This window comes from Pseudomonas sp. LAMO17WK12:I5, from assembly GCF_900215165.1.
In the GTDB taxonomy this organism is placed as follows: Bacteria; Pseudomonadota; Gammaproteobacteria; order Pseudomonadales; family Pseudomonadaceae; genus Aquipseudomonas; species Aquipseudomonas putida_A.
In genome coordinates, this window is record NZ_OBDS01000010.1 from 17,568 (window position 1) to 71,828 (window position 54,261).

At 58.3% G+C, this 54,261-nt stretch carries 62 protein-coding genes, 3 tRNA genes and 1 rRNA gene (1 of these 66 cut by a window edge); 48 read left to right on the forward strand and 18 right to left on the reverse strand.

Translation table 11 applies throughout. The annotated features are described in order from the left end of the window. The first annotated feature begins 102 nt into the window (after positions 1-102). The 38 genes from rrf (at position 103) to bfr (ending at position 20,362) form a co-directional block, all read left to right on the forward strand. Positions 103-218, forward strand: a 5S ribosomal RNA gene (rrf, locus tag CRO59_RS18335). A gap of 132 nt (positions 219-350) precedes the next feature. Beyond that, the gene (gene birA / locus CRO59_RS18340; protein WP_027614311.1) at positions 351-1,304 is read left to right on the forward strand and encodes a bifunctional biotin--[acetyl-CoA-carboxylase] ligase/biotin operon repressor BirA; all 954 of its coding nucleotides are present in this window, start codon (positions 351-353) and stop codon (positions 1,302-1,304) included. After that, positions 1,294-2,043 carry a pantothenate kinase gene (locus CRO59_RS18345; protein WP_027614312.1) on the forward strand — a complete coding sequence of 250 codons (750 nt, stop codon included), beginning with the start codon at positions 1,294-1,296 and terminating at the stop codon, positions 2,041-2,043. Before birA ends, CRO59_RS18345 begins: the two co-directional genes overlap by 11 nt. Before the next feature lie 7 nt (positions 2,044-2,050). Next, a complete protein-coding gene (locus tag CRO59_RS18350; RefSeq protein WP_027614313.1) occupies positions 2,051-2,488 on the forward strand; it encodes a hypothetical protein in 438 nt (145 codons plus the stop codon). A 142-nt stretch (positions 2,489-2,630) separates the two neighbouring features. After that, positions 2,631-2,715, forward strand: a tRNA-Tyr gene (locus CRO59_RS18355). A gap of 24 nt (positions 2,716-2,739) precedes the next feature. Beyond that, a tRNA-Gly gene (locus tag CRO59_RS18360) sits at positions 2,740-2,813 on the forward strand. 26 nt (positions 2,814-2,839) lie between these two features. Continuing rightward, a tRNA-Thr gene (locus CRO59_RS18365) sits at positions 2,840-2,915 on the forward strand. 84 nt (positions 2,916-2,999) lie between these two features. After that, positions 3,000-4,193 (forward strand): elongation factor Tu, encoded by a 1,194-nt coding sequence (gene tuf / locus CRO59_RS18370; protein ID WP_024014521.1) that lies wholly within the window; start codon positions 3,000-3,002, stop codon positions 4,191-4,193. 158 nt (positions 4,194-4,351) lie between these two features. Continuing rightward, positions 4,352-4,663 (forward strand): 30S ribosomal protein S10, encoded by a 312-nt coding sequence (gene rpsJ, locus CRO59_RS18375; protein ID WP_003186070.1) that lies wholly within the window; start codon positions 4,352-4,354, stop codon positions 4,661-4,663. 80 nt (positions 4,664-4,743) lie between these two features. Next, the gene (rplC, locus tag CRO59_RS18380; RefSeq protein WP_003228738.1) at positions 4,744-5,379 is read left to right on the forward strand and encodes a 50S ribosomal protein L3; all 636 of its coding nucleotides are present in this window, start codon (positions 4,744-4,746) and stop codon (positions 5,377-5,379) included. A gap of 12 nt (positions 5,380-5,391) precedes the next feature. Further along, complete coding sequence (gene rplD, locus CRO59_RS18385) at positions 5,392-5,994, forward strand: 50S ribosomal protein L4 (protein ID WP_003228735.1); 603 nt, start codon at positions 5,392-5,394, stop codon at positions 5,992-5,994. After that, positions 5,991-6,290 (forward strand): 50S ribosomal protein L23, encoded by a 300-nt coding sequence (gene rplW / locus CRO59_RS18390; RefSeq protein WP_002555488.1) that lies wholly within the window; start codon positions 5,991-5,993, stop codon positions 6,288-6,290. The genes rplD and rplW overlap by 4 nt, the downstream gene beginning before the upstream one ends. Before the next feature lie 14 nt (positions 6,291-6,304). Continuing rightward, positions 6,305-7,129: a 50S ribosomal protein L2 gene (gene rplB, locus CRO59_RS18395; protein WP_003228734.1), complete on the forward strand. Its 825-nt coding sequence runs from the start codon at positions 6,305-6,307 to the stop codon at positions 7,127-7,129. Between the two features lie 16 nt (positions 7,130-7,145). After that, complete coding sequence (rpsS, locus tag CRO59_RS18400; protein WP_003228731.1) at positions 7,146-7,421, forward strand: 30S ribosomal protein S19; 276 nt, start codon at positions 7,146-7,148, stop codon at positions 7,419-7,421. An 11-nt stretch (positions 7,422-7,432) separates the two neighbouring features. Then, positions 7,433-7,765, forward strand: a complete 333-nt coding sequence (gene rplV, locus CRO59_RS18405; RefSeq protein ID WP_003103908.1) for a 50S ribosomal protein L22 — start codon at positions 7,433-7,435, stop codon at positions 7,763-7,765. Between the two features lie 13 nt (positions 7,766-7,778). After that, positions 7,779-8,465: a 30S ribosomal protein S3 gene (rpsC, locus tag CRO59_RS18410; RefSeq protein WP_003176422.1), complete on the forward strand. Its 687-nt coding sequence runs from the start codon at positions 7,779-7,781 to the stop codon at positions 8,463-8,465. A gap of 12 nt (positions 8,466-8,477) precedes the next feature. Then, positions 8,478-8,891: a 50S ribosomal protein L16 gene (rplP, locus tag CRO59_RS18415; protein WP_003228729.1), complete on the forward strand. Its 414-nt coding sequence runs from the start codon at positions 8,478-8,480 to the stop codon at positions 8,889-8,891. Further along, entirely contained in the window at positions 8,891-9,082 is a 192-nt protein-coding gene (rpmC, locus tag CRO59_RS18420; protein WP_002555481.1) for a 50S ribosomal protein L29, read from the forward strand. Before rplP ends, rpmC begins: the two co-directional genes overlap by 1 nt. A 2-nt stretch (positions 9,083-9,084) precedes the next feature. Continuing rightward, positions 9,085-9,351, forward strand: a complete 267-nt coding sequence (rpsQ, locus tag CRO59_RS18425; RefSeq protein WP_003194644.1) for a 30S ribosomal protein S17 — start codon at positions 9,085-9,087, stop codon at positions 9,349-9,351. A 23-nt stretch (positions 9,352-9,374) separates the two neighbouring features. Further along, on the forward strand, positions 9,375-9,743 hold the full coding sequence (rplN, locus tag CRO59_RS18430; RefSeq protein ID WP_002555479.1) for a 50S ribosomal protein L14: 369 nt from the start codon (positions 9,375-9,377) through the stop codon (positions 9,741-9,743). An 11-nt stretch (positions 9,744-9,754) separates the two neighbouring features. Continuing rightward, positions 9,755-10,069 (forward strand): 50S ribosomal protein L24, encoded by a 315-nt coding sequence (rplX, locus tag CRO59_RS18435; RefSeq protein WP_003186046.1) that lies wholly within the window; start codon positions 9,755-9,757, stop codon positions 10,067-10,069. Between the two features lie 20 nt (positions 10,070-10,089). Next, positions 10,090-10,629, forward strand: a complete 540-nt coding sequence (gene rplE, locus CRO59_RS18440; RefSeq protein WP_003210069.1) for a 50S ribosomal protein L5 — start codon at positions 10,090-10,092, stop codon at positions 10,627-10,629. Between the two features lie 13 nt (positions 10,630-10,642). Beyond that, positions 10,643-10,948 carry a 30S ribosomal protein S14 gene (gene rpsN, locus CRO59_RS18445; protein ID WP_003228726.1) on the forward strand — a complete coding sequence of 102 codons (306 nt, stop codon included), beginning with the start codon at positions 10,643-10,645 and terminating at the stop codon, positions 10,946-10,948. Between the two features lie 209 nt (positions 10,949-11,157). Further along, entirely contained in the window at positions 11,158-11,550 is a 393-nt protein-coding gene (gene rpsH, locus CRO59_RS18450; RefSeq protein WP_007966178.1) for a 30S ribosomal protein S8, read from the forward strand. Between the two features lie 12 nt (positions 11,551-11,562). Next, positions 11,563-12,096 (forward strand): 50S ribosomal protein L6, encoded by a 534-nt coding sequence (gene rplF, locus CRO59_RS18455; protein WP_007966176.1) that lies wholly within the window; start codon positions 11,563-11,565, stop codon positions 12,094-12,096. A gap of 10 nt (positions 12,097-12,106) precedes the next feature. Next, the gene (gene rplR / locus CRO59_RS18460) at positions 12,107-12,457 is read left to right on the forward strand and encodes a 50S ribosomal protein L18 (protein WP_003186037.1); all 351 of its coding nucleotides are present in this window, start codon (positions 12,107-12,109) and stop codon (positions 12,455-12,457) included. A gap of 3 nt (positions 12,458-12,460) precedes the next feature. Continuing rightward, positions 12,461-12,961 (forward strand): 30S ribosomal protein S5, encoded by a 501-nt coding sequence (gene rpsE, locus CRO59_RS18465; protein ID WP_003176409.1) that lies wholly within the window; start codon positions 12,461-12,463, stop codon positions 12,959-12,961. A 2-nt stretch (positions 12,962-12,963) separates the two neighbouring features. Then, the gene (gene rpmD, locus CRO59_RS18470; protein WP_003176408.1) at positions 12,964-13,140 is read left to right on the forward strand and encodes a 50S ribosomal protein L30; all 177 of its coding nucleotides are present in this window, start codon (positions 12,964-12,966) and stop codon (positions 13,138-13,140) included. A 3-nt stretch (positions 13,141-13,143) separates the two neighbouring features. Continuing rightward, positions 13,144-13,581 (forward strand): 50S ribosomal protein L15, encoded by a 438-nt coding sequence (gene rplO, locus CRO59_RS18475; protein ID WP_003228720.1) that lies wholly within the window; start codon positions 13,144-13,146, stop codon positions 13,579-13,581. Then, positions 13,582-14,910, forward strand: a complete 1,329-nt coding sequence (gene secY, locus CRO59_RS18480) for a preprotein translocase subunit SecY (RefSeq protein ID WP_003228718.1) — start codon at positions 13,582-13,584, stop codon at positions 14,908-14,910. Between the two features lie 27 nt (positions 14,911-14,937). Further along, positions 14,938-15,054, forward strand: coding sequence for a 50S ribosomal protein L36 (gene rpmJ / locus CRO59_RS18485; protein ID WP_002555468.1), 117 nt, complete (start codon positions 14,938-14,940; stop codon positions 15,052-15,054). Positions 15,055-15,184: 130 nt separating this feature from the next. Continuing rightward, a complete protein-coding gene (gene rpsM / locus CRO59_RS18490) occupies positions 15,185-15,541 on the forward strand; it encodes a 30S ribosomal protein S13 (protein ID WP_008374135.1) in 357 nt (118 codons plus the stop codon). A 30-nt stretch (positions 15,542-15,571) separates the two neighbouring features. Beyond that, entirely contained in the window at positions 15,572-15,961 is a 390-nt protein-coding gene (rpsK, locus tag CRO59_RS18495) for a 30S ribosomal protein S11 (protein ID WP_002555466.1), read from the forward strand. An 18-nt stretch (positions 15,962-15,979) separates the two neighbouring features. Continuing rightward, positions 15,980-16,600 carry a 30S ribosomal protein S4 gene (gene rpsD, locus CRO59_RS18500; RefSeq protein WP_003176404.1) on the forward strand — a complete coding sequence of 207 codons (621 nt, stop codon included), beginning with the start codon at positions 15,980-15,982 and terminating at the stop codon, positions 16,598-16,600. A 22-nt stretch (positions 16,601-16,622) separates the two neighbouring features. Continuing rightward, complete coding sequence (gene rpoA / locus CRO59_RS18505) at positions 16,623-17,624, forward strand: DNA-directed RNA polymerase subunit alpha (protein WP_003186012.1); 1,002 nt, start codon at positions 16,623-16,625, stop codon at positions 17,622-17,624. 42 nt (positions 17,625-17,666) lie between these two features. Next, the gene (gene rplQ / locus CRO59_RS18510; protein WP_003176402.1) at positions 17,667-18,053 is read left to right on the forward strand and encodes a 50S ribosomal protein L17; all 387 of its coding nucleotides are present in this window, start codon (positions 17,667-17,669) and stop codon (positions 18,051-18,053) included. A gap of 239 nt (positions 18,054-18,292) precedes the next feature. Then, positions 18,293-19,747 (forward strand): catalase, encoded by a 1,455-nt coding sequence (locus CRO59_RS18515; protein ID WP_097089412.1) that lies wholly within the window; start codon positions 18,293-18,295, stop codon positions 19,745-19,747. Positions 19,748-19,897: 150 nt separating this feature from the next. Continuing rightward, the gene (gene bfr / locus CRO59_RS18520) at positions 19,898-20,362 is read left to right on the forward strand and encodes a bacterioferritin (protein WP_003228714.1); all 465 of its coding nucleotides are present in this window, start codon (positions 19,898-19,900) and stop codon (positions 20,360-20,362) included. Positions 20,363-20,426: 64 nt separating this feature from the next. Here bfr and uvrA read toward each other — a convergent pair whose 3' ends face one another. Then, positions 20,427-23,261, reverse strand: a complete 2,835-nt coding sequence (gene uvrA, locus CRO59_RS18525) for an excinuclease ABC subunit UvrA (protein ID WP_027614251.1) — start codon at positions 23,259-23,261, stop codon at positions 20,427-20,429. A 191-nt stretch (positions 23,262-23,452) separates the two neighbouring features. Here uvrA and CRO59_RS18530 point away from each other — a divergent pair, with 191 nt between their 5' ends. Then, entirely contained in the window at positions 23,453-24,850 is a 1,398-nt protein-coding gene (locus tag CRO59_RS18530; protein ID WP_097089410.1) for an MFS transporter, read from the forward strand. Between the two features lie 9 nt (positions 24,851-24,859). Then, positions 24,860-25,378, forward strand: coding sequence for a single-stranded DNA-binding protein (locus CRO59_RS18535; protein WP_007966163.1), 519 nt, complete (start codon positions 24,860-24,862; stop codon positions 25,376-25,378). Positions 25,379-25,578: 200 nt separating this feature from the next. On the opposite strand, the gene CRO59_RS18545 is transcribed toward CRO59_RS18535, so the two are convergent. From CRO59_RS18545 to CRO59_RS18570, 6 genes are all read right to left on the reverse strand, one after another. Further along, positions 25,579-26,736 carry a glutathionylspermidine synthase family protein gene (locus CRO59_RS18545; protein WP_027614249.1) on the reverse strand — a complete coding sequence of 386 codons (1,158 nt, stop codon included), beginning with the start codon at positions 26,734-26,736 and terminating at the stop codon, positions 25,579-25,581. Between the two features lie 2 nt (positions 26,737-26,738). After that, the gene (locus tag CRO59_RS18550) at positions 26,739-27,416 is read right to left on the reverse strand and encodes a DUF1190 domain-containing protein (RefSeq protein ID WP_027614248.1); all 678 of its coding nucleotides are present in this window, start codon (positions 27,414-27,416) and stop codon (positions 26,739-26,741) included. A gap of 17 nt (positions 27,417-27,433) precedes the next feature. Continuing rightward, positions 27,434-27,859 (reverse strand): DUF350 domain-containing protein, encoded by a 426-nt coding sequence (locus CRO59_RS18555; RefSeq protein WP_095139066.1) that lies wholly within the window; start codon positions 27,857-27,859, stop codon positions 27,434-27,436. Positions 27,860-27,874: 15 nt separating this feature from the next. Next, complete coding sequence (locus CRO59_RS18560) at positions 27,875-28,525, reverse strand: DUF2491 family protein (RefSeq protein WP_097089409.1); 651 nt, start codon at positions 28,523-28,525, stop codon at positions 27,875-27,877. A 197-nt stretch (positions 28,526-28,722) separates the two neighbouring features. Beyond that, on the reverse strand, positions 28,723-29,421 hold the full coding sequence (locus tag CRO59_RS18565) for a PspA/IM30 family protein (protein WP_097089407.1): 699 nt from the start codon (positions 29,419-29,421) through the stop codon (positions 28,723-28,725). Positions 29,422-29,438: 17 nt separating this feature from the next. Further along, positions 29,439-30,107 carry a YjfI family protein gene (locus tag CRO59_RS18570; protein ID WP_047602485.1) on the reverse strand — a complete coding sequence of 223 codons (669 nt, stop codon included), beginning with the start codon at positions 30,105-30,107 and terminating at the stop codon, positions 29,439-29,441. Between the two features lie 568 nt (positions 30,108-30,675). Here CRO59_RS18570 and CRO59_RS18575 point away from each other — a divergent pair. The 5 genes from CRO59_RS18575 to CRO59_RS18595 all read left to right on the forward strand — a co-directional run bounded on the left by CRO59_RS18575 (position 30,676) and on the right by CRO59_RS18595 (position 35,864). Next, on the forward strand, positions 30,676-31,806 hold the full coding sequence (locus tag CRO59_RS18575) for a ThiF family adenylyltransferase (protein WP_097089405.1): 1,131 nt from the start codon (positions 30,676-30,678) through the stop codon (positions 31,804-31,806). Further along, positions 31,807-33,000, forward strand: a complete 1,194-nt coding sequence (locus tag CRO59_RS18580) for an MFS transporter (RefSeq protein WP_097089403.1) — start codon at positions 31,807-31,809, stop codon at positions 32,998-33,000. 90 nt (positions 33,001-33,090) lie between these two features. After that, positions 33,091-33,825: a TenA family transcriptional regulator gene (locus CRO59_RS18585; RefSeq protein ID WP_097089401.1), complete on the forward strand. Its 735-nt coding sequence runs from the start codon at positions 33,091-33,093 to the stop codon at positions 33,823-33,825. A gap of 181 nt (positions 33,826-34,006) precedes the next feature. Then, positions 34,007-35,116, forward strand: coding sequence for a DUF3182 family protein (locus tag CRO59_RS18590; protein WP_027614240.1), 1,110 nt, complete (start codon positions 34,007-34,009; stop codon positions 35,114-35,116). Then, a complete protein-coding gene (locus tag CRO59_RS18595) occupies positions 35,106-35,864 on the forward strand; it encodes a S9 family peptidase (RefSeq protein ID WP_097089399.1) in 759 nt (252 codons plus the stop codon). Before CRO59_RS18590 ends, CRO59_RS18595 begins: the two co-directional genes overlap by 11 nt. Before the next feature lie 114 nt (positions 35,865-35,978). On the opposite strand, the gene CRO59_RS18600 is transcribed toward CRO59_RS18595, so the two are convergent. The 5 genes from CRO59_RS18600 to CRO59_RS18620 all read right to left on the reverse strand — a co-directional run bounded on the left by CRO59_RS18600 (position 35,979) and on the right by CRO59_RS18620 (position 41,360). Next, positions 35,979-36,953 carry a lysylphosphatidylglycerol synthase domain-containing protein gene (locus CRO59_RS18600; protein WP_097089397.1) on the reverse strand — a complete coding sequence of 325 codons (975 nt, stop codon included), beginning with the start codon at positions 36,951-36,953 and terminating at the stop codon, positions 35,979-35,981. Continuing rightward, positions 36,950-38,224: a cardiolipin synthase ClsB gene (gene clsB / locus CRO59_RS18605; protein WP_027612951.1), complete on the reverse strand. Its 1,275-nt coding sequence runs from the start codon at positions 38,222-38,224 to the stop codon at positions 36,950-36,952. Before clsB ends, CRO59_RS18600 begins: the two co-directional genes overlap by 4 nt. Next, entirely contained in the window at positions 38,221-39,018 is a 798-nt protein-coding gene (locus CRO59_RS18610) for an endonuclease/exonuclease/phosphatase family protein (RefSeq protein ID WP_027612950.1), read from the reverse strand. The genes clsB and CRO59_RS18610 overlap by 4 nt, the downstream gene beginning before the upstream one ends. Next, entirely contained in the window at positions 39,015-39,941 is a 927-nt protein-coding gene (locus CRO59_RS18615; protein WP_097089395.1) for a DUF72 domain-containing protein, read from the reverse strand. Before CRO59_RS18615 ends, CRO59_RS18610 begins: the two co-directional genes overlap by 4 nt. Positions 39,942-40,154: 213 nt before the next feature. Next, positions 40,155-41,360, reverse strand: a complete 1,206-nt coding sequence (locus CRO59_RS18620; protein WP_097089393.1) for an MFS transporter — start codon at positions 41,358-41,360, stop codon at positions 40,155-40,157. A gap of 328 nt (positions 41,361-41,688) precedes the next feature. On the opposite strand from CRO59_RS18620, the gene CRO59_RS18625 reads away from it, so the two are divergent. Then, a complete protein-coding gene (locus tag CRO59_RS18625; RefSeq protein WP_097089391.1) occupies positions 41,689-43,782 on the forward strand; it encodes a mechanosensitive ion channel family protein in 2,094 nt (697 codons plus the stop codon). Between the two features lie 126 nt (positions 43,783-43,908). On the opposite strand, the gene CRO59_RS18630 is transcribed toward CRO59_RS18625, so the two are convergent. Beyond that, positions 43,909-48,342: a DEAD/DEAH box helicase gene (locus CRO59_RS18630; protein ID WP_097089389.1), complete on the reverse strand. Its 4,434-nt coding sequence runs from the start codon at positions 48,340-48,342 to the stop codon at positions 43,909-43,911. A gap of 297 nt (positions 48,343-48,639) precedes the next feature. Between CRO59_RS18630 and CRO59_RS18635 the strand changes: the two genes are divergently transcribed. After that, complete coding sequence (locus CRO59_RS18635) at positions 48,640-49,524, forward strand: sugar nucleotide-binding protein (RefSeq protein ID WP_027612945.1); 885 nt, start codon at positions 48,640-48,642, stop codon at positions 49,522-49,524. Then, on the forward strand, positions 49,517-50,446 hold the full coding sequence (locus CRO59_RS18640; RefSeq protein ID WP_097089387.1) for an NAD-dependent epimerase/dehydratase family protein: 930 nt from the start codon (positions 49,517-49,519) through the stop codon (positions 50,444-50,446). Before CRO59_RS18635 ends, CRO59_RS18640 begins: the two co-directional genes overlap by 8 nt. Positions 50,447-50,629: 183 nt before the next feature. Here CRO59_RS18640 and CRO59_RS18645 read toward each other — a convergent pair whose 3' ends face one another. From CRO59_RS18645 to CRO59_RS18665, 5 genes are all read right to left on the reverse strand, one after another. Further along, a complete protein-coding gene (locus tag CRO59_RS18645) occupies positions 50,630-51,328 on the reverse strand; it encodes an OmpW family protein (RefSeq protein ID WP_027612943.1) in 699 nt (232 codons plus the stop codon). Between the two features lie 224 nt (positions 51,329-51,552). After that, the gene (locus CRO59_RS18650; RefSeq protein ID WP_027612942.1) at positions 51,553-52,071 is read right to left on the reverse strand and encodes a DUF3299 domain-containing protein; all 519 of its coding nucleotides are present in this window, start codon (positions 52,069-52,071) and stop codon (positions 51,553-51,555) included. An 11-nt stretch (positions 52,072-52,082) separates the two neighbouring features. Next, positions 52,083-53,348, reverse strand: coding sequence for an ABC transporter permease (locus CRO59_RS18655; protein WP_097089386.1), 1,266 nt, complete (start codon positions 53,346-53,348; stop codon positions 52,083-52,085). Position 53,349: 1 nt separating this feature from the next. Further along, on the reverse strand, positions 53,350-54,060 hold the full coding sequence (locus CRO59_RS18660; RefSeq protein ID WP_007966120.1) for an ABC transporter ATP-binding protein: 711 nt from the start codon (positions 54,058-54,060) through the stop codon (positions 53,350-53,352). A 138-nt stretch (positions 54,061-54,198) separates the two neighbouring features. After that, on the reverse strand, positions 54,199-54,261 hold the end of the coding sequence (locus CRO59_RS18665; protein ID WP_097089384.1) for a DUF2796 domain-containing protein. 540 nt of this gene lie beyond the right edge of the window; the window shows 63 of its 603 coding nt (coding positions 541-603); the start codon falls outside the window, past its right edge; the stop codon is at positions 54,199-54,201.

Here is a 54,261-nt window from a genome sequence, read left to right on the forward strand (position 1 = left end):
AAGACGCAATGAACCGAAAGTTCGCGATGCTCACAAACACCTGTATCACATACCCGATTTGCTGAAGCGAGGCCAGTTGGTCACGAGTCAGTACCCGAATTTCTTGACGACCATAGAGCGTTGGAACCACCTGATCCCATCCCGAACTCAGAAGTGAAACGATGCATCGCCGATGGTAGTGTGGGGTTTCCCCATGTGAGAGTAGGTCATCGTCAAGATTAAATTCCGAAACCCCAATTGCGAAAGCAGTTGGGGTTTTGTTTTGCCCGCAGGAAAGTGGTGCGCTTGATTTCTATGCAATCGCCCGGCTCATGGCTATTATTCGGACCTCATTGTGAGGCGAGACCTGCATGCTGACGTTGTTGAATCTATTAAAGGATGGTCGATTCCATTCCGGCGAGGCTCTGGGGGTTACCCTGGGAATCAGTCGAAGTGCGGTGTGGAAGCAGCTTCAGCATCTTGAGGCTGAGCTCGGGTTGTCCATAAACAAAGTCCGTGGCAGAGGCTATCAACTGGCTGCACCCTTGACGCTCCTCGACCCCCTGAAGATTAGTGCCTTAGCAGCGGTTTGGCCGATTACAGTCTTTGATTCCATCGATTCCACTAACGCAGAGGCGCTTCGCGCGATCAATCAGGGTCGAGCGGCGCCGTTTCTGGTATTGGCCGAACGACAGATTTCCGGTCGCGGTCGCAGAGGCCGCAAATGGGTAAGCCCTTTTGCTGAAAATCTCTACTACAGCCTGGTCCTGCGCATTGAAGGTGGCATGCGCCAGCTTGAGGGCTTGAGTCTGGTGGTCGGTTTGGCTGTTATGCATGCCCTGCGAAAGCTGGGGGTGGCGGGCGCAGGATTGAAGTGGCCCAACGATGTGCTGGTCGGGAACAAGAAAATCGCCGGTATTCTTCTTGAGCTAGTAGGGGATCCGGCAGATGTTTGCCATGTGGTGCTGGGTATAGGCATTAATGTGAACATGCAGGTTGCTGAGGAAGTTGACCAGCAATGGACGTCAATTCGACTCGAGACGGGTCAAACCTGCGATCGCAACGTCTTGGTGGCTGAGCTGAGCGACCAACTGCGCGGTTATATCCAGCGTCATCAGGTCCATGGTTTCTCTGCGTTCCAGGAGGAATGGGAAAAGGATCACATGTGGCAAGGTCGCCCGGTTTCTTTGGTTGCGGGCGTTAGTCATATAGAAGGCGTAGTGCTTGGTATTGATAGCCAGGGTGCGCTGCGCTTGAAGGTGGACGGCGTGGAAAAAGTATTTAGTGGTGGTGAGCTCAGTCTGAGGTTGCGTGATGATTCTTGAGCTCGACTGTGGGAATAGCTTTATCAAGTGGCGCGTATTGAATACGGCTGCTGGTGGTCTTTTCGCGGAAGGTGTTGTCGACTCGGATCAGGCTCTGGTGGATAGCTTGTGTGCATTTGAGAGCCTGTCGTTGCGCAAATGTCGGTTGGTCAGCGTAAGAACCAGCGAAGAAACTGCTGCGCTCACCCGAATTCTCGAGCAGACGTTCGGCATCTCGGTCGTTTGCGCAAAGTCGGCCAGTGAGATGTCTGGTGTCAGGAATGGCTATGACGACTATGAACGCTTGGGGCTGGATCGCTGGTTGGCGATGCTCGGTGGCTTTCATCTGGCTGCCGGCGCCTGTCTGATTCTGGATTTCGGCACTGCTGTGACAGCCGATTTTATTAATGCCGAAGGAGAGCACCTTGGAGGATTCATTTGCCCAGGGATGCCCTTGATGCGTAACCAATTACGTACACATACCCGGAAAATCCGTTATGGGGACTTGGCTGCCGAAAAAGCGTTGACGAGCCATGCTCCGGGGCGCAGTACCGTCGAGGCGGTGGAGCGAGGGTGCTCTTTAATGTTGAGAGGTTTCGTTCTGACCCAGATGGAAATGGCTCGATCCTATTGGGGGGAGCGCTTTGCTGTCTTTATTACCGGTGGCGATGCTGGATTGGTGGCGGACGTCGTGCCTGATGCTCGGATCGTCCCTGACCTGGTATTTGTAGGGTTGGCGATGGCGTGTCCTTTAACTTGAGGTTTGTATGCGTTGGTTGTTCCTGCTGCTCGTTGTTCTCAATGTGTTCTATTACGTCTGGCATCAGCAGGAGGCGCCCTTGCGTGCAAAAGATGTCACTCCTCTCAGCATGTACCGCGGGTCCCAGCAAGATATTCGCTTATTGAGTGAGGCGACTGGTGACTCGGCGGGAGTGCAAGGCGCGCGCCATGCCGGACAGGAGTGTCTGTTTTTGGGTGGTTTGACTCAAGAAAGCAGCCTTTCCGCGCTACAGATGCGTCTAGCGGGCATGAGTGTGAAGGTTCAGGCATCGCAAAAGGATCTTCCCGAGCCTGGATATTGGTTGCGCATTGCGCCCGAGAGCCAGCGTTTATTGGGGGATGTGCAGTTGCAGAACCTTTCCAAGGAATTCAATGAGTTAAAACATAAAATAATGCTGTGTGAGGGGGTTGCACCGCTGGAATAGTTTGCATAGAATGGCGCCCGCTCCACAGCGAACACCTAAACAGGTTGTCAAAGCGGAGCGGTGTCAACGCAGCTAACCTCAGGTTTTTAATGAGAAAATGCTTGACAGAAGGTCGGCATAGTATAGAATGCCGGCTCGCTTAGGAGGGGTTCCCGAGCGGCCAAAGGGATCAGACTGTAAATCTGACGTCTACGACTTCGAAGGTTCGAATCCTTCCCCCTCCACCATTTTTAGCGTGAGCTGCAAGCTCCGCGGGTATAGTTTAGTGGTAGAACCTCAGCCTTCCAAGCTGATGATGCGGGTTCGATTCCCGCTACCCGCTCCAAGTTTGCAGGTTGTGCAAAGTGTTACGCTCTTGTAGCTCAGTTGGTAGAGCACACCCTTGGTAAGGGTGAGGTCAGCGGTTCAAATCCGCTCAAGAGCTCCATATAACAAGGCAGATATGAAAATATCTGCCTTTGTTTTAATGGTAGATATCGTTCGTCTAATTCTTCTGTTGAGGGTGTTATCGATGGCTAAGGAAAAATTTGATCGTTCCCTGCCCCACGTCAACGTAGGGACCATTGGTCACGTTGACCACGGTAAAACCACTCTGACCGCTGCTCTGACTCGCGTCTGCTCCGAAGTTTTCGGTTCGGCCGTAGTTGAATTCGACAAGATCGACAGCGCTCCAGAAGAAAAAGCTCGCGGTATCACCATCAACACCGCTCACGTTGAGTACAACTCGACTATTCGTCACTACGCTCACGTTGACTGCCCAGGTCACGCTGACTACGTGAAGAACATGATCACCGGTGCTGCCCAGATGGACGGCGCGATCCTGGTTTGCTCGGCCGCTGATGGTCCGATGCCACAAACCCGTGAGCACATCCTGCTGTCCCGTCAGGTAGGCGTTCCGTACATCGTGGTTTTCCTGAACAAGGCTGACCTGGTAGACGACGCTGAGCTGCTGGAGCTGGTTGAGATGGAAGTTCGCGACCTGCTGTCCACCTATGACTTCCCAGGCGACGACACTCCGATCATCATCGGTTCGGCTCGTATGGCGCTGGAAGGCAAAGACGACAACGAAATGGGCACCACTGCCGTTCGTAAGCTGGTTGAAACTCTGGATACCTACATCCCAGAACCAGTTCGTATGATCGACAAGCCATTCCTGATGCCAATCGAAGACGTATTCTCGATCTCGGGTCGCGGTACTGTTGTGACTGGTCGTATCGAGCGCGGTATCGTTCGCGTTCAAGATGCACTGGAAATCGTTGGTCTGCGTGACACCACTACCACCACCTGCACCGGTGTTGAGATGTTCCGCAAGCTGCTCGACGAAGGTCGTGCTGGCGAGAACTGCGGCGTTCTGCTGCGTGGTACCAAGCGTGACGACGTTGAGCGTGGTCAGGTTCTGGTTAAGCCAGGTTCGGTTAAACCGCACACCAAGTTCACCGCAGAAGTTTACGTTCTGAGCAAGGAAGAAGGCGGTCGTCACACTCCGTTCTTCAAAGGCTACCGTCCACAGTTCTACTTCCGTACTACTGACGTGACTGGTAACTGCGAGCTGCCAGAAGGCGTTGAAATGGTAATGCCAGGTGACAACATTCAGATGACTGTTACCCTGATCAAAACCATCGCGATGGAAGACGGTCTGCGTTTCGCTATCCGTGAAGGCGGTCGTACCGTCGGCGCTGGCGTCGTAGCCAAAATCATCGAGTAATTCTCTTTTATAGAGTCTGCTTGATGAAGTGAAAAAGCCCCCGCTCAGCGGGGGCTTTTTTATTGGGTTGACACCTATCTGGGGCGTCTATAGAATTGCGCCTCCTTTTAACGGGCGTATTGCGCCCGGTGGGAATAGCAGCCGGAGTCTGAAATCCAATGCAAAATCAGCAAATCCGTATCAGGTTGAAGGCTTTCGACCATCGCCTGATCGACCAATCAACCCAGGAAATCGTGGAAACCGCGAAACGTACTGGTGCTCAAGTGCGTGGTCCAATTCCACTGCCTACCCGTAAAGAGCGGTTCACCGTTCTGGTTTCCCCGCACGTCAACAAAGACGCGCGTGACCAGTACGAAATCCGCACTCATAAGCGCGTTCTGGACATCGTCCAGCCAACGGATAAAACCGTTGATGCTCTTATGAAGCTTGATCTTGCGGCCGGTGTGGAAGTGCAGATCAGCCTCGGCTAAGACTCGGTCTTGGTCGTGTAACGCTCTGAAATGGGCGGCCATAGCGGGTGAAAGCCCCGTACACTCATGAGGTTTACAACATGACTATTGGTGTAGTCGGTCGTAAATGCGGTATGACCCGTATTTTCACCGAAGAAGGTGTCTCCATTCCGGTCACGGTCATTGAGATCGAGCCGAATCGCGTCACCCAGTTCAAAACTGAAGAGACCGATGGCTATCGTGCAGTGCAAGTCACTGTCGGCGAGCGTCGTGCTTCGCGTGTAACAGCAGCTCAAGCTGGTCACTTCGCTAAAGCGAACGTTGCCGCTGGTCGCACCACCATGGAATTCCGTCTTGAAGAAGGCGAGTACCAGGCTGGCGATCTGATCAACGCTGAAATCTTCGCCGCTGGTCAACTGGTTGATGTAACCGGTCAGTCCAAGGGTAAAGGCTTCCAGGGTACGATCAAGCGTTGGAATTTCCGCGGGCAAGATAACACCCACGGTAACTCCGTATCCCACCGCGTCCCAGGCTCTATCGGCCAGTGCCAGACTCCTGGTCGTGTATTCAAGGGCAAAAAAATGTCCGGTCATATGGGCGCTGAGCGCGTGACCGTGCAGTCCCTGGAAGTAGTGCGCGTGGACGCTGAACGCAATCTGTTGTTGGTCAAGGGCGCTGTTCCTGGCGCTACTGGCGGCAACCTGGTTGTACGTCCAGCAGCCAAGGCTCGCGGTTAAGGGGAAGCTGACATGCAATTAAATGTAAATGACGCTCAAGCGATCGAAGTTTCCGAACTGACATTTGGCGGCGAGTTCAACGAGACGCTGGTTCACCAAGCAGTCGTGGCCTACATGGCCGGCGGCCGTCAAGGTAGCAAGCAGCAAAAGACCCGTTCCGACGTTCGTGGTGGCGGTAAGCGCCCATGGCGTCAGAAAGGTACTGGCCGTGCTCGTGCCGGTACTATCCGTAGCCCAATCTGGCGTGGCGGCGGTACCACTTTCGCAGCTCGTCCACAGGATCACTCCCAGAAGCTGAACAAGAAGATGTATCGCGCAGCAATGCGTTCCATCCTTGCTGAGCTGGTGCGTACTGATCGTCTGGTCGTGGTTCAGGATTTCGCTGTTGAAACTCCGAAAACCAAAGATCTGCTGGGCAAGCTGAACAACATGAGCCTGACCGATGTTCTCATCGTGTCGGACGCTGTTGATCAGAACCTGTACCTGGCTGCTCGTAACCTGCCACACGTAGATGTACGTGACGTGCAAGGTTCCGATCCAGTTAGTCTGATCGCATACGACAAGGTGTTGATCACCGTGTCGGCCGTGAAGAAATTCGAGGAGCTGCTGGGATGAACCAGGAACGCGTATTTAAAGTTCTGCTTGGCCCGCACGTTTCCGAGAAGGCTACGGTTCTGGCAGACAAGAAAGGCCAGTTCGTTTTCAAGGTTGCTACTGATGCAACCAAGCTGGAAATCAAGAAGGCCGTCGAAAGCCTGTTCAGCGTGAAAGTAGAGCGCGTCACTACCCTGAACGTTCTGGGTAAGAGCAAGCGCACTGCTCGCGGTCTGGGCAAGCGTAATGACTGGAAGAAGGCAGTTATCTCCCTTCAGCCAGGCCAAGATCTCGATTTCAGCAGCAGTGCTGAGTAAGGAAGGGGTGCATCATGGCAATCGTTAAATGCAAACCGACTTCCCCTGGCCGCCGTTTTGTGGTCAAGGTGGTCAACCAGGAGCTGCATAAAGGCGCTCCTCACGCACCGCTGCTCGAGAAAAAATCGAAGACTGGTGGTCGTAACAACAATGGCCGTATTACCACTCGTCACATCGGTGGTGGTCATAAGCAGCATTACCGTATGGTCGATTTCCGTCGCAACGACAAAGATGGCATCGTCGCCACTGTCGAGCGTATCGAATACGATCCAAACCGTACTGCTCACATTGCACTGCTCTGCTACGCAGACGGCGAGCGTCGCTACATCATCGCCCCTAAAGGCGTGAGTGCTGGCGACCAGCTGATCGCAGGCGCTCTGGCTCCAATCAAGCCAGGCAACGCTCTGCAACTGCGCAACATTCCAGTCGGTTCTACCGTACACGGCATCGAACTGAAGCCAGGTAAAGGCGCACAGATCGCTCGTTCCGCTGGTGCTTCGGCTCAGCTGATCGCTCGTGAAGGCGTGTACGTTACCCTGCGTCTGCGTTCCGGTGAAATGCGTAAAGTCCTGGCTGAATGTCGTGCGACCCTGGGCGAAGTCTCGAACTCCGAGCATAGCCTGCGTTCGCTGGGTAAAGCTGGTGCCAAACGCTGGCGTGGCGTTCGCCCAACCGTTCGTGGTGTTGCCATGAACCCGGTTGACCACCCACATGGTGGTGGTGAAGGTCGTACCTCTGGTGGTCGTCATCCGGTATCGCCATGGGGCTTCCCGACTAAGGGCGCGAAGACTCGTGGTAATAAGCGTACCGACAAAATGATCGTCCGTCGTCGCAAGTAAATAGAGGGATACGACAGTGCCACGTTCTCTGAAAAAAGGTCCTTTTATTGATCTTCACCTACTGAAGAAGATCGAAGTGGCGGCGGAAAAGAACGATCGCAAACCAATTAAGACTTGGTCGCGTCGTTCGATGATCCTGCCACAAATGGTCGGTCTGACCATCGCAGTACACAACGGCCGTCAGCACGTCCCAGTTCTCGTGAACGAAGACATGGTTGGCCATAAACTGGGCGAGTTCGCCGGTACCCGCACTTATCGTGGGCACGTGGCTGACAAGAAAGCCAAGCGTTAAGGGGTAAGGAAATGGAAGTAGCCGCTAAGTTGTCGGGCGCTCGAATCTCCGCCCAGAAAGCCCGCTTGGTCGCCGACCAGATCCGCGGGAAGAAGGTGGGCGAAGCGCTCAACCTGTTGGCTTTCAGCAGTAAGAAAGCCGCCGAGATCATGAAGAAAGTGCTGGAGTCGGCCGTAGCCAACGCCGAGCATAACGAAGGCGCAGACGTTGATGACCTGAAGGTCAGCACCGTTTTCGTCAACGAAGGGCGTTCGCTGAAGCGCATCATGCCACGTGCCAAAGGCCGTGCTGATCGCATCGTCAAGCGGTCTTGCCATATCACTGTCAAGGTTGCTGACAAGTAACGGAGTCGAAGAGATGGGTCAGAAAGTACATCCCATTGGCATTCGCCTGGGAATCGTCAAGGAGCACACCTCCGTCTGGTACGCAGACGGTCGGACTTATGCGGACTACTTGTTCGCAGATCTGAAAGTGCGTGAGTATCTCCAAGACAAACTAAAAAGCGCGTCCGTAAGCCGTATCGATATCCATCGTCCGGCCCAAACTGCACGCATCACCATCCACACCGCTCGTCCAGGTATCGTTATCGGGAAGAAAGGTGAAGATGTTGAGAAACTGCGTCAGGACCTGACCAAGCAAATGGGTGTGCCTGTGCACATCAATATCGAAGAGATCCGCAAGCCGGAGCTCGACGGTATGCTGGTTGCGCAGAGCGTAGCTCAGCAGCTGGAGCGTCGTGTAATGTTCCGTCGCGCTATGAAGCGCGCAGTACAGAACGCCATGCGCATTGGTGCCAAAGGCATCAAAATCCAAGTGAGCGGTCGTCTCGGCGGTGCTGAAATCGCACGTACTGAATGGTATCGCGAAGGTCGTGTGCCACTGCACACCCTGCGTGCCGACATCGACTATGCCAACTACGAAGCTCACACCACCTACGGTGTGATCGGTGTAAAGGTTTGGATCTTCAAAGGCGAAGTAATTGGTGGTCGCCAAGAAGAGCTGAAACCACAAGCACCAGCGCCTCGTAAAAAAGCTGCTAAGTAAGGGGTACGCCAAATGTTGCAACCAAAGCGTACGAAGTTCCGCAAGCAGATGACCGGCCACAACCGTGGTCTGGCACTGCGCGGTAGCAAAGTCAGCTTCGGCGAGTTCGCGCTGAAGTCTGTTGCTCGTGGTCGTCTCACCGCTCGTCAGATCGAGTCAGCGCGTCGTGCTCTGACCCGTCACGTAAAACGTGGTGGCAAGATCTGGATCCGTGTATTCCCGGACAAGCCGATCTCCAAGAAACCTCTCGAGGTTCGTATGGGTAAAGGTAAGGGTAACGTGGAGTACTGGGTTGCCCAGATTCAGCCAGGCAAAGTCCTGTATGAAATCGAGGGTGTTTCTGAAGAGCTGGCGCGTGAGGCTTTCGCCCTGGCTGCTGCAAAGCTGCCGCTCGCCACCTCCTTTGTTAAACGGACGGTGATGTGATGAAGGCGAATGAACTTCGTGAAAAATCCGCACAGCAGCTGAACGAGCAACTGCTCGGCTTGCTGCGCGACCAGTTCAATCTGCGTATGCAGAAAGCAACTGGCCAGTTGGGGCAGTCTCATCTGCTCTCGCAAGTTAAGCGTGACATCGCTCGCGTGAAGACTGTGCTCAACCAGCAGGCAGGTAAGTGATCATGGCTGAAGCCGAAAAAACTGTCCGTACGCTGACTGGCCGTGTTGTCAGCGACAAGATGGACAAAACCATCACCGTTCTGATCGAGCGTCGCGTTAAGCACCCGATCTACGGTAAATACGTTAAGCGTTCGACTAAGCTGCACGCGCACGACGAAACCAATCAGTGCCACATCGGCGACAAAGTCACTATTCGTGAAACTCGTCCGATGGCCAAGACCAAGTCTTGGGCGCTGGTTGATGTTCTCGAACGCGCTGTGGAAGTCTAAGGGCTAGGGGTCGGAGAAATTATATGATTCAGACTCAATCCATGCTCGATGTGGCCGATAACAGCGGCGCTCGCCGCGTTATGTGCATCAAGGTGCTGGGTGGCTCCCATCGTCGTTACGCTGGTATCGGTGACATCATCAAAGTTACCGTCAAGGAAGCAATTCCTCGCGGTAAAGTGAAAAAAGGCCAAGTGATGACTGCTGTTGTAGTCCGCACTCGTCACGGCGTACGTCGTGCTGATGGCTCCATTATCCGCTTTGATGGCAACGCTGCTGTTCTTCTGAACAACAAGCAAGAGCCGATCGGCACCCGTATCTTTGGGCCAGTGACCCGTGAACTTCGTACTGAGAAGTTCATGAAGATCGTCTCGCTCGCCCCAGAAGTGCTGTAAGGAGATCCGACATGCAAAAGATTCGTCGTGACGACGAGATCATCGTGATCGCCGGCAAAGACAAAGGTAAGCGCGGTAAGGTGCTGAAGGTTCTTGCTGACAACCGTCTGGTTGTTGGTGGTCTGAACCTGGTCAAGCGTCATACCAAGCCTAACCCGATGTCGGGCGTACAGGGCGGTATCGTCGAGAAAGAAGCGCCACTGCACGCTTCCAACGTCGCCATCTTCAACGGCGAAACCAACAAGGCTGACCGCGTTGGTTTCAAAGTAGAAGACGGTAAGAAAATTCGTGTCTTCAAGTCGACCCAAAAAGCGGTTGATGCTTGAACACTGCTAGGTAGAAGACCATGGCACGACTAAAAGAGATTTACCGGAAGGAAATCGCTCCGAAACTTAAGGAAGAACTTAAGCTTTCGAACGTGATGGAAGTTCCGCGCGTTACCAAAATCACCCTGAACATGGGTCTGGGCGAAGCGATCGGCGACAAAAAAGTCATCGAGCACGCTGTTGCTGACCTGGAAAAGATCACCGGCCAAAAAGTCGTTGTGACCTACGCTCGTAAATCCATTGCTGGCTTTAAAGTCCGTGAAGGATGGCCGATCGGCGTCAAAGTGACTCTGCGCCGTGAGCGTATGTACGAGTTCCTGGATCGTCTGCTGTCGATCTCCCTGCCTCGGGTTCGCGACTTCCGCGGCCTGAATGCCAAGTCCTTCGATGGTCGTGGCAACTACAGCATGGGCGTGAAAGAGCAGATCATTTTCCCGGAAATCGACTACGACAAGATCGATGCTCTCCGCGGTCTGGACATTACCCTGACCACCACTGCCAAGAACGATGATGAAGGCCGCGCTCTGCTGCGTGCTTTCAAATTCCCGTTCCGCAACTGATTGGAGTAGGAAAATGGCCAAGAAGAGCATGAAAAACCGTGAGCTGAAGCGTCAGCTCACTGTTGCCAAGTACGCCACCAAGCGTGCAGCGCTGAAAGCTATCATCGTTGATCTGAACGCAAGTCCAGAAGCGCGTTGGGAAGCTACCGTAGCTCTGCAGAAGCAACCACGTGACGCAAGCGCTTCGCGCATGCGTAACCGTTGCCGCCTGACTGGTCGTCCGCACGGCGTTTACCGCAAGTTCGGCCTGGGCCGTAACAAACTGCGTGAAGCGGCAATGCGTGGTGACGTTCCAGGTCTGGTTAAAGCCAGCTGGTAATCGCTGTCAAAGCCTTGATGGTCGGGTTCGCAAGAACCTGACCATCGGTGGCCTTGAATCTGAATCAAGCCCCTTTTGGGGCTTGATTCATTTCTGGGGTGTGTCTAGAATGACCGGCTCGCCTGAGCCCGTGTTTTTCATGCCCGGAGTTTCTCGGCGACATGTAGTAGCCGCAAGGCTAATTTTTCTGTATTAGGAGCGTCTAGCCCATGAGTATGCAGGACCCGTTAGCGGACATGCTAACTCGAATCCGTAATGCCCAGATGGCTGAAAAGTCTGTCGTAAGCATGCCGTCTTCCACGTTGAAGGTGGCTGTAGCAAAAGTCCTGAAGGACGAAGGTTACATCGCGGATTTTCAGATCACCACCGACGCTAAGCCGTCGTTGTCCATCTCGCTGAAATACTTCGAAGGCCGTCCGGTCATCGAGGAAGTGAAGCGCGTTAGTCGTCCAGGCCTGCGTCAGTACAAGTCCGTTGAAGATCTGCCGAAAGTTCGTGGCGGTCTTGGCGTGTCTATCGTCTCCACCAACAAAGGTGTGATGACGGATCGTGCTGCGCGCGCTGCCGGTGTCGGCGGCGAAGTTCTTTGCACTGTGTTCTAAGGGGGGATAAGCATGTCTCGCGTCGCTAAGAACCCCGTTAAGCTGCCAGCCGGTGTCGAAGTAAAATTCGCAGGCCAACAGCTTTCGGTGAAGGGTGCCAAGGGTACTCTTGAACTGAACATCCATTCGTCCGTTGAGATCGTTGAAGAAGCTGGTGAGCTGCGTTTCGCTGCTCGCAATGGCGATCAACAGACTCGCGCAATGGCCGGTACCACGCGTGCGTTGGTAAACAACATGGTCCAAGGCGTAAGCCAAGGCTTCGAGCGCAAGCTCCAGCTGGTCGGTGTTGGTTACAAAGCGCAAGCAAAAGGTCAGGTGCTGAACCTGGCTCTTGGCTTCTCGCACCCAGTGGATTACGAACTGCCGCAAGGCATCACCGCTGAGACTCCTAGCCAGACCGATATCCTGATCAAGGGCATCGATAAACAGCTGGTAGGTCAAGTGGCCGCTGAGATCCGCGACTTCCGTCCACCAGAGCCGTACAAAGGCAAAGGTGTGCGCTACGCGGACGAAGTCGTCCGTCGTAAAGAAGCCAAGAAGAAGTAGGGCATAGCAAATGACCGACAAAAAAGTTACTCGACTGCGTCGCGCTCGCAAAGCACGCCTGAAAATGCACGAACTCGAAGTCGTGCGTCTCTGCGTGTTCCGCTCGTCGCAGCACATCTACGCCCAGGTCATCTCGGCCGACGGCAACAAAGTCCTGGCAAGCGCCTCGACTTTGGATAAAGAACTGCGTGATGGCGCCACTGGCAACATCGACGCGGCCACAAAGGTTGGCCAGCTGGTCGCTACGCGTGCTAAGGCCGCTGGCGTCTCGCAAGTGGCTTTCGACCGCTCTGGCTTCAAGTACCATGGCCGCGTTAAAGCGCTGGCTGATGCTGCTCGTGAAGCTGGGCTGGAGTTCTAAGTTATGTCAAATAACGACCAAAAGCGCGACGAAGGCTACATTGAGAAGCTGGTTCAAGTTAACCGCGTAGCCAAAACCGTTAAAGGCGGCCGTATCTTCACTTTCACCGCGTTGACCGTGGTTGGTGATGGTAAAGGGCGTGTTGGCTTCGGCCGTGGCAAGTCGCGTGAAGTGCCTGCTGCGATCCAGAAGGCAATGGAAGCTGCTCGCCGCAACATGATTCAAGTTGACCTGAACGGCACTACCCTGCAGTACGCAATGAAGTCCGCTCACGGCGCTTCGAAGGTGTACATGCAGCCTGCTTCTGAAGGTACCGGTATCATCGCTGGCGGCGCTATGCGTGCTGTCCTCGAAGTTGCTGGCGTTCAGAACGTTCTGGCCAAGTGCTACGGCTCGACTAACCCGGTAAACGTGGTTCACGCCACTTTCAAAGGTCTGAAAGCCATGCAATCTCCTGAGTCCATCGCTGCCAAGCGTGGCCTGACTGTCAAGGAGATCTTCTGATCATGGCTACCGTTAAAGTTACGCTGATCAAAAGCATGACCGGCCGCATCCCTAACCACAAACTGTGCGTTAAGGGTCTGGGTCTGCGTCGCATCGGTCACACTGTAGAAGTCCAGGATACTCCCGAGAATCGCGGGATGATCAACAAGGCTTACTACATGCTGCGTGTCGAGGGTTAATCGATGAAACTCAATGATCTGAGTCCAGCGCCGGGTTCCCGTCGCGAAAAGCATCGTCCGGGCCGTGGTATCGGTAGCGGTTTGGGTAAGACTGGTGGCCGTGGCCACAAAGGTCAAACCTCCCGCTCCGGTGGCACTATTGCTCCAGGCTTTGAAGGCGGTCAACAGCCGCTGCATCGTCGCCTGCCGAAGTTCGGTTTCGTTTCCCTGAAAGCCATGGACCGCGCAGAAGTGCGTCTGTCCGAGCTGGCCAAAGTGGAAGGCGACATCGTCACCGTGCAGTCCCTGAAAGATGCCAACGTGATCAACGTCAACGTACAGCGTGTGAAAATCATGCTGTCCGGTGAAGTGACTCGCGCTGTCACTATCGGCAAGGGAATCGGCGCCACCAAAGGTGCGCGTGCGGCTATCGAAGCAGCTGGCGGCAAGTTCGAGGAATAAATGGCTAAGCAAGGTGCTCTCTCTGCGCTCGGCAAAGGCGGTATGTCTGAACTCTGGGCTCGTCTGCGTTTTCTGTTCCTGGCGATTATCGTCTACCGAATAGGCGCACACATCCCGGTTCCAGGTATCAACCCGGACCGACTCGCAGACCTGTTTCGACAGAATGAGGGGACCATTCTTAGCTTGTTCAACATGTTCTCCGGCGGCGCGCTGGAACGGATGAGCATCTTTGCACTGGGGATCATGCCGTACATTTCGGCATCGATCATCATGCAACTGATGACCGCCGTCAGCCCGCAGCTGGAGCAGTTGAAGAAGGAAGGTGAAGCTGGCCGTCGCAAGATCAGCCAGTACACCCGCTACGGCACCGTCGTCCTCGCTCTCGTTCAGGCTATTGGCATGTCCATTGGTCTGGCGGGGCAGGGCGTTGCGTTCACTGGTGACTTTGGCTTCCATTTCGTCGCGGTATCCACTTTTGTGGCTGGTGCGATGTTCATGATGTGGCTGGGTGAGCAGATTACTGAGCGTGGTGTAGGCAACGGTATCTCGATGTTGATTTTTTCGGGTATCGTCGCCGGTCTTCCGAGAGCAATAGGGCAGTCTTTCGAGTCTGCGCGTCAGGGTGATATCAATATCTTCGCCTTGGTTGCCATCGGTTTGCTGGCAGTAGCGATTATCGGTTTCGTGGTGTTCATTGAGCGTGGCCAGCGTCGTATCGCTGTTCACTACGCCAAGCGTCAGCAGGGCCGCAAGGTTTTTGCTGCGCAGACAAGCCACTTGCCGCTGAAGGTGAACATGGCCGGTGTTATTCCGGCTATTTTCGCGAGCAGCATTTTGCTGTTCCCGGCTTCGTTGGGTGCCTGGTTTGGTCAGTCTGAAGGTATGGGCTGGTTGCAGGACATCTCGCAGTCGATCGCTCCTGGTCAGCCGTTGAATATTCTGCTGTTTAGTGCAGGGATTATTTTCTTCTGCTTCTTCTATACGGCGTTGATGTTCAATCCGAAAGACGTAGCGGAAAACCTGAAGAAGTCCGGTGCCTTTATTCCGGGCATCCGTCCAGGTGAGCAGTCTGCACGCTATATTGATGGCGTTCTGACTCGCTTGACCATGTTCGGTGCTCTTTACATGACGGCCGTGTGCCTGTTGCCCCAATTCCTGGTGGTTGCAGCAAACGTTCCGTTCTACCTTGGCGGGACCTCGTTGCTGATCGTGGTCGTGGTTGTGATGGACTTCATGTCCCAAGTACAATCGCACCTCGTTTCGCACCAGTACGAATCCCTGATGAAGAAAGCCAACCTGAAGGGTTACGGCAGCGGCATGTTGCGCTGAGTACCCATAAGGTTCGAGGAGTTGGTGATGAAAGTTCGTGCATCGGTGAAAAAGCTGTGCCGTAACTGCAAGATTATTCGCCGCGAAGGTGTTGTTCGAGTAATTTGCAGCGCGGAACCGCGTCACAAACAGCGCCAAGGCTGAGTGTGATTGTGCTTCAAGCCCGGCAGCTAGTGCGCTGCCGGGTTGATTATTTGTTATTACAGCGATATTATCTCGCGCCCTATTTCTTGGCTTCCGGGGCGTAGGTAGCTGTCAATTGGAGTCCCACTGAATGGCCCGTATTGCAGGCGTTAACATTCCAGATAACAAGCATACTGTTATCTCGCTGACCTACATCTATGGTGTCGGTCGCACTACTGCGCAGAAAATCTGTGCAGACACTGGGGTAAACCCAGCAGCAAAGATCAAAGATCTGAGCGACGAGCAAATTGAACAGCTGCGTGGCGAAGTGGCGAAGTTCACCACTGAAGGTGACCTGCGTCGCGAAATCAACATGAAAATCAAGCGCTTGATGGACCTCGGTTGCTATCGCGGTCTGCGTCATCGTCGCGGTCTTCCAGTACGCGGTCAGCGTACCAAGACCAACGCGCGTACCCGTAAAGGTCCGCGTAAGCCGATCCGCAAGTAATCGCCCCAGCGAATCGACAGGAATTTAATCATGGCAAAACCTGCTGCTCGTCCTCGTAAAAAAGTTAAAAAGACAGTGGTTGATGGCATCGCCCACATCCATGCTTCTTTTAACAACACCATCGTGACCATTACCGACCGTCAAGGTAACGCTCTTTCCTGGGCTACCTCCGGTGGTTCGGGTTTCCGCGGTTCCCGCAAGTCCACTCCGTTCGCTGCTCAAGTAGCTGCTGAGCGTGCTGGTCAAGCTGCGCTGGAATACGGCCTGAAAAACCTCGACGTTAACGTCAAGGGTCCAGGTCCAGGTCGTGAATCCGCAGTCCGCGCTTTGAACGGCTGTGGCTACAAGATCGCCAGCATCACCGACGTGACGCCAATCCCGCACAACGGGTGCCGTCCGCCGAAGAAGCGCCGCGTGTAATCCAGGAGATTGTAAAGAATGGCTCGTTACATTGGTCCAAAATGCAAACTCGCTCGTCGCGAAGGCACCGATCTCTTCCTGAAGAGCGGCGTGCGCGCGATCGAATCGAAGTGCAACATTGAAGCAGCACCTGGTATCCACGGCCAACGCCGCGGTCGCCAGTCCGACTACGGCACCCAACTGCGTGAAAAGCAGAAGGTTCGTCGTATCTACGGCGTTCTCGAGCGTCAGTTCAGCGGCTACTACAAAGAAGCTGCTGGCAAGAAAGGTGCAACCGGTGAAAACCTGCTGCAACTGCTCGAATGCCGTCTGGACAACGTTGTATACCGTATGGGCTTTGGTTCGACTCGTGCCGAATCCCGTCAGCTGGTATCGCACAAGTCGATCAGCGTTAACGGTCAGACCGTAAACGTTCCGTCGTATCAGGTTCGTGCTGGTGACGTGGTCGCAGTTCGCGAGAAAGCAAAAAACCAACTTCGCATTGTCCAAGCTCTCGATCTGTGTGCCCAACGTGGCCGCGTAGAATGGGTAGAAGTAGACACTGAGAAGAAGTCGGGCGTTTTCAAGAACGTTCCTGCTCGCAGTGATCTGTCCGCCGACATCAACGAAAGCCTGATTGTCGAGCTCTACTCCAAGTAAGGGCTAGAAAATAGGTGCATCCATGCAGATTTCGGTAAATGAGTTCCTGACACCCCGCCACATTGATGTGCAGGTTGTCAGTCCAACCCGCGCCAAGATCACTCTCGAGCCTCTCGAGCGTGGTTTTGGCCACACCCTGGGCAACGCGCTGCGCCGCATCCTGTTGTCCTCAATGCCCGGCTGCGCAGTAGTCGAGGCCGAGATTGACGGTGTGCTCCACGAGTACAGCGCCATCGAAGGTGTACAGGAAGACGTAATTGAAATCCTGTTGAACCTTAAAGGTCTGGCCATCAAGCTGCACGGTCGTGACGAAGTTACGCTGACCTTGTCGAAGAAGGGTTCGGGGGTGGTTACCGCTGCCGATATTCAGCTGGATCATGATGTCGAGATCGTTAACCCCGATCACGTAATCGCTAACCTGGCGTCTAACGGCGCCCTGAACATGAAGCTCACCGTAGCTCGTGGTCGTGGTTATGAACCAGCCGACTCGCGTCAGAGCGATGAAGACGAAAGCCGCAGCATTGGTCGCTTGCAGCTCGACTCTTCGTTCAGCCCGGTTCGCCGTATCGCATACGTGGTGGAAAACGCCCGTGTCGAGCAGCGTACCAACCTGGACAAGCTGGTTATTGATCTGGAAACCAACGGTACCCTGGATCCTGAAGAGGCTATCCGCCGCGCTGCAACCATCCTGCAACAGCAGTTGGCTGCGTTCGTCGACCTCAAAGGTGACAGTGAGCCAGTGGTTGTCGAGCAGGAAGACGAGATCGATCCGATCCTGCTTCGCCCGGTTGACGATCTGGAACTGACTGTACGTTCGGCTAACTGCCTTAAGGCGGAAAACATCTACTACATCGGCGACCTGATTCAGCGTACCGAAGTAGAGCTGTTGAAGACTCCGAACCTGGGCAAGAAATCCTTGACTGAAATCAAGGACGTTCTGGCCTCCCGCGGTCTGTCCCTCGGCATGCGCCTCGACAACTGGCCGCCTGCAAGTCTTAAGAAGGACGACAAGGCGACTGCCTGATCGTCGTAATCACCGAACGTAGTGTTTGGTAAGGAATGAACCATGCGTCATCGTAAAAGTGGGCGTCACCTGAGCCGCACCAGCTCGCACCGCAAGGCCATGTTCCAGAACATGGCGGTGTCGTTGTTCGAGCACGAGCTGATCAAGACTACTCTGCCAAAAGCCAAAGAACTGCGCCGCGTTGCCGAGCCGCTGATCACTCTGGCCAAGACAGACAGCCTGGCTAACCGCCGTCTGGCTTTCGACCGTACTCGTTCGAAAGCTATCGTTGGTAAGCTCTTCAACGACCTGGGCAAGCGTTACGCTACCCGTGAGGGTGGCTACCTGCGCATCCTCAAGTGCGGCTTCCGCGCTGGCGACAACGCGCCTATGGCGTACGTCGAGTTGGTTGATCGTGCTACTGCTGGCGAAGCTGTATCCGCCGAGTAAGACGTCAGTCTGAAACGAAAAACCGGGCCTAGTGCCCGGTTTTTTGTGCCCGCAAGAAATGCGCTGTTCGTACAAGCTTCTGACATTGTTGTGTTGCCACTATGTGCAGGGAAACATAATTAGTAATTATCTATCGATGACTGCAAGTTAATGAATTTGTAGGTGTCTCATCGATGATCAATACTTCCCAGCAAGCCGATTAGCCGGCAGTTTCAAGACTGACAGAGGAAGAAGACCGTATGAGCCAGATCAAAACGCTTACGACCGCCAGTGGCGCACCTGTCGCCGATAACCAGAATTCTCGCTCCGCCGGCCCCCGTGGCCCGCTGCTGCTCGACGATTTTCATCTGATCGAGAAGCTTGCCCATTTCAACCGTGAAAACATTCCTGAGCGCCGCGTGCACGCCAAGGGCTCGGGTGCTTACGGTACGTTCATCGTGACCCGTGATATCACCGAATACACCAGCGCCAAACTGTTTGAGGCCGTGGGCAAGCAAACGCCAACGTTCTTGCGCTTCTCCACTGTAGGCGGCGAACGTGGCTCGGCTGACACTGAACGTGATCCACGTGGGTTCGCCCTCAAGTTCTACACCGAAGAGGGCAACTGGGACATCGTTGGCAACAACACCCCTGTTTTCTTCATTCGTGATCCACTGAAGTTTCCCGACTTTATCCACACGCAGAAACGTCTGCCGCAGAGCAACCTGAAAAGCGCCCAGATGATGTGGGACTTCTGGTCGCATTCGCCGGAAGCACTGCATCAAGTGACCATTCTGTTTTCGGATCGCGGCATTCCCGATGGCTACCGTCACATGCACGGCTTCGGCAGCCACACCTACAGTCTGATCAATGCAAAAGGTGAGCGTCACTGGGTGAAGTGGCACTACAAAACCAAGCAAGGCATCAAGAACCTGGCACCGGCCGATGCTGCGCGCCTGGCGGGTACCGATCCGGATTACGCTCAGCGTGATCTGTTCGAAGCCATCGAGCGTGGCGACTTCCCGAAATGGCGCGTATGCATTCAGATCATGACCGAGGCTCAGGCTGCAGCGCACTATGAGAACCCGTTCGACGTGACCAAGACCTGGTCGCAAAAGGAGTTTCCGCTGATCGAAGTCGGCGAACTGGAGCTGAACCGCAACCCGCTGAACTACTTTGCCGAGGTCGAGCAAGCCGCATTCGGTCCGAGCAACATGGTGCCAGGTGTCGGTCTGTCGCCGGATCGCATGCTGCAAGGCCGCGTGTTCGCCTACGCCGATGCACATCGCTATCGCGTGGGCACAAACCACCAACAATTACCGGTGAATGCGCCGCGCAGCCCGGTGAATACGTACCAGCGCGACGGCTCGATGGCCTTCGGCAGCAATGGTGGTGCAGCACCTAACTACGAACCGAACAGCTACATTGAATCACCGAAGCAAGCTCCGCACTACGCCGAGCCTGCACTGGCATTGAGTGGTGCTGCTGACCGTTACGATCATCGCGAAGACACCGATTACTACAGCCACGCCGGTGCGCTGTTCCGTCTGATGAGCGACGAGCAGAAAGCCTTGCTGGTCAGCAATATCGCCGGCGCCATGAGCGGTGTTTCACCTGATGTGGTTGATCGTCAGTTGCAGCATTTCTATAAGGCCGATCCGGCGTATGGAGAAGCAATCGCAAAGCTGCTCGACGTACAGCTTAACGAAGTCTAAACGAGAAGCAGAACCGCCCTCATTGGGGCGGTTTTTGCGTTATTTAGGCTGGTTTTCTCAGAATATCTTCGCTTTTATTGCGCGAAACGGGGTGACCTTCCGGTCAGCTTGGTTCAAACTACAGACTTTCAAGCAGGGAGATGTAGGGCGATGCAAGGCCACCCAGACGTAATCGATTACCTCAACACGTTGCTGACCGGCGAACTGGCCGCGCGTGACCAATATTTTGTTCACTCGCGGATGTATGAGGACTGGGGTTTCACCAAGCTCTACGAACGAATCAACCACGAGATGGAAGAAGAGGCCGGTCACGCCGACGCACTGATGCGCCGGATCCTGATGCTCGAAGGCACACCGCGCATGCGCCCGGACGATCTCGACGTCGGCACCACCGTCCCGGAGATGCTCGAAGCAGATCTGCGTCTCGAGTACAAAGTCCGCGCCGCTCTGTGCAAAGGCATTGAGTTGTGCGAGCAGCACAAGGATTATGTCAGTCGCGAAATCCTGCGTGTTCAGCTCAACGACACTGAAGAAGATCACACCTACTGGCTGGAAAAGCAGTTGGGCCTGATCAAGCTCATCGGTCTCGAGAATTACCTGCAATCTCACACCTGATTGCACAGACACAAAAAAGCCCCTGTCACGGTTGAAGTGACAGGGGCTTTTTCATGCCCGGAGATCAAGCCCGATCGCGAATCAGCAATGGCTTGAGGTAATGACCGGTGTGAGACTGCTTCATCTCGGCCACTTCCTCCGGCGTACCGGTGGCGATGATCTGACCACCCTTGGAGCCGCCCTCCGGCCCCAGATCCACCAGCCAGTCGGCAGTCTTGATCACGTCCAGGTTGTGCTCGATCACCACTACGGTATTGCCGTGGTCGCGCAGGCGATGCAGCACGTCGAGCAGTTGCTGGATATCCGCGAAGTGCAGACCGGTGGTCGGCTCATCGAGGATATACAGAGTTTTGCCGGTGTCGCGCTTGGACAGCTCGCGTGACAGCTTGACCCGCTGCGCTTCACCACCGGACAGCGTGGTTGCCGACTGCCCGAGCTTGATGTACGACAGGCCCACATCCATCAACGTCTGTAGCTTGCGTGCAAGCGCCGGTACCGCGTCGAAGAACTCCCGCGCCTCCTCGATGGTCATCTCGAGGGTTTCGTGGATGCTCTTGCCCTTGTATTTGATCTCAAGGGTTTCGCGGTTGTAGCGCTTGCTCTTGCACACATCGCACGGCACGTAAATGTCCGGCAGGAAGTGCATTTCCACTTTGATCAGACCGTCGCCCTGGCACGCCTCGCAGCGACCGCCCTTGACGTTGAACGAGAAACGCCCCGGGCCGTAACCACGGGAGCGCGACTCGGGTACACCGGCGAACAGTTCGCGGATCGGTGTGAACAGCCCGGTGTAGGTCGCCGGGTTGGAACGCGGCGTACGGCCGATCGGGCTCTGGTCGATATCGACGACCTTGTCGAGATGCTCCAGGCCCTTGATGCTGTCGTGCGCGGCCGCTTCCAGCGTGGTCGCACCATTGAGTGCAGTAGCGCTCAATGGGAACAGCGTGTTGTTGATCAGCGTCGACTTGCCGGAGCCGGAAACACCGGTCACGCAGGTCAGCAGGCCGATCGGGATTTCCAGATCGACGTTGCGCAGGTTGTTGCCGCGCGCGCCCTTGAGCGACAGCGTCAGCTTCTTGTTACGCGGCGTGCGTTTGGCCGGCACTTCGATCTTCACCCGCCCCGACAGGTATTTACCGGTCAGGGAATCCGGGTGCGCCATGACTTCGGCCGGCGTGCCTTCAGCCACGATCTGCCCGCCGTGCACCCCGGCGCCCGGCCCGATATCCACCACATAATCGGCCAGACGAATCGCGTCTTCGTCGTGCTCGACCACGATCACCGTGTTGCCGATGTCGCGTAGGTGCTTGAGGGTGCCGAGCAACCGGTCGTTATCGCGCTGATGCAGGCCAATGGACGGCTCGTCGAGGATGTACAGCACCCCGACCAGACCTGCGCCGATCTGGCTGGCCAGACGAATGCGTTGCGCCTCGCCGCCGGACAGGGTGTCGGCGCTGCGATCCAGCGACAGATAGTCGAGGCCGACATTGACCAGAAATTGCAGGCGCTCGCGGATCTCCTTGAGGATCTTGTCGGCGATCTCGCCACGCCGCCCGGTCATCTTCAACTCGCCGAAGTATTCGCAGGCATCGCCAATCGGCAGGTTGGTCACTGCCGGCAGGGTTTTCTCGCCAACCCACACGTGCCGCGCTTCACGGCGCAGACGAGTGCCGCGGCAATCCGGGCAAGCCTGGGTGCTGAGAAACTTGGCCAGCTCTTCGCGCACGCTGGCCGATTCGGTTTCGCGGTAGCGACGCTCAAGGTTCGGCACGATACCTTCGAACGGGTGCGAACGTTTGACGATGTCGCCGCGGTCATTGAGGTACTTGAAGTCGACATTCTGCGAGCCGCTGCCGTGCAGGATCTGTTTCTGCTGTTCGGCGGTCAGCTCGTTGAACGGCTTCTCAAGACTGAACTTGTAGTGCGAGGCCAGTGAGCCGAGCATCTGGAAATAATAGACGTTACGCCTGTCCCATCCGCGAATCGCGCCCTCGGCAAGAGTCAGTTCACCATTGACCAGGCGCTTGATGTCGAAGAACTGCTTCACGCCCAGGCCATCGCAGGTCGGGCAGGCGCCGGCCGGGTTGTTGAAGGAGAACAGCTTCGGCTCAAGCTCGCTGATGGCATGGCCGCAGATCGGGCAGGCAAAGCGCGCGGAGAAGATCATCTCTTCACCTGGCTCATCGTCCATCGGCGCGACCAAGGCAATGCCGTCCGCCAGCTTCAGTGCGGTTTCGAACGATTCGGCCAGACGCTGCTGCAGGTCGGCGCGGACCTTGAAACGGTCGACGATCACATCGATCGAGTGCTTCTTCTGTTTATCCAGTTTCGGCAGTTCATCGAGTTCGCAGATGCGACCGTTGACCCGCGCACGGACGAAGCCTTGGGCGCGCAGCTCTTCGAACACTGACAAGTGCTCGCCTTTGCGCTCGCGGATCACCGGCGCCAGCAGCATCAGTTTGCTGCCCTCCGGTTGCGCCAGCACCAGGTCGACCATCTGGCTGACGGTCTGAGCTTCCAGCGGAATATCGTGATCCGGGCAGCGCGGCGTACCGACGCGTGCATACAGCAGACGCAGGTAGTCGTAGATTTCGGTGATGGTGCCGACCGTGGAACGCGGGTTGTGCGAGGTCGACTTCTGTTCGATGGAGATCGCCGGCGACAAACCTTCAATGGTGTCGACGTCGGGTTTTTCCATCATCGACAGGAACTGTCGGGCGTAGGCCGACAGGGATTCGACATAGCGGCGCTGACCTTCGGCGTACAGCGTGTCGAAGGCCAGGGACGACTTGCCGGATCCGGACAGGCCGGTGATGACGATCAGTTTGTCCCGTGGCAGGGTCAGGTCGATGTTCTTCAGGTTGTGGGTACGGGCCCCACGTATCAGGATCTTGTCCAAAGTGGCCTCGCTCGGCGGGCGTCGAAAACGTAGGAGTATACGGGCAAATACTGGATGGATGCACACTATCAAACGAAGGGTTTTTTACCTTGCATGAAGAGAGTTTCATCTATACGCGTCATAGCGTCGCGATATACCCCGTCTTTCGATGGGACTGGTAGAATCGCCGCCGGTTCACACGAGGTTTTTCCATGCACGATCCCCACAGCGAACGCATGAGTAGCGGCGAGACCCGCGCAGCGAGCGGTCTGGCCCTGGTGTTCGCCTTCCGTATGCTTGGCATGTTCATGGTGTTGCCGGTACTGGCGACCTACGGCATGGACCTGGCGGGAGCGACCCCGGCCCTGATCGGGCTGGCGATTGGCGCTTACGGCCTGACCCAGGCGATTTTCCAGATTCCGTTCGGGATCATTTCCGACCGTATCGGCCGGCGGCCGGTGATTTTCCTCGGGCTGGTGGTCTTCGCCCTTGGCAGTGTGCTGGCGGCTCAGGCCGATTCGATCTGGGGCGTGATTGCCGGACGCATCCTGCAGGGCGCCGGGGCGATTTCCGCTGCGGTCATGGCACTGCTTTCCGACCTGACCCGTGAACAACACCGTACCAAAGCCATGGCCATGATCGGTATGACCATCGGTCTGTCGTTCGCCGTGGCCATGGTGGTCGGGCCGTTGCTGACCCGCGCGTTCGGCCTGTCCGGACTGTTCCTCGCCACTGGCGGCATGGCCCTGTTCGGCATCGTCATCGTGATGTTCATGGTGCCGAAATCCACCGGGCCGCTGAGCCATCGTGAATCCGGAGTGGCGCGTCAGGCCTTGATGCCGACGCTCAAACATCCCGATCTGCTGCGCCTGGACTTGGGCATTTTTGTGTTGCACGCGATGCTGATGTCGAGCTTCGTCGCCCTGCCGCTGGCGCTGGTGGAAAAGGCCGGGCTGCCCAAGGAGCAGCACTGGTGGGTTTATCTGACTGCGCTACTGATCTCTTTCTTCGCCATGATCCCGTTCATCATCTATGGCGAGAAGAAACGCAAAATGAAACGAATTTTGCTCGGCGCCGTCCTGACGCTGATGTTCACTGAGCTATTCTTCTGGCAGTTCGGTGACAGTTTGCGGGCTCTGGTGATCGGTACGGTGGTGTTCTTCACCGCGTTCAATCTGCTGGAAGCTTCGTTGCCGTCGCTGATCAGCAAGGTTTCACCGGCAGGCGGGAAGGGCACGGCCATGGGCGTGTATTCCACCAGCCAGTTCCTCGGTTCGGCGCTCGGCGGGATACTTGGCGGCTGGCTGTTTCAGCATGGCGGTCTGTCGGTTGTGTTCCTTGGATGTGCGGGTCTGGCTGCCATCTGGCTGGCCTTTGCTGTTACCATGCGCGAACCTCCCTACGTGACGAGCCTGCGCTTGCCGTTGTCGCCCGAGGCGATCCGCGAAGCGGGTCTGGTCGAGCGCCTCAAGGCCCTCGTAGGGGTAACAGATGCAGTGATAGTTGCTGATGAAGCAGCTGTTTACATCAAACTGGACAAAGAATTAGTGGATCGCGACACCCTCGAACGCCTGGTGAACAACCCGGCCGGGGCTGCTTGCGAAGCCTAGGAGAACGTTATGGCCCGTGGGGTTAACAAAGTCATATTGGTCGGCACTTGCGGCCAGGATCCCGAAGTTCGCTACCTGCCTAACGGTAACGCCGTGACCAACCTGAGTCTGGCAACCAGCGAACAGTGGACCGACAAGCAAACCGGTCAGAAGGTCGAGAAGACTGAATGGCACCGTGTTTCGATGTTCGGCAAGGTTGCGGAAATCGCCGGCGAATACCTGCGTAAAGGTTCGCAGGTGTACATCGAAGGCAAGCTGCAGACCCGCGAGTGGGAAAAAGACGGTATCAAGCGTTACACCACCGAAATCGTGGTCGACATGCAAGGCACCATGCAACTGCTCGGCGGCCGTCCACAACAGGGCGACCAACAAGGCGGTGGCAATAACTACCAGCAGCAGGCGCCACGTCAACAGGCTCCGCGTCCGCAACAGTCGGCTCCGCAACAGCGTCCGGCCCCGGCTCCACAGCAGGCTGCACCGCAACCGGCTCCGGATTTCGACAGCTTCGATGACGACATTCCGTTCTGATTCGTTGCTGCATCCGCGCTGAATAAAAAAGGCCCGTCGTTCAAAACGACGGGCCTTTTTTGTGGCGCAAGGTCCGCGATTACCACTGATCTCCTGTGGGAGCGGGCTTGCTCGCGAAGGCGTCGGGTCAGTCAAAGCATTTGTTGAATGGCAGTCCGCTTTCGCGAGCAAGCCCGCTCCCACAAATGCGGGTGTGTGGTTCAGTCGAGGATCAGGTGCGGTAGAAACCGGCTGGAATCCTTGGTGATCAGACTGTTGTCTTCGCGCACGCCGATCCCCGCCGCCTGATCACCAATCACCCACGAGCCGATCAGCGTGTAGCTGTCGTCGAACTTCGGCAAAGGCGCAAATTCCTGCAGGATGAATGGCGCATCGGTGTAGGGCCCGTCTTCTTTGACGATCAGACCTTCTGCCGTTTGCAGTTCGATATTCGCGCCTTCGCGGGAGAAGTACGGTTTGCGTACCCAGCCCTTGGGCACCGCACTGGCCGGATTCGGATCAAGGTGCGCCGCGAGCAGATTCGGATGCCCCTTGTGCAGCTCCCACAGCAAAGGCAGCGCGCCTTTGTTCGACAGGATCGACTTCCACGCCGGTTCGAAGAACTGCGTATCGCTTTCGGCGATTGCTGCACCGAATGGCTCGTGGAAAATAAATTCCCAAGCATGCAGCTTGAACAGGTGCGGGATCCAGCGATCCTCAAGGTCGACGAAGCGACCCTCGGCGGTCAGGCCGATGTCTTCGATGTCGATGTGCCGGGATTCGATGCCGACCTTTTCCGCGATCAGGCGCAAGTAGTCGGTGGTCCCCTTGTCTTCGACCGAGTCTTTCATCGACGCAAAGTAGAACGGCCGCTTGAGCTGCAACTCGGCAAACGCCTGGTGCAGCTTGGTATCGATGCTGTTGAACTGGTCAGCATGGCGCGGCAGCATCCCGCGCTCGATGCACTGCTCCAGCCAGCCCCACTGAAACGCCGCTGCCTCATAAAGGCTGGTCGGCGTGTCGTAGTTGAGTTCCAGCAGCTTCGCCGGGCCGTTGCCGCTGTAGGAAAAGTCCATGCGCCCGTAGAGATGGGGATGACCTTCCAGCCAGGAAGTGCGGATCATGTCGTAGTACGGCGCCGGGATGCTCAGGCGATCCAGCAGCTCTTCGCTGTGCACCACGCGGTCGACCAGGTCCATGCACATCTCGTGCAGTTCGGTGGTCGGGTCCTCCAGATCATTTTCGATCTGCGCGAGCGTGAACTGGTAGTAGGCGCTTTCGTCCCAGTACGGCTCGTCGTCGATGGTGTGGAACAGAAAGCCGAGGCTTTCGGCCGTCTGTTTCCAGTCGGGGCGCTCGGCGCAGTGGATCTTTTTCATGATCAGCTGCTCGAACTGCCCCAGCCGCCCCAACCGCTGCGCGCGGAAGACTGGCTGCCGAAGCCGCCGCGGGACGTCGACGAAGCGACGTTGACCGGTTTGCTCCGGGTGCTGTCGTAGCGGGTGTCGGTGCGGGTAGCCGGTGCCGATTCGATTCTGCGGTACTGCGTCGAAGTGTTGTAGGTCTGGCGCGTATCGCGATCGCGATAGACCGTGCGATTGGCGTTGTTGCTCATCGCATTGCCGATCAGCCAGCCCGTCAGCCAACCGTTGCCGCCGCCGGACGAGTGAGAAGTACTTTGTACGTTCTGCGCGGCGGCGGCTTCACCGGCAGGCATCTGCGCATTGGCAAGCGCATTCAGGTCCTGTGGCGCCTCGCCGTTCTGCGGCACCTTGAAACCGCCGAGCTTCGGCACGAAGCGGCCATCGGAGTTTTTCTGGCACCAGTCGGCGGCAAAGTCTGCGTCGCACTTGGCCTTGTCATCGTAGGCCGGCGCAATACGTCGGTGTTCGGTCAATGCCGCGACGTAGGCGGTGGAGCAGACGTCGGCGGCCACTTCGGCGCCGACGCACTCCTCGACAGATTGGAAGCGTTGCTGCTCCTGCGCGGTAACCTCGCCGGAAATCGCCAGCGCCACCGAAGCGGCGAGGGACAGTTGAACGTACTTGCTGCGTTTCATCGAAGGCTTCCTGCCGATCAGTTGGACGGGGTCATGCACGCGGCGTTGAGCATTCCGACGCTGATAGCCACCGCGGCCACGTAGATTCCCGAGGCAATTTCACCGTTGGCGATACGCTGCGACGTGCCCTTGAGCACCAGGCTTGTGGCGAGGAAGGCCAGCAGTTGCACCACGGCAGCAATCACCGCCCACAGCACGAAATCGAGGACGTTGACCGAAAACGCGATGACATTGCTGGCCGGAATCGCGAAGCCAATGATCGCGCCCGCCAGAGCGATGGCGGCAGCGATGTTGCCGGAGCGAATCAGCTCGAACTCTTTGTGTGGCGTGATACGGGTGTAGACGAACTGAAACAGCATGAACAGCAGCACGGCGCCGATCAGGTAGACGACGAAACCGACCAGTGCGGTCTTGTTCAGGGAAACGGCCAGCACTTCCAGCATGGAAAACTTCCTTTTTTAAATGGTGCTCAAATCAGTCGTGTACAGCGAAATGCCCAGCGAGGTACTCAGGCTGACGGTGCCTTCCTCGTCCTGTTCGACGGAGAACAGCAGCAGTTCGCGGCGATCGGTCAGGCCGGTCTCGCGCGCGTAAAGCATAGAGTGGTGTTCGATGGTGTAGCTCTCGTCCGGGTTGACCACATGTTCGGTCATCGGTACGAGTTCGGTCTGGCCTTGTTCGGTGCCCCATTCGCGGCTGTACTGGACGCTGTCGTGGGTGTAGATCGGCAGGCCGATCGGGCTTTCGGGGCCGGCCAGGCGCTGCAGCTCGGCGTCACTGTTGACGGTCACGTAGCTGAGGTAGTTGAACAGGGTGACCGACTCGATCTGGTCGTCACCGGTGACGTGGATCTGCAGCCAGAAGTCTTCGTTGTTGAGATAGTAGCGATGCAGCTTGTTGGATTGGCCGAGGTCGATCCAGCCGGCGCTCCAGATTGCCTCTGCAGCCGGAACCTGTACCGAGGTGCTGCCATCAAGCAGCAAGGCCAGGGTCGAATCGAATCGCACGCCTTTGCCTTGTGCCATCCCGAGTGGGCCACTGGCAACGGTTGGCGTTGGCGCAGCGGTCTGCCAGTTGCTGGTGCCCAGCAAGTCTTTGAACCATCCCATGGGTACATTCCTTGAGGCGGGTGGAGGTGTTCGTCGTAAAAAACGCCGCCAGTGTACCGGGCCGGGCGACGAACGACACGCCGTAAACCATGTGGGAGCGGGCTTGCTCGCGAAGGCGGTGTGTCAGGCAGCTAAAGTAATGACTGACAAATCGCTTTCGCGAGCAAGCCCGCTCCCACAGGTTTTTGTGCAAACGCTTACTGCGCGGACTTCTGCTTCAGACGCTCGAGGATCGCATTGGCGCTGCCTTCGTTCGGCGTGATGCCGGCGTCGCGCAGTTTGCGTTCCAGGTCATTGCCGGTCGAAGCGTCAGCCAGTTCATCGGCGGCACTCAGCTCGGCAGCGCGTTGCTGCTGCTTGGCCTGCAGACGGTTCAGCGTGCCGACGGCGGTTTCTAGCTTGCCGTTGGCACCGCCGCTGGCGATGGACGCGCTGACCTGCGCCTTTTGCACGCTTTCACGGGCCTTGGCCATGTCCACCTGCTGGCGCAGGCTTTTGATCCGCGACTCGGCCTTGGTGATGTCCTTGCGCATGTTTTCGGCGTAGGTGCCGAATTCGTCGCTCTGGGCTTTCTCGGCGGTCAGGTCGTTGGTCAGGGTCGAAATCGCTTCGGCCACTTCCATGGCCAAGTCTTCGCGGCCGGCGTTCAGCGCGGAAACCGCCTTGGCTTCCAGATCCTTGATCTTGGCGTCGTACTCGCTCACGCGGTCAGCGGCCAGTTTGTGCTTGGCCATGATAGTGACCAGCTCACGACGGGCATTCGACAGCGCGGTGTCGGCGTCGCGGATTTCCTGGTCGAGGATACGCAGGGCCTGTTGGTCGACGATCGCTTCGCCGACTTCATTGGCGCCGCCGCGCAGCGCGGTGAACAACTTGCTCCAGATGGACTGAGTCATTGGATATTCCCTGTTGATTACTTGAAGAAGTGTTCGAAGGCTTCGCTCGCGCGCTGCACGTTGTCGACCAGGGTTTTCACCTCGGTGACGACGTTTGTCAGGCTCGAGTCGGCGCTGAGGGCGCCAAACATGTTGTAAACGGTCTGACCATTGGGCATCGACTCGATGCCGATCGACGACAGCGGGAACATTTCCCGGCTGCGCAGCACGGCGTCGTTGAAGGCGCGCACGTCAGTGATCGAATCGATATCCACCAGCACGGTGTCGACGATGATCTGCTGACCGGCCACGGCGATGTGAATCGGCAGACCGCCGAATTCGTTCATTTCCAGCCTGATGCTGGGTTCGGAGCTCTGGATCAGAGACAGCGTGATCTCGTGCGAAGCCACCTCGTCCAGTGCCTTGAGGGCGTTGAAGAGGCTATCGATGTTCCAGTTGTTGCCTGCGCTCATGTAATTCTCCGACATGAATGAGCCAGCCAGAATCGGTTGGCGTAGCTGTTGCTCCATCTGCTTGAGCAAGCTTCGGTTTTCCGGAAGCACCCAAGTTTCGTGTTTCACATAACCGGCGGCAGCCAGGCCCGCGCGCATCTGCTTCATGTAGAAGCTCGACGGTTTTTTCGCGGACGGTTTCGAGCGCTCTCCCTTTGGGCTCTCTGACGCAACAGTGGGGGAGCGGCTTTTCATGGCAATGACTCCGTTATGAACATCTCACGCGTGAGCCACACTACAGCCAATTCAAAGTGCCATCAATGGCTCACGCGTGAGATCTTTTTGACCTGTCGAAATTTTTGATGAGGTGGTGGTCGCAAGCGTTGTCCCGGGTGGGAGTGTGTTTCTGATGAAACACTGATGTTTATGGTCTGGAAGGCGAATTTGTTCTCAAGTTTCTCGCAGTGATTTTTTATTGTTTAAGTATTGAAGATAATTCCTACATTGTTTTTCTATGTTTCCGTAAGAAGTAATGGCGGCACTTCGTAAAAGCGTAGGAAGTGTATTTTACGTGAGTAATATTAAGAAACAAGGTGAGTTCGCAACCACTGAAAACTTATTCTAGTTTTGGGGTGTGCACATCTTCACCCCGGTGGAAACAGCTTCACCACCGGCCCTTCAACTTTTGAGGAAATCATTATGACTTTCGAAAAAGCATCTTCCGCTGGCGATTCTCAGATCGGCTGATCTGATCAGTAAGAACCGGGGCCTTAATGGCCCTGGTTCTTTATCAAGTTGTTTTAATAGCGATTGAGGCTCGAATATGAAGCTTTGTCTTAAACCGACGATTATTCCGTTCAAACTTGATGGTCAGGTCGTTTTGCGCTTTAACGGTCAATACGCAAAAATCCCCGACCCCCACGGTGCTGTCTGGGAGTTCGCCAAGGCACTTGATGGCCGTACACCCTATGAGGAGTTGATTACCCAGGTGGCAGGCCGTTATCCCGCGGTGGATCAGGACGAAATCCGAAGCGTCGCGCAAGATCTGATAAAATACCGGCTGGTCGAGAGTCCGGATGCCTTTGAGACTACTTCTCTTTCGGATCATGATCGCATCAGATTTTCCCGCAACATCGACTTTTTCGGGTCGATGGCGGCTGTGGGCGAGAACAAGTTCACCCCCCAGGAAAGACTGCGCATGGCCAAGGTCTGTGTCCTGGGCTGCGGCGGTCTGGGCACCCATATTCTGTTCGACCTGGTAGCGCTGGGTGTCCACCATCTGACGATCCTCGATTTTGACACGATCGAGTTGAGCAATTTGAACCGGCAGATCCTTTACAAGGAAGCCGACGTCGGCATGCCGAAGGTTGCAACGGCCAGGCGCAGGTTGCTTGAATTCAACAGTCACCTCGACATTACTGCTCACGAAACCCGCCTGCAGTCGGCGCAAGACGTCGCCGGCATCGTACGCGGCCACGATATTGTGATTTGTGTCGCCGATAAACCCGCGAACTACATGGCCGACTGGCTGAATGAGGCCTGTGTTGAACAGGGCGTACCCTTCATTTCAGGCGGGCTTGATGTACGGCGCTCGGTGTTTTATTCGGTGGTGCCTGGCTCCTCGGGCTGCGGTGCTTGCTGGCTGACGTCGGCGCGTAACAAGAGCAGCCTGGTGAACAGCGTTTCGACCATGGCCAAACAGCACGACATCACTTATGAGCATCCCGGCCCGGCTCTTGTGACTTTGGTGGCTGTCACCGCCGGGATGATGGTCAGCGAAACAGTCAAGATCATCACCGGCTGCCAACCGCCACAATTGACCAACAAGCTCAAGGAATTCACATTCGACGACCTGAACGTCAGCGTTGCTGAAGTCTGGCAGCAGAATCCGGACTGCACGGTGTGTGGACATCTCGCGAACGGGCAACGGTCGCGGCAGGCGGAGACTGTCTAGATGTTCAAACTCCTGGCTTCCTATGCCATCACGTCCATCTGTTCATGGGCCATCGCGTTTCTGATCCCGCTTTATGTTTATGAGCAGACCGGCTCCCCAGTCTGGACGTCGCTGGCTTTTTTCGCCGCGATGGCGCCCTACATACTGGTCACGCCCTTCGCCGGTGTGTGGAGTGATCGCTACAGCAAACGGCGTTTTCTGATCGGCGGTGATCTGATCAACATCGTCACCGGCTGCCTTATATATGCTGCTGTGAGTACGCTGTCCGGGAGCAGCTTGAGTATCACCCTGTTATTGCTGAGCTTTCTGCTGGCAAGCGTCGGTGCCACTCACCACCCGGTTTTCCAGAGTATCGCGCCAGCGCTGATTGAAGGCCCCAAACTTCATCGGTTCAATGCGATCGTCAATGCCAGTGACAACATCATTCGCATCGTTGCACCAATCAGCGTTGCAGCCTTGCTGTCCTTCAGTACCAAGGAGCAGTTGCTGATTGGCAGCATTGTCGGATTTGCGCTATCCCTGCCGCTTTGCTTCTTGCTGAAAGAGCAGGGTAAGCCTGCGCCTGCCACCACGCGGGTATTCACGGAAATCAAAGCCGGACTGCTGTATGTCATCCAGCAGCGAGAACTGTGTTCGTTTGTCATGCTGTTCTTTTTCTGCAATTTCGGTTTTGCCTTGATCGGTGCCAGCCTTGTTTATGTCTACACCACGCTACTGGCCGTGCCATTGAGTGATGTCGGCTATTACTACGGGCTCATTGGTGCAGGTGCCGTCGCCGGATCAGCTATGGGGGCGTTTCTGGTGAAGAGATATCCGGCCGGCATTCTTATCCGTCGAAGCTGTTTGCTGGCCGGGGTGTTCACGCTGATGGGGGCGATGGCCAACGATCCGTGGTCACTTTCGGCACTATGGGCGCTTTCTACCGGTTGCCAATCCGTGGTGGTCATCGCTTTTTTCACCTATCGCCAGCAAGTGGTTCCGCAAACCATTCTGGGGCGAACGGTGGGAGTTACACGGCTCATTGCCTACCTCGCGATTCCTCCCGCGAGCCTGCTGAGTGGATGGCTGTTACTGCATTTCTCGAGCAGCGCTGTGATTCTTGCGTCAGGCGGTCTGTGCATCATTTTCGCCTCTCTATGTGCTTACTTTCTGGCCAGGTTTGAGCGCCCGGTCATTTACAGTGACGCACAATGAATACGGTTTTGTAAGTTTTTCGGGGTTTCGGAATAACTGGAAAGTTTCGATCAGTTGGATGGCTGATAAAGAATTAAAAGGAATTTAAAGTTGGATGAAAACAAAGAGTTGAATGGCGGCGATAGGGTGAAGGTCATTAAATTCATAACTGGAGGCACATTATGGGACGAATGGCTGGACGCTGATGCGTTAGATGGATTGGTTAATCATGAACTGTTGCTGGCAATGCAAGACGGTCATGTTTCTCTGCAGGGGATGCGTTACTTTCTGATCCAGCATCATTACTACTCGCGAAACTTTACCCGCTTTCTGTGTGCGATCATCAATCGCCTCGAATCCCTTGACGACATCAAATTGCTGATGGAAAACATGCAGGAGGAAATGGGCATTGATGGTGACAACAAGCTCACACATGCCGAGCTGTTTCAAAGGTCGCTACGGATCCTGGGCACCCATCCCTTGGCTGAATTGCCTTTACCTCAGACCGTGGATTTCACCCAATGCATCATGCAGCTTTGCCGCAGTGAAAATCCTGTCGAGGGCCTCGCAGCGCTCTGCCTGGGAGCCGAAGCCATTGTGCCGCTGATTTACAAACCGATTCTGCTGGCACTGGAGGGACTGAATGTCAGTGAGGAAGGCCTGGAGTTCTTTCGCCTGCATATCGAAGAGGATGAGGACCACGCGATAACCATGCTGGGAATTCTGCAACGCCTGACTAACCAGACTCCTGAAGCCAAGCGGCTTGCGATTCAAACCGGGCGTCAGGCTATGCTCAAACGTTGTGTCATGTTCGATGCCATCTGGAAGGAAGTCAGTCAGCAGTAGTCGGCGTCCCGTTTCGTGCAAATTGCCGCGGATTCGCTGGCAGTCGTGCAGTTTGAAACAGGCCCGATGCCACCATGCTTGTTCCAAGCGATTGAATCATTGGGCATTCCCGGCGCCAGGCGATTGGCCTGATCTCTGCACTTCTCTCATTACATTCATCAATTGGCTTGAAGGGGGACGCATGACCCCGATGTCGAGCAGGAAAGTGGTCGTCGCCCATTCGGTTCGGGCCGGGGCGCCGCAACATGAAGTGCAGACCAACAAGGCACTTGCCCGCTGGCTGGCGCAGATTCTGGGGCTCAGCTTCGGCGGAAGCTTTGACCCGCAGAAGCATCGCGGTCGCGATTTGTATTGGCTGCCGACCCAGACCATTGTTGGCCCGGCCAGCGCGCGTAATCTGGGGATCAGGGGTCCCGGCGATTTGTGGGGCGGGTACGTCGAACACGATTTCATTTGCACCAAAGCCATCAGCCACGGCTTGCGCAGTCATCTGGCTCACGCGCCACAAGGCTGGGCGCCGCAATTCTCCGAGCGCGTTCGCGATGTGGTGCTCGACGGCTTGACGGTGTTTGCCGTGGAAGATGCGCGACCCGCTGCCGAGCATCTGCTGTACAGCGGACCGATCCGCCTGAAGCCGATTCACGCCTGTGCCGGTCGTGGCCAGGAAGTTATCAACAGCCTCGACGCGTTCGATGAAGTACTGGCCCGTGCAGAAGCGGAAGCGTTGTTTCGCGATGGCGTGGTGCTCGAACAGGACTTGAGCAAGGTCTTCACCCACAGCGTTGGCCAGTCATTCATCGGCGACAAAGTGCTTAGCTACTGCGGTGATCAATACTTGACCAAGGATGCCCATGGCGAAGACGTCTATGGTGGTTCGAATCTGTTGGTAGTGCAGGGCGGCTACGAAGATCTGCTGGCGCTGGACTTGCCGGATGACGTGCGACTGGCCATCAAGCAGGCGCAGATTTTCGACCGGGCGGCGGATGAGGCTTATCCAGATTTCTACGCCTCGCGGCGCAACTACGACATTGCCCAAGGCCTGGACAGCAATGGCAAACCCCGCAGCGGGGTGCTCGAACAATCCTGGCGCATGGGCGGTGCCAGCAGCGCTGAATTGGCCGCGTTGCAAAGCTTCGTCAATGATCCGCAGATGCCCGCGATCCGCGTGTCGACCGTAGAAACCTATAGCGATCAAAGCCTGCCGGCGGACGCCATCGAAATCTATCGCGGGCCAGCGGAGAACAGCGACTTCCTTCTCAAATACGTAACGGTCAAATCTTATGACGGCTAGAAGCGAAAGCATTCAGATCGACATTGATGATGAACAGATGAGCGGGACGTTTCTCAGTCCAAAATCGAAAGTCCCCGGCGTGTTGTTTGTGCACGGTTGGGGCGGTAGCCAGGAGCGTGATCTTGAACGCGCCAAGGGCATCGCCGGTCTCGGTTGTGTATGCCTGACCTTCGACCTGCGCGGCCACACCGGTGGCACGGGCATTCCGCTGACGCGGGTGACGCGCGAAGACAACCTGCGTGACCTGCTCGCAGCTTACGACCGCCTGCTGGCGCATCCCGCGCTCGACACCTCGGCGATTGCGGTGGTTGGCACCAGTTATGGCGGTTACCTGGCTTCGATCCTCACCTCGTTGCGTCCGGTGCGCTGGCTGGCGCTGCGGGTACCGGCGCTGTATCGCGACGAGCAATGGCACACGCCCAAGCGTGAACTGGACAAGGCCGACCTGCGCGACTACCGGGCGATGTTGGTCCGTGCAGACAGCAACCGTGCATTGCACGCCTGTTCACAGTTCACCGGGGATGTGCTGCTGGTGGAATCGGAAACCGACGACTACGTGCCCCACGCGACGATCATGAGCTACCGTGCCGCCTGTCAGCAGACGCATTCGCTGACGCACCGGATCATCGACGGCGCCGACCATGCCTTGAGCGAGCCGGTTTCGCAGCAGGCCTATACTTCGATTCTGGTGGACTGGATTACCGAAATGGTTGTCGGTGAGCGGTTGAGCATTATTCAGTCCACATGATTTGTGGTGTCTCTTCGGACGCCTTCGCGAGCAAGCCCGCTCCCACATTTGGAATGCGTTCTACCTGTGGGAGCGGGCTTGCTCGCGAAGGGGCCATCAGCCATAACCACAAACTCAGGACGGCGTCTTCTCGATCCGCAACGCCTTCGCCTTGGCCTCGACCAGCAAATACATCACCACCGTAATTAACAACGGCAAAAGAAAATAAATCGCCCGATACGCCAGCAACCCCGCCACCAGACTGCCCCGCGAAGCCTCGTGCTGCAGCAGCGCGACGAACACCGCTTCCAGCACCCCGAGCCCCGCCGGAATGTGCGTGATGACTCCGGCAATCGCGCTGATCAACAGCACGCCGAGCACCAACGGATAATCCAGTTTGCTCGGCAGCAGAGTGAAAATCACCGCCGCCATCAGCGACCAGTTCAATGCACCGAGCAGCAATTGCAGGACGGCCATGCGCAGGGATGGCAGGTTGATTTCCACCCCGCGAATCGACCATTCGCGGCGCTTGGAAAACTGGCAAGCGGCGAGGTAACCGGCACTCACCAGCAACAGCAACACACCGATGCCCTGCAATGCGCCACTACTGATTTTCCAGCCCGGCGGCATGCTCACCAGGCCGCTGCTGAACACCACGCCGGCAATCGTCATGTAACCGAACCAGTTGGTGGCCAGGCTCAGACCGAGAATCTTGGCAATGTTGCTTTTGCTCACCCCCAAGCGCGAATACAGCCGATAGCGCATGGCGATTCCGCCGACCCAGGCACTGAGATTGAGGTTGAACGCATAACTGATGATCCCCACCGGGAGGATCTGTTTCCAGGTCAGGTCCTGGCGAATGTAGGTGCGGCCGATCAGGTCGAAACTGGCGTAGGTGAGAAAGCTCAGCAGGGTCAGGCTGGCGGCGATGATCAGCGTGCGCACCTTGAAGTCAGCCAGGGTTTGCAGAACTTCCGCCCATTCGATACGGGTGGCGAACATCGTCAGCAACACGATCAGCGCGAGGAAGAACAGCAACGTCAGTGGGCGTTTCCAGCGACTCCATCGAGAGTGAGTGGCGGGCGCAGACTGTGCGTGGGAATGGCTCATGAGGTGCGCCCCCGAAACGGCTTGAGCCGCGGTTTGTGCGCCGGCAACCAACCGGCCATTGACGGGAAATGCCGCAGGAAGTGAAACACCAGAAACCCTACGGTCATGTGCCAGATCCGTCCTCGCGGGGACATGCTGGCGTCCATGGCCTTGCAGTGGTTCTGGCTCAGGTCTTCGAGGCGCTGAAACAAATGCTGATTGAACGCGCGATCGCGGATCAGCACGTTGGCTTCCAGGTTCAGCGACAGGCTCAGCGGGTCGAGATTGCTCGAGCCAACAGTGCTCCATTCCTCATCCACCAACGCGACTTTGCCGTGCAGCGGGCGCTGGCAATATTCGTGGATCTGCACGCCGGCCTTGAGCAGGTAGTCGTAGGTCATGCGCGCCGCCAGTTTGGCCACCAGCATGTCCGGTTGACCTTGCAGGATCAGCCGCACCTCGACGCCGCGGCGCGCGGCGTTGCGGATCTCGCGCAGCAGGCGGTAGCCGGGGAAGAAATAGGCGTTGGCGATCACCACCCGGCGTTTGGCCCGGCGCAATGCGTGCAAGTACACATCTTCGATGTCGGTGTGATGCTGATCGTTGTCGCGAAACACCAGACGTACCTGTCCGTCGTGATCGTTGAAAGCCATGTCCGCCCGGCGCTGACGCCGGCGCTGCCACCAGAACCGTGCGCGTCCCGGACGACCACTTTGCAGCAGGGCGAAGTGATGGATGTCAGCGACCGCCGGCCCCTGAATCTGCACCGCATAATCCTGTTTCGCCTCGGGGCCGAAATCGGCTAGGTGATCGCCGGAAAAGTTGATCCCGCCAATGAACGCGATCAGTCCGTCGACCACCACAATCTTGCGGTGCAGGCGGCGGAACCAGTTGGTGCGAATGCCCAGGTGCTTGGGCGCCGGGTCAAACATTTGCAGATGCACGCCCGCTTCGCTCAGTGCGGCGAGATAACCGGTGGTCAACTCGCCGCAACCAAAACCGTCGAGGCTGACAGTGGTGCGCACGCCACGCCGCGCGGCGTCGATCAGGATCTGCTGCAACTCTGCACCGACCTTGTCTTCGAAAACGATGAAGGTCTCCAGCAGAATTTCACTCTTCGCCGCACGCATGGCGTCGAACACCCGGGGGAAATACTCCTCGCCGTTTTCCAGCAACTCGACGCGGTTATTGCCCTGCCAGCCGTACTCGACGTCGACATGCCCGGGCTCGCGCACCGGCGGGTTGATGCTGATCGGTTCCACGGCGGATTTCTCCAGCGGTGCGCTGCTCATAGTTCGATCTCCACCGATAACGGGACGTGGTCGGAAAGGTGTGACCAGGGCCGGTTGGCCAGGACTTTCGGTTGGCTGGCCTTGAGGTTGCGCACGTAGATGCGGTCCAGGCGCAGGGTTGGCAGACGCGCCGGAAAGCTGCGCGCCGGTTTGCCGTGGTGCTCGGCGAACACCTCGCGCAGGCCGCAGGGTTCAAGCAACGCGTCGGCGCGCTGGCGCCAGTCGTTGAAGTCACCGGCGACGATCACCGGCGCGTTATCCGGCAGCTCCGCCAGACGCTCGCCGAGCAGTTTCAATTGCGCATTACGATGGCTTTCGCGCAGACCCAGATGCACGCAGATCGCATGCACTTCGACGCCATCGCCGGGCAGGCGCAGCACGCAATGCAGCAGCCCGCGGTTCTCGTGGCCGCTGATCGACACGTCGAGGTTGTCGTGGCGGATGATCTGGAATTTCGACAGCAACGCATTGCCGTGATCGCCCTCCGGGTACACCGCGTTGCGCCCGTAGGCGAACTGCGGCCACAGGCTGTCGGCGAGGAACTCGTATTGCGGCATCGTCGGCCAGTTGCTGTAGCGCTTGGGATGATGTTCGTGGGTGCCGTGGACTTCCTGCAGAAACACCACGTCGGCGGCCACGCTGCGCACCGCTTCGCGCAACTCCGGGAGGATGAAACGTCGGTTGAGCGCAGTGAAACCCTTGTGGGTGTTGACCGTCAGCACGGTGAAACGACGCACCGACACTTCGACGCTGGTCTGCTCGTCGGTGAACCCGACCGGCTCTGGAATACTCATGCCAGCACCCCTTCGGCAGCCGGTTCACCGGGGGTGGTGGCGAGCGTTTTATCCAGCTCGAATCGGTGGAGCAAGCTGCGCGCGTCGTAGGGCGCGCGGACTTTGATGTCGTTGTCGAAATAGCAGAACACTTCGCGGGATTTGCGCGCCCGCGGCTTGAGGCGCGGCGCGATCAGATGCGCATCGCCCGGTTGCCGGCCGTGATGCCAGGCGTCGATGCGTTCAGCCCATTTGTTCAACGCGGCGTCGGTGTAGCCGCTGGCGTACAGCTCTTCGGCGCCGTGCAGGCGCAGGTAGACGAAATCGCTGGTGAGGTCTTCGCGGTACGGCCATTTGCCGGCGGTGTCGGCGATCACCAGAGCGGTGTTGTAGCGTTTCAACAGCCGCACAAAGTCGGGGTCGATGAAGGTGTCGTTGCGGATCTCCACCGCATGACGCAGCGGTTTTTTGCGCCAGGCTTTGAGGCTGGCGTGGCCGTGCAGATGTGAATCGTGCTGGCGGGCGAGAGCGGCGGCCGTTTCAGTGTCGTGGGGTAATTGAGCGAGAAAGTGCTCGAAACGCTCGGGGTCGAATTTGAAGTTCGGCGGAAACTGCCAGAGGATCGGCCCGAGCTTTTCCTTGAGCTCCAACACCCCGGAGGCGAAGAAATTCGCCAGCGGCTTTTCGATCTCGCGCAAGCGCCGGACGTGGGTGATGAAGCGCGGCGCCTTGACGCTGAACACGAAGTCGTCCGGCGTTTCGCTGTACCACTGGGCATAACGTTCGGGCCGTTGCAGGGCGTAGAACGATCCATTGATTTCGATGCTGTTGACCGCCCGCGAAGCGAACTGTAATTCGCGCTTCTGCGTCAGTCCTTTCGGGTAGAAATCCCCGCGCCACGGAGCGTAGCGCCAGCCGGAAATACCGATGTGAATCGTTGCCATGCCGCCCTCCCGTTGTCAGTCCTCGTACAGCCTGTGTCTGTTGATGACTGCGGGCGGTTCGGGAAAGTTTCGGTGGCGTTACGGACGGTACATCCCTGAGAGCAACACAAAGCTAATGTGGGAGGGGGCTTGCTCCCGAAGGCGGTCGTTCAGTCAACATCAATGGCGACTGATACACCGACTTCGGGAGCAAGCCCCCTCCCACAGGGTTACTCAGTGGCCCGTGAATACTCGGCCTTGAGCCGGTTCGGCATAGGCCGGACCGAGCCGATCCAGTCGACCGCTCCATGCGGTGAGTGCCAGCGCCACCAGCACCACCAGACCACCGATCCACGCCGTATGAATCAGGCCCAGATGTTCGACGATCAATCCGCCGCCCCACGCCCCACCGGCAATCCCGAGGTTGAACGCAGCAATGTTCAGCCCGGATGCCACGTCCACTGCCCGCGGTGTGTGATGTTCAGCCTGACGCACCACATACACCTGCAACCCCGGCACGTTGCCAAACGCCACCGCGCCCCACACCAGCACCGTGGCCAGCGCCAGCCATGGATTGGCGGCGGCGAAGGTCAGTACGAACAGCACCGCCGCCAGCAGGGCGAAGATGATTTTCAGGGCGCTGATCGGCCCGCGCTTGTCCGCCAGTTTGCCGCCCCAGATATTGCCGACCGCCACCGACACGCCGTACACCAGCAACACCAGGCTGACGGTGCCGGCGCTGAAACCGGAGAGGTCCTGCAGGATCGGCGCGAGGAAGGTGAAGGCGATGAACGAGCCGCCGTAACCGATCGCGGTCATGGCGTACACCAGCAGCAGACGCGGTTGTTTCAGCACTTGCAGTTGCTGCAGCAAGGACGCCGGTTTGCTGTGGGCGATGTTGTTCGGCACATACAGCAGGCTGCCAATGAAGGCGATCACACCCAACGCCGAGACGGCGAGGAAGGTTTCGCGCCAGCCGAAATGCTGACCGATGAACGTGCCCAGCGGCACGCCGGTGACCAACGCCACAGTGAGGCCGGTGAACATTATGGCAATCGCGCTGGCAGCTTTTTCCTTGGGCACCAGGCTGGTGGCGATGGTCGAGCCGATAGAGAAGAACACCCCGTGGGCCAGACCGGTGACGATCCGCGCCAGCACCAGCGATTCATAACCCGGCGCCATCCACGCCAGCAGGTTGCCGAGGGTGAACAGCACCATCAGCGACAGCAGCAACAGTTTGCGCGGGACTTTGCCGGTGAGGGCGGTCAGCACCGGCGCGCCAATGGCAACGCCCAGTGCATACAGACTGACCAGCAGCCCGGCGGACGGCAGGCTGACGCCGAGATCGGCGCCGATGGTGGGCAACAGGCCAACGATGACGAACTCGGTCGTCCCGATGGCGAATGCGCTGAGAGTCAGCGCGAGCAAGGCAATGGGCATGACAGCACTCCGGTAGAGGTTTGAATGGAGCGCAGTGTCGGAGTTTGGGTTGTGCGGAAAAATACAGGGTTGGGCATTTGATATTTGCTGCTGGCGCAAATATCCACGGAGTGCTGTGAATTCTGTGGTGAGGGGATTTATCCCCGATGGGTTGCGAAGCAACCCCAAACGGTTCCAAAGGGTGTGAAAGCAGATGTCTACGACTGCTGCGCAGCCGATCGGGGATGAATCCCCTCACCACAGGGGGAAGGTCATTGACCCAAAAACCGAACTTGTCCGCCATTCACCGATCAGTTCCTTACAGGTTCAGCCAAGAGGGATCGGAGTTTTGATCAAGTTCAGGATCGCCATTTTGCTGGGAGCGCTGCTGTTTCTCGGCGCCAGCGAACTCGAAGCCGCCACGTTGCCGGGTGTTCCGGCCGCTGCTGAAGAACCGGCCAAACCCGAGCCGATTGTGCAGGGCGGTCTGCTCGGCGCAATCAGTTCGAGCATCGACGACGTGCAGGACAAACTCGATCTCAACGAGCATCTGGTCGACGCCTGGCGTCTGCGTGCCGACCGTGCGGCGGACGAAGTCGACAAACTGGTCAACCAGCCGTCGAACCGATCCGGCTGGAGCGTCGCCGGAGATTTCCTGATGCTGTCCGGCGTGTGGCTTGGCGCCTTCGCGTTGCTTACGGTGCTCGGCAGCCTGCTGGCCAAGCGGCTGAGTCAGGGCCGTTGGCTGCGTACCCGCCAACGCAGTCAGGATCTGGCGGGTTACCTGCTGCCGTACACCGTGCCGGCGCTGATCTGCCTGCCGTTGACGCTGTACGTCAGCCACTTTCTGCAAGCCTCGGTGGGTCGGGCGCTGGCGTTGTGTCTGGCGTATGCCACCAGCAGCGGGATTTTCTCCACCTCGATGCTGTTGTGCGTGGTGGTGATGTTCAACGTCGGCCACAAACGGCCGGCCGCGCGGATCATCCGCGACTACTGCCCGAAGCCGCTGTTCCTGATTGGCTTTCTCGCCGCCCTCAGTGATGCGTTGACCAGCCCACAGATCGCCCGTCAGTTGGGTGGCAACATCACCAGCAGCGTCGCGGTGTTCACTGGGTTGATAGCCTCGATCATCTTCGGTCTGTTGGTGATTCGCCTGCGTCGGCCGGTGGCGCACCTGATCCGTAATCGGCCACTGGCGCAACGTCTGAAACAGCCCTCACTGCAGGAGTCGCTGCGGATTTTTTCCGGGCTCTGGTACTGGCCCATCGTGCTGATGGTGCTGGTTTCGGCGGTGAATCTGATCGGCATCGGTGAGGACAATCAAAAGGCCCTGCGTTGTGCGCTGTTCACCACCGTGCTGCTGATCGGCACGGTGTTCCTCAGCACCATCCTCCAGCACCTGTTCAAGTCGCGAAAAGCCGAAGCGCTCCAGCGCAGCAGTGCCTACAAGGAACGCTTTCTCAGCCTGTTGCACGCGTTGCTGCGGATCGTTATTGCGATTGCCTTCATCGATATTCTCGGGCGGATCTGGGGCGTTTCACTGCTCGATTTCGCCCAGAGCAGCACGATCGGCCGGGCGATCAGTAATGCGTTGAGCAGCATCGGCCTGATCTTCCTCGTCACGTGGCTGTTGTGGGTGGTGCTCGACACGGCGATTCAGGAAGCGTTGAAACCACCGGTGAGCAAACGCTCGTCGCGCCAGCCCAGCACCCGGGTGAAAACCATCCTGCCGCTGCTGCGCAACGCGATCAAAATCATCCTGGTGGTGATCTGCGCGATTACCACCATGGCCAACCTCGGCATCAACGTTGCGCCACTGTTGGCCGGTGCCGGGGTGGTCGGTCTGGCGATCGGTTTCGGTTCGCAGCAACTGGTGCAGGACGTGATCACCGGGCTGTTCATCATCATCGAGGACACCCTGTCGATCGGCGACTGGGTGGTGCTCGATTCCGGGCACGCCGGCACCGTCGAAGGCCTGACCATCCGCACCCTGCGCCTGCGTGACGGCAAGGGGTTTGTGCACTCGGTGCCGTTCGGCCAGATCAAGGCAGTGACCAACCAATCACGCCAGTTCGCCTATGCATTTTTCTCGGTGCAGTTCACCTACGACACCGACGTCGACAAGGCCATCGAGCTGATCCGCGAGACCGGTGATTCGATCCGCGAAGACCCGTTCCTCAAGTACAACCTGCAAGGGCCGCTGGATGTGTTCGGGGTGGACCGGATGGACCTGAACGGCGTGGTGCTGACGGCGCAGTTCCGTACCGTATCGGGTGGGCAATACGCAGTGAGCCGGGCGTTCAACCAGCGTTTGAAAAAGCTTGTGGATAACAGTCCCGACGTGCATTTCGCGCAGACTTATCCACAGCAGGTTTTGTTGCCCAAACGGCAGGGTGAGGGGGATTTGGTGGCGAGCGAGGTGCCGCAGAAGTCGAGTACCTGACCGCCGGATTTTGTGCTGGGATTGCCGGCCTCTTCGCGGGCAAGCCCGCTCCCACATTGGATTTGTGAACGCCGCAGATCCCCGGTGGGAGCGGGCTTGCTCGCGAAAGGGCCGGAACTGTCGACATCAATGCCGGATCAGCTTGCTGCGCACCTGTTCCATGGTGATCTGATCCAGCTCAGCCCAGAAAACCTGCTTGCCAGCAATCTCGGCAGCAACCGGCACCCCATCGCGATATACCAGCCGATTACTCGCCAACGCCGGCACTTTTGCCCCCGGCAACAATGTCCCCGCCAGGTTCAATGGATCCACCCCGCACACCGCGATCAAGCTGCCGTCATGCTCCCGCCGCCGAACCTCCCGCAGCAAAGGAATCGCCTCCGGCAAGGCAAACTGTTCCCCCGCCAGCCCACTGACAAACCGCCCGCCGCGAATCTCGCCACGGGCCTCCAGCCGATGAAATGTGCGCAGCAATTCGCGCCAGCTCGGCAGCCAATCCGCCTCGCGCTCCAGCAGACGCCAGAACACCACGCCGTAGCGGCGCAGCAAGGTCATGGCGACATGTTCGAGGGTTTCCGGCGAAGCGCTCTGGCTGTTCTCCATGAGCGGCCCGCGCCGCAACAACGCCCAGCGCCCGGCATCGTCCATGCCACCGACAAACGCCCCGCGCCCGCGTCGACTGCTGCGTTGCTGGCGCTTGCTCGCCGGGGTGATCAGGGCGCGCAAACCGGCGAAGCTGTCGGCGTTCACCAGGCCGGCACCGACCAGTTCCTGCAAGGCGATTTCCAGCTCGGTGCGCAGCAGGTGCGCCTCGTGGATCAACTCATCGAAAAACAACGCGCCGTGCTGACTCAGCGTCTCGTAGACCTTTTGCGTTTTCGCTGACAGTTCGCTGACCGGCGTTTGCTCGGCCAGCGCACTCCACAACCCGACCTGACTGCGCGGCAACAGCACAATCGGCGTACTGCGCAACGCCGTGCCGCTGACTTTCTGTCGGGCACTGAGCCGCGTCCACACCAGTTTGCCGTTGCGACACAGGTCATCCAGCCAGCTCGGCGAATAGTCCTTCAGGCGTGCCGGGAGAATGTCGCTGTCCCACGCCGAAGCCGCTGCCGGGTAACCTTCAAACTGGCCGACAATCGCCGGCAACACCGCGCTGCCCTGAGCGCGCGTAGCGGAGGACAGATGCTGCCAGTCGAACAGAAAACGCATGAAATCCTGCAACGCCACCGGCTCGATTTCCCGGCGCAAACGCTTGACCGTGTAGCGATGAATGCGCGCCAGCAGATGCCGTTCGCACCATTCCTCAACCGTCGCGCCCGGGGTGAATTTACCGCGCAGCACGTAGCCTTCGCGCTCCAGTTGCGCGAGGGCCTGATTGACCTGCGGTATCGGCAACGCGAGTGGTTCGGCAATGGCGGCTAACGGCAGCGGGCCAAATGCGCCCAGTCGCGCGCGGAGCACTTCGACCAGCGCTTCCTCTAACGTCCAAGGTTCGTTGAAACCGGGCAAGGCCTCTTGCTGCGGTTGCAGCGTGGCCTGTGGATAAAGCGCCAACAGGCAGGTCAGGCGTTCTCGCGCCAGCCACAACGAGCCAGGCTGTGGATGTGTAGTGACTGTGAGGCCGTCTTCGCGAGCAGGCTCGCTCCCACAGTTGACAGTGTTCCAACTGGCGGAACGCGGTTGAATGTGGGAGCGAGCCTGCTCGCGAAGCTTTTCTTTTGCCGTTACTGGCGGAACGGCCAAGCGGCAGGCGCGACCGCTCGCAGTCAGCGCGTCAAGCCATTCGCGCCAGTGTTCGCCAGCCTGAACTTCAAGGTCGCTGATGCAGGCAAGGCTCATCAGCGCCTCGTGCATTTCATCGACGTTGGCCGGCGTCGGCCACGCTTCTTCACGTACCGCGTTAATGGCGTCTGCGTCCAGCGCACCGAGATCATCAGTGGACTGCGGATCGCTCCAGCGCCGGTTGATCACCGCTTGGGTGCGGCGTTCTTCCAGCGGCGCATCGTCGAGAAAGCTGTACGGCCGCGCGCTGAGAATTTCTGCCGCCAGCGGTGACGGTGCCGGCAGATCGCGGCTGATCAATCGCACCTCGCCGCGCTCCATGCGCCGCAGCAGGTTGAGCCAGCCGTCGCTGTCCATGGCCTCGTGCAGGCAGTCGTCGAGGGTTTGTTCCACCAGCGGATGTTCAGGGACTTCCCGCTCGCCGGCGAGGTTTTCCAGGCAGGCAATCTGATCGGGGAACACGCTGGCAATCAGGTCTTCGCTTTTCATCCGCTGCAGCTGCGGCGCGACTTTGCGCCCCCCGGTAAAACGCGGCAACGCCAGCGCGACCCCGGCATTCCAGCGCCAGCGCACGCCGAACAACGGCGCGTCGAGAATTGCCTGAATCAGGATGTGCTCGGCGCTGTTGCTGTGCAGGTACCGCCAGACATCATCCAGTTCGAAACTGTGACTGGTGGACAGCGACAACACGATCGCATCCTCGCTGGCGGCAGCCTGCAACTCGAAGTTGAAGGTGCGGCAGAAACGCTTGCGCAGGGCCAGGCCCCAGGCGCGGTTGATGCGGCTGCCGAACGGTGAATGGATGATCAACTGGGTGCCGCCGGACTCGTCGAAAAACCGTTCCATCAACAGCGTGTCCTGCGAGGGCAGGGCGCCGAGGGTCAGGCGAGCGCGGGCGAGATAGTCCACCAGTTGTTCGGCGCTGGCGCGGTTCAGGCCGAGGGTTGCGGTCAGCCAAACGAGCGCCGGTTGCAGATCGCCGGGGCTGGCGCCGAGCAACAGGTCGAGAGTCGCTTGCAGCCGCGCCACCGCCGCAGACAATTCATCGCTGCGCCCCGGGGCTTCGCCGAGCCAGAACGGAATGGTCGGCGGCTGGCCCTGAGCATCCTCGACCCGCACCTTGCCGGTTTCAACCCGCAGGATTCGGTAGGAGGTGTTGCCGAGCTGGAACACATCACCCGCGATACTTTCCACGGCAAAGTCTTCGTTGACGCTGCCGATGTTCAGGCCTTGTGGCTCAAGCATCACGCTGTAATCGGCGTTGTCGGGGATGGTGCCGCCGCTGGTCACGGCGGTCAGTTGCGCGCCACGGCGGCCACGCAGGGTGCGGCTGACCGCATCGCGGTGCAGGTAGGCGCTGCGGATGCCCTGACGACCGTTGTAGCCTTCGGCGAGCATGGTCAGCAGCGCCTGATAGTGTTTTTCGTCGAGATCGCGGTAGGGCGAGGCTTTGCGAAACAGCGCCAGCAGCGCGTCTTCCGCCCATTCCCGGCAACTGACTTCGGCGATGATCTGCTGCGCCAGCACATCCAGCGGCGCTTGGGGGATGTGCAGGGTGTCGAGTTCGCCACGGCGCACGCAGTCGAGCAGGGCGGCGCACTCGATCAGGTCGTCGCGAGTAGTGGCGAACAAGCGGCCTTTGGGCGTACCGCCGACCTGGTGCCCGGAGCGCCCGACTCTTTGCAGAAACCCGGCAATCGAGCGCGGCGAGGCGATCTGACAGACCAGATCGACTTCGCCGATATCGATGCCCAATTCCAGCGAAGCCGTGGCGATCAGCACTTGCAGTTCGCCACGCTTGAGCCGCTGTTCGGCGTCGAGGCGGAATTCTTTGGCCAGGCTGCCGTGATGCGCGGCCACCGCGTGTTTGCCCAGCCGTTCGCTGAGGTGTCGGCTAAGGCGTTCGGCCAGGCGCCGGGTGTTGACGAAAATCAGCGTGGTGCGGTGTTCGCGGGCCAGTTCGGCGAGCCGGTCATAAACCAGTTCCCAGACGTCGTTAGCCATCACTGCCGACAACGGCACCGGCGGCACCTCGATGCCCAGATCCCGTGGCCGGGCGTGGCCGATGTCGATGATTTCGCAGGGGCGATCGGTGCCTACCAGAAACCGTGCCACGGCATCGATCGGCTTTTGCGTGGCGGACAAGCCGATGCGGGTCAAGGGTTCGGCACACAGCGCCTGCAGGCGTTCGAGGCTCAGCGCCAGATGACTGCCGCGTTTGCCAGCAGCGATGGCGTGGATCTCGTCGATGATCACCGTGCGCGTGCTGCCGAGCATTTTGCGCCCGGACTCGGAGCCGAGCAGCACGTACAGCGATTCCGGAGTGGTCACCAAGATGTGCGGCGCACTTTTGCGCATGGCGACGCGGTCTTTTTGCGGGGTGTCGCCGGTGCGCACCGCCGTGGTGATCTGCAGTTCGGGCAGGCCCGTCTGGCGCAACTGCTCGGTGATTCCCGCCAGCGGGTTCTGCAGGTTGATGCGGATGTCGTTGGACAACGCCTTGAGCGGCGAAACGTAGACCACCAGGGTTTCGTCGGGCAGGCCGTCGGGGTTTTCCAGACCCCGGTGGACGAGATCGTCGAGCACCGCGAGGAAGGCGGTGAGGGTTTTGCCGGAGCCGGTGGGCGCGGCGATCAGTGTCGAGCGGCGCTGGCGGATCAACGGCCATGCGCGGGCCTGGGCGGCGGTGACCGTCGGGAAGGTGCTGCTGAACCAGGCGCTGACGGCGGGGTGAAAGCCTGCCAGGGCGGCGTCCTTGAGGATGGGCAGATTCATGGCTCAAGTTATGCGGGTGGGGGCGGCAAGATGCAAGTACCGCTGGGATCTTCAGCGTTTGGCCGGGCCTCTTCGCGAGCAAGCCCGCTCCCACAGTTGACCACATTCCCCTGTGGGAGTGGGCTTGCTCGCGAAGAGGCCTGCTGCAACGCCACAAATGCCAGGGATCTACACTTTACGGGTGACGGTTGCGCACTAAACCCGCAAAATGCAACGATTCCGGCAATTATCGACGACGGGTGTCACAAGTACCGTCGCTAAAGCCATCGTTCCAATCAGACTGGGCCTGCTGACTCTATGCGAATGCGCCTTATGTTACTGGGCGGCGGAAATGCCCTTGGGCAGGCGCTGATTCGCCTCGGTGCGGAAGAAGACATCGGTTTCCTCGCCCCCCGCCCGCCAGAAGACGGCTGGGATGCCGCGAGCCTGACGCAACTGCTCGACGATACCCGTCCGGATGCGTTGATCAACCTCGCCTACTATTTCGACTGGTTCCAGGCCGAGACCGTCAGCGAAAGCCGTTTGGCCGGGCAAGAACGCGCCATCGAGCGGCTGGCCGAGCTGTGCCAGCACCACAACATCATCCTCGTGCAGCCTTCCAGCTATCGGGTGTTCGACGGTTCGCGGGCGACCGCCTACAGCGAAAAAGACGAGCCGGTGCCGTTGGGCCTGCGCGGTCAGGCGCTGTGGCGCATCGAGCAAAGTGTTCGCGCCACTTGCCCGCAACACGTGTTGCTGCGCTTCGGCTGGCTGCTCGATGACAGCCCTGAAGGCACCCTCGGGCGCTTCCTCGCCCGCGCCGAACAACCGGACGAATTGCTCATGGCCGATGACCGCCGGGGCAATCCGACCCCGGTGGATGACGCGGCACGGGTGATCATTTCGGTGCTCAAGCAGCTCGATTGCGCGGCGCCGCTGTGGGGCACTTACCATTACGCCGGCCACGAAGCGACCACGCCGCTGGCGCTCGGGCAGGCGATTCTGACCGAAGCGCGCAGCCTGCATCAGTTGGCAATCGAAGCGCCGACCGCTCAGGCCCATGCCGCGCGGCCGGACGCCGCCGAGGAACCGCAACACGCGGTACTCGCCTGCAAGAAAATTCTGCACACTTTCGGGATCAAGCCCCGCGCCTGGCGCGCCGCACTCCCGGCTTTACTGGATAGGTTTTATCGTCATGGCTGAAGGCCCTGTTTTAATCACTGGCGGCGCCGGTTTCATCGGCTCGCACCTGACTGACGCGTTGCTCGCCACCGGCCACTCGGTGCGGATTCTCGATGATCTGTCGACCGGCAAACGCAGCAACCTGCCGCTGGACAACCCGCAGGTCGAATTGATCGTCGGTGACGTCGCCGATGCCGCGCTGGTCGCGCAGGTCATGCAAGGCTGCAGCGCGGTAGCGCATCTGGCGGCGGTGGCCTCGGTGCAGGCGTCGGTGGACGATCCGGTGAAGACCCACCAGAGCAATTTCATCGGCACCCTGAATGTCTGCGAAGCCATGCGTCAGGCCGGGGTCAAGCGCGTGCTCTACGCCTCGAGCGCAGCAGTGTACGGTAACAACGGTGAAGGCGAGTCGATTGACGAAGAGACGCCAAAAGCCCCGCTGACCCCGTATGCCTCGGACAAACTGGCCGGCGAGCACTACTTCGATTTCTACCGTCGCCAGCATGGTCTGGAGCCGGTAATTTTCCGCTTCTTCAACATCTTCGGCCCGCGCCAGGATCCCTCTTCGCCGTACTCCGGGGTCATCAGCATCTTCAGTGAGCGGGCACAGAAAGGCCTGCCGATCACCGTGTTCGGCGATGGCGAGCAGACCCGCGATTTCCTCTATGTCGAGGATCTGGTCGACGTGCTGGTGCAAGCGATCGACAAGCCTGAAGTGGAAGTGGGGGCGATGAACGTCGGCTGGAATCAGGCGATGAACCTCAAGCAGATGCTGCAAGCGCTGCAGGAAGTGGTCGGCGAGTTGCCCCCGGTCAGCTACGGCCCGGCGCGCTCCGGCGACATCCGTCACTCGCGGGCGAATAACGCGCGTTTGCTGCAACGCTTCAAGCTGCCAGAGCCGACGCCGATGCGTGTGGGGCTGGCGCGGTTGCTCGGCAAATAGGTTTACCGCAGACATGAAAAAGGCGCCTTTTTACAGGCGCCTTTTTCACGGCCGGAATTTGTCGCTAATCCTGTGGCGAGGGGATTTATCCCCGATCGATCAAGAAGTGATCGTCGTCAGTTCTAAGCCTGCTCACCCAAAGCCTCATTCACCACCACGTGAACGTTCCTGGTTGAATCTGCCTTAGAACTTGTAGCCCAGACCCACCATGTACACAAACGGATCGACATCAACATTGACCTTGGCACGGGTGCCCGGCGCCACGGCGTTGTTCTCGACGGTGGCTCGAGTATCGATGTCGATGTAGCGCACCTGGGCGTTGAGCATGATGTTGTCGGTCAGCATGTAGTCGGCGCCGACCTGCCAGGCCAGGCCCCAGGAGTTTTTCGCCTTGAAGTTGCTGAAGCCGTTGGACTGGGCTTCGCTGCCGACGTGCTCGTCGTAGATCCAGGTGTAGTTGATGCCGCCACCGATGTACGGCTGGAATGGCGATTTCGCATCCAGCGGGTAGTACACGACGCTGAGGGTGGGCGGCAGGTGTTTCAGGGTGCCGAGTTTGCCGTTGGCAGCTGGCAGCGCGGTGCCTTTGATTTTAACGTCATGCTCGAACGGCGAGGCCGCCAGCAACTCGATCCCGATGTTGTTGGTCAGCATGTAGGCGAAGTTCAGACCCAGTTGGGTGTCGCTGCTCATGGTCGCCTTGCCGCCCAGGTTGGTGCCGCTCAACGGACCCTGATCGACCTTGACGTTGGAGCTGTCGGCCTTCGGGTTGACGGTGATCGCACCGGCGCGAACGATGATGTCGCCGGCTTCGTGGGCGTGGGCGAGCGGGGCTGCGAGCGCGAGGGCAAACAGCGAGGCGCTGAGCAAGGACTTGTTCATGGGGGCTCCAAAAGGACGTTAAAAGCTTCTGATGTCCTATGGTATGAAGCCAACTGATACGGTCTTTTGACTCAGCTCAATGAAACAGTGATGCCCCGGTTTTTTGTGGAACCTTGGCCGGTCCCTTCGCGAGCAAGCCCGCTCCCACTTTGGAACTCGGTCACCTGTGGGAGCGGGCTTGCTCGCGAAGAGGACGGATCAAACAATACAAAAACTACCGGGATTCACTCCGGCAGCTCATACACATAAATCTTGTCCGCCGCCATCTGATACCCGGCATCGGCCAGTTCGCTGGTGGACGCCTTGACCTGCAACGGTCCCTCGACCCAGTACGGCTGATACAGCTCGTCGAGCTTCACGCCCAGCTCGCTTTTCACATGCACGATCTGGTTAGACGGCGGTGGCGGCACGTGGATGCAGGCGCCGAAGTACGGCACCAGCAGGAAATCGGTGGTGCGGCCCTCTTCGTTGACTTCCAGCGGCACGATGTAACCCGGCAGGCGGATGTTCTGCCCGTCGAGACTCTGCACCACCGGCGCGTTGGGCATGTCCTGCTTGGCGGCTGGCGCCGACTCGGCCGAGAGCGCATCACTCATCTTCGACATGTCGTGCAACGGCGTCATGTTCGGCACTTCCGGCGCGGCGTCCGGCGGGATCATCTCCGACCAGGTCAGGTCTTTCGGCGCCGCTGCCGACACAGGCAGGGCAACCAGCAACAGCAGCGCAAGCACGGCGCGGGGCATGGTGAACATCCTCATAAACGGATCGACAGGCCATCGGCCAGGGATTGGCGATACGCGCGCCAGGCCGGCACGCTGCCCATCAGCAGCGCGGCCGCCAGAATGCCACCGAGCAGCGTCCATTCATACTCGCTCGGCCACGCCAGTGGCAGATACAAACCGTAATTGGCCTGCACATACCCCTGCGCGGCGGCGATGCCGATGTACAGCAATGCCAGTCCGGCGATTACGCCGGTCAGCGCCAGGGCAAAGGCTTCCAGCACCAGCAGGCTCGCGATGTGCCACGGCCGCGCACCGACCGAACGCAGAATCGCCATCTCGCGACGACGCTCGTTGAGGCTGGTGAGAATCGCCGTGAGCATGCCGATCAACCCGGTCAGCACCACGAACAGCGAGACCACGAACAGCGCTTTTTCCGCCGTGCTCATCAGGCTCCACAACTCCTGCAAGGCTACGCCCGGCAGGATCGCCAGCATCGGCTCACCACGGAATTCGTTGATCTCGCGTTGCAGGGCAAAGGTGGAAATCTTGCTGTTGAGGCCGAGCATGAACGCGGTGATCGCCTGTGGCGTCAGGTCCATGTTGCGTGCCTGATCTGCGGTGATCCGGCCGTTGCCCCGGGCCGGCACGCCGTTGTGCCAGTCGATGTGGATCGCCTCCATGCCGCCGAGGCTGATGTGCAGCGTGCGGTCCACCGGCGTGCCGGTGCGCTTGAGAATGCCGACCACGGTGAACGGTTTGTCGTCGTGTTTGACCAGACTGATAGCCGCCACACCGTGGGCCAGTACCAGTTTGTCGCCGAGCTTGTAATGCAGCGCCTCGGCCACTTCGGCACCGAGCACTACTTCGAACGGATCGGTAGCGAAGGCGCGGCCGTCGGCCAGTTCCAGATGCTGCTGGCGGCCGTATTGGTAGTGCTCGAAATAGGCTTCGGTGGTGCCCATCACCCGGTAGCCGCGATGTGAATCGCCGAGGGACATCGGGATCGCCCACTTCACCTTCGGGTTGCTGGCGAAGTGTTCGAAGCTGTCCCAGCGGATGTTGTTGGTGGCGTTGCCGATGCGGAACACCGAGTACAGCAGCAGGTTCACCGAACCGGAGCGGGCGCCGACGATCAGGTCGGTGCCGCTGATGGTGCTGGCGAAACTGGCCTTGGCCTCGGTGCGCACGCGCTCGACGGCGAGCAACAGGCACACCGACAGAGCAATGGCGAACGCGGTGAGCAGGGCGGTAAAGCGGCGGTTGGCCAGGCTGGCCATGGCCAGACGAAACAGATACATCTCAGACCTCGGCAGACGTGGCGGCGCGATTGAGCTCGGCCAGGGACAGGTGACGGTCGAACAGCGGTGCCAGGCTCTGGTCGTGGCTGACGAACAACAGGCTCGAGCCGGCTTCGCGGCATTCGGCGAATAGCAGACGAATGAAGTTTTCCCGAGCGTCGTAATCCAGCGCCGAGGTCGGTTCGTCGGCGATCACCAGTTCCGGTTGGCCGATCAACGCACGAGCGGCGGCGACCCGTTGCTGTTGACCGATCGACAGCGAATCGGCGCGACGACCGAGGATACTTTCATCTTTCAAGCCCAAGTGGGCGAGCAGGGTGGCTGCAGCCTGATCGACGCTGCCGTGACGCTGTTTCGCCCGCTCGGCACGCAGTTTGGAGAAGTGGCAGGGCAACTCGACGTTTTCGCGCACCGAGAGAAACGGCAGCAGGTTGAACTGCTGGAAGATGTAGCCGGTGTGGTCGACACGAAAGCGGTCGCGGGCGCCGGCACCGAGTTCGGTCAGTTCCTGGCCGAGCAGACGAATGCTGCCGCGCCCGGGTTTCTGCACGCCACCGAGCAGGCCGAGCAGGGTGGTCTTGCCACTGCCGCTGGGGCCTTTGAGGAACAGGGTTTCGCCCGGCTCCAGGCGAAACGCCGGGATGTCCAGCAGCGGCGGGTGACCGGGCCAGTTGAAGCCCAGGTCGGACAGTTCGATGAGTGCTTGGGTCATGGCACCAGTTTCATGGAGTGAACACATAACCCTGTGGGAGCGGGCTTGCTCGCGAATGCGGTGTGTCAGTCAACATAGATTTGGCTGACCCACCGCATTCGCGAGCAAGCCCGCTCCCACAGGGGATTTTCGGTGTGATCAGAAATTCAGGGCAGCCGCCTTGGCCGTCACTTCGGTACCTTGCTGGCCGCTCGGGCCGAT

Bases quoted from the DNA above. Each gene is read 5' to 3' on its own strand.
- rplD (WP_003228735.1), top strand. From the start codon at position 5,392: ATGCAATTAAATGTAAATGACGCTCAAGCGATCGAAGTTTCCGAACTG.
- rpsJ (WP_003186070.1), top strand. From the start codon at position 4,352: ATGCAAAATCAGCAAATCCGTATCAGGTTGAAGGCTTTCGACCATCGC.
- secY (WP_003228718.1), top strand. From the start codon at position 13,582: ATGGCTAAGCAAGGTGCTCTCTCTGCGCTCGGCAAAGGCGGTATGTCT.
- CRO59_RS18635 (WP_027612945.1), top strand. From the start codon at position 48,640: ATGCGAATGCGCCTTATGTTACTGGGCGGCGGAAATGCCCTTGGGCAG.
- rplV (WP_003103908.1), top strand. From the start codon at position 7,433: ATGGAAGTAGCCGCTAAGTTGTCGGGCGCTCGAATCTCCGCCCAGAAA.
- rpoA (WP_003186012.1), top strand. From the start codon at position 16,623: ATGCAGATTTCGGTAAATGAGTTCCTGACACCCCGCCACATTGATGTG.
- rpsK (WP_002555466.1), top strand. From the start codon at position 15,572: ATGGCAAAACCTGCTGCTCGTCCTCGTAAAAAAGTTAAAAAGACAGTG.
- CRO59_RS18570 (WP_047602485.1), bottom strand. From the start codon at position 30,107: ATGAAAAGCCGCTCCCCCACTGTTGCGTCAGAGAGCCCAAAGGGAGAG.
- rplB (WP_003228734.1), top strand. From the start codon at position 6,305: ATGGCAATCGTTAAATGCAAACCGACTTCCCCTGGCCGCCGTTTTGTG.
- rpsH (WP_007966178.1), top strand. From the start codon at position 11,158: ATGAGTATGCAGGACCCGTTAGCGGACATGCTAACTCGAATCCGTAAT.
- CRO59_RS18515 (WP_097089412.1), top strand. From the start codon at position 18,293: ATGAGCCAGATCAAAACGCTTACGACCGCCAGTGGCGCACCTGTCGCC.
- CRO59_RS18655 (WP_097089386.1), bottom strand. From the start codon at position 53,348: ATGTATCTGTTTCGTCTGGCCATGGCCAGCCTGGCCAACCGCCGCTTT.
- clsB (WP_027612951.1), bottom strand. From the start codon at position 38,224: ATGAGCAGCGCACCGCTGGAGAAATCCGCCGTGGAACCGATCAGCATC.
- rplC (WP_003228738.1), top strand. From the start codon at position 4,744: ATGACTATTGGTGTAGTCGGTCGTAAATGCGGTATGACCCGTATTTTC.
- CRO59_RS18615 (WP_097089395.1), bottom strand. From the start codon at position 39,941: ATGGCAACGATTCACATCGGTATTTCCGGCTGGCGCTACGCTCCGTGG.
- rpsD (WP_003176404.1), top strand. From the start codon at position 15,980: ATGGCTCGTTACATTGGTCCAAAATGCAAACTCGCTCGTCGCGAAGGC.
- bfr (WP_003228714.1), top strand. From the start codon at position 19,898: ATGCAAGGCCACCCAGACGTAATCGATTACCTCAACACGTTGCTGACC.
- rplX (WP_003186046.1), top strand. From the start codon at position 9,755: ATGCAAAAGATTCGTCGTGACGACGAGATCATCGTGATCGCCGGCAAA.
- CRO59_RS18545 (WP_027614249.1), bottom strand. From the start codon at position 26,736: ATGAAAAAGATCCACTGCGCCGAGCGCCCCGACTGGAAACAGACGGCC.
- rplQ (WP_003176402.1), top strand. From the start codon at position 17,667: ATGCGTCATCGTAAAAGTGGGCGTCACCTGAGCCGCACCAGCTCGCAC.
- rplW (WP_002555488.1), top strand. From the start codon at position 5,991: ATGAACCAGGAACGCGTATTTAAAGTTCTGCTTGGCCCGCACGTTTCC.
- CRO59_RS18350 (WP_027614313.1), top strand. From the start codon at position 2,051: ATGCGTTGGTTGTTCCTGCTGCTCGTTGTTCTCAATGTGTTCTATTAC.
- CRO59_RS18530 (WP_097089410.1), top strand. From the start codon at position 23,453: ATGCACGATCCCCACAGCGAACGCATGAGTAGCGGCGAGACCCGCGCA.
- CRO59_RS18645 (WP_027612943.1), bottom strand. From the start codon at position 51,328: ATGAACAAGTCCTTGCTCAGCGCCTCGCTGTTTGCCCTCGCGCTCGCA.
- rpsC (WP_003176422.1), top strand. From the start codon at position 7,779: ATGGGTCAGAAAGTACATCCCATTGGCATTCGCCTGGGAATCGTCAAG.
- CRO59_RS18600 (WP_097089397.1), bottom strand. From the start codon at position 36,953: ATGAGCCATTCCCACGCACAGTCTGCGCCCGCCACTCACTCTCGATGG.
- CRO59_RS18580 (WP_097089403.1), top strand. From the start codon at position 31,807: ATGTTCAAACTCCTGGCTTCCTATGCCATCACGTCCATCTGTTCATGG.
- CRO59_RS18565 (WP_097089407.1), bottom strand. From the start codon at position 29,421: ATGACTCAGTCCATCTGGAGCAAGTTGTTCACCGCGCTGCGCGGCGGC.
- CRO59_RS18630 (WP_097089389.1), bottom strand. From the start codon at position 48,342: ATGAATCTGCCCATCCTCAAGGACGCCGCCCTGGCAGGCTTTCACCCC.
- CRO59_RS18535 (WP_007966163.1), top strand. From the start codon at position 24,860: ATGGCCCGTGGGGTTAACAAAGTCATATTGGTCGGCACTTGCGGCCAG.
- rplR (WP_003186037.1), top strand. From the start codon at position 12,107: ATGACCGACAAAAAAGTTACTCGACTGCGTCGCGCTCGCAAAGCACGC.
- CRO59_RS18620 (WP_097089393.1), bottom strand. From the start codon at position 41,360: ATGCCCATTGCCTTGCTCGCGCTGACTCTCAGCGCATTCGCCATCGGG.
- rpsQ (WP_003194644.1), top strand. From the start codon at position 9,085: ATGGCTGAAGCCGAAAAAACTGTCCGTACGCTGACTGGCCGTGTTGTC.
- rpsM (WP_008374135.1), top strand. From the start codon at position 15,185: ATGGCCCGTATTGCAGGCGTTAACATTCCAGATAACAAGCATACTGTT.
- rplP (WP_003228729.1), top strand. From the start codon at position 8,478: ATGTTGCAACCAAAGCGTACGAAGTTCCGCAAGCAGATGACCGGCCAC.
- rpsE (WP_003176409.1), top strand. From the start codon at position 12,461: ATGTCAAATAACGACCAAAAGCGCGACGAAGGCTACATTGAGAAGCTG.
- tuf (WP_024014521.1), top strand. From the start codon at position 3,000: ATGGCTAAGGAAAAATTTGATCGTTCCCTGCCCCACGTCAACGTAGGG.
- CRO59_RS18590 (WP_027614240.1), top strand. From the start codon at position 34,007: ATGACCCCGATGTCGAGCAGGAAAGTGGTCGTCGCCCATTCGGTTCGG.
- CRO59_RS18650 (WP_027612942.1), bottom strand. From the start codon at position 52,071: ATGCCCCGCGCCGTGCTTGCGCTGCTGTTGCTGGTTGCCCTGCCTGTG.
- rplE (WP_003210069.1), top strand. From the start codon at position 10,090: ATGGCACGACTAAAAGAGATTTACCGGAAGGAAATCGCTCCGAAACTT.
- rplF (WP_007966176.1), top strand. From the start codon at position 11,563: ATGTCTCGCGTCGCTAAGAACCCCGTTAAGCTGCCAGCCGGTGTCGAA.
- CRO59_RS18640 (WP_097089387.1), top strand. From the start codon at position 49,517: ATGGCTGAAGGCCCTGTTTTAATCACTGGCGGCGCCGGTTTCATCGGC.
- rpmC (WP_002555481.1), top strand. From the start codon at position 8,891: ATGAAGGCGAATGAACTTCGTGAAAAATCCGCACAGCAGCTGAACGAG.
- CRO59_RS18575 (WP_097089405.1), top strand. From the start codon at position 30,676: ATGAAGCTTTGTCTTAAACCGACGATTATTCCGTTCAAACTTGATGGT.
- rplO (WP_003228720.1), top strand. From the start codon at position 13,144: ATGAAACTCAATGATCTGAGTCCAGCGCCGGGTTCCCGTCGCGAAAAG.
- rpmJ (WP_002555468.1), top strand. From the start codon at position 14,938: ATGAAAGTTCGTGCATCGGTGAAAAAGCTGTGCCGTAACTGCAAGATT.
- rplN (WP_002555479.1), top strand. From the start codon at position 9,375: ATGATTCAGACTCAATCCATGCTCGATGTGGCCGATAACAGCGGCGCT.
- CRO59_RS18345 (WP_027614312.1), top strand. From the start codon at position 1,294: ATGATTCTTGAGCTCGACTGTGGGAATAGCTTTATCAAGTGGCGCGTA.
- CRO59_RS18550 (WP_027614248.1), bottom strand. From the start codon at position 27,416: ATGAAACGCAGCAAGTACGTTCAACTGTCCCTCGCCGCTTCGGTGGCG.
- CRO59_RS18595 (WP_097089399.1), top strand. From the start codon at position 35,106: ATGACGGCTAGAAGCGAAAGCATTCAGATCGACATTGATGATGAACAG.
- birA (WP_027614311.1), top strand. From the start codon at position 351: ATGCTGACGTTGTTGAATCTATTAAAGGATGGTCGATTCCATTCCGGC.
- CRO59_RS18555 (WP_095139066.1), bottom strand. From the start codon at position 27,859: ATGCTGGAAGTGCTGGCCGTTTCCCTGAACAAGACCGCACTGGTCGGT.
- rpmD (WP_003176408.1), top strand. From the start codon at position 12,964: ATGGCTACCGTTAAAGTTACGCTGATCAAAAGCATGACCGGCCGCATC.
- CRO59_RS18660 (WP_007966120.1), bottom strand. From the start codon at position 54,060: ATGACCCAAGCACTCATCGAACTGTCCGACCTGGGCTTCAACTGGCCC.
- CRO59_RS18610 (WP_027612950.1), bottom strand. From the start codon at position 39,018: ATGAGTATTCCAGAGCCGGTCGGGTTCACCGACGAGCAGACCAGCGTC.
- rpsN (WP_003228726.1), top strand. From the start codon at position 10,643: ATGGCCAAGAAGAGCATGAAAAACCGTGAGCTGAAGCGTCAGCTCACT.
- CRO59_RS18560 (WP_097089409.1), bottom strand. From the start codon at position 28,525: ATGGGATGGTTCAAAGACTTGCTGGGCACCAGCAACTGGCAGACCGCT.